Raw genomic sequence first — 51,152 nt, 5'->3', positions numbered from 1 at the left:
TTCCCATCTTCCCCATGACTGCATCTCCATGTTCAGTTTAGGAAGAATAGGTCTTTCTTTGTTTTGTCTCCACCCTCTTTGCCGGTCAAAGAAAAGTGACCGGCAGCCCCCGCAGGGGGATGTCGTATGGCCCTTGGGTCCAAAAACCATCGCCGCTCAAATAAACAGCGACCAACCCAAAAGGGCGATGTCGTACGGCACCCTGGCTGCAAAAGCCAACACCGCCCCAACCCCAAGCCAGACCCCAACAACCAATAGCGCCCGCAAGAGACCAGACGCCCTAACGCATCCCACCTCCCAACAGCGTAAAATCCCATTTAGCCGTGTGATCGCAGCCATACCTCACCCCCCTTTGCACAAGGCTCCCCGCCAAGGGCGCGCATAATGGCTGCAAAAAAATTAGCACGACCGTTCACAAAATTCCGTTTCGCGGATACTATAGCTTTCGACGGGCTGGAAACATCATGAAGGTGCTCGACCTGCGCTGCGCGCAAGACCATCGTTTCGAGGGCTGGTTTGCTTCGGAGGACGACGCGCAATCGCAGATTTCGCGAAATCTCGTCCAATGTCCGGTCTGCGAAGACCATGCCATCACCCGGCTGCCCAGCGCGCCGCGCCTGAATCTCTCGGGAGCGGCCGCCGCGCCGGCGGGCAAGCCGGCCGGGGCGAAGGCCCCTGTGGCGCCGGCCACACTGCAGTCGCTTTACCTGAAGGCGGTAAAGCAGGTGCTGGCGCGGACCGAGGATGTGGGCGAACGCTTTGCCGAAGAGGCCAGGCGCATGCACTACGACGAAGCGCCGGAACGCGGGATCCGCGGCACGGCGTCGCCGGACGAAGTGCGGGCCCTTGCCGAAGAAGGCATCGATACTTTCCAGCTCGTGGTGCCCGATGCGCTCAAGCAGACGGCTCACTGAATAGCGTCCTGTGCCCAAGGCAGTGTTCTTGCCGGCGCATGACGCGCTAGCTAGAACAAACTGCCGGTCTCACACCGGCATCACTGGAGACGGGCATGGATCTCAACTATTCGGCGTCCGACGATGCCTTCCGCGCCGAAGTGCGCGGCTGGCTGGAGGCCAACCTGCCGGCGGAAATCAGCAGCAAGATTCTGAACCACCGCCGCCCCAACCGCGACGACCTGGTGCGCTGGCACAAGCTGCTGGCGGGCCGTGGCTGGTCCGCGCCGCACTGGCCGGTGCAGTATGGCGGCACGGGCTGGAATGCCACGCAGCGCCATATCTGGGACGAGGAAAATGCTCGCGTCGGCGCGCCCGGCGTGCTGCCCTTTGGCGTGGCCATGGTCGCGCCCGTGATCATGAAGTACGGCAGCGAGGAGCAGAAGTCGTACTACCTCCCGCGCATCCTGGATTGCACCGACTGGTGGTGCCAGGGTTACTCCGAGCCGGGCTCGGGTTCCGACCTGGCGTCGCTGAAGACCCGCGCCGAGCTGACCTCGGACGGCAAGCACTACATCGTCAACGGCCAGAAGACCTGGACCACGCTCGGCCAGCACGCCGACATGATCTTCTGCCTGGTCCGCACCGATTTCGAAGCCAAGAAGCAAGAGGGCATCTCCTTCCTGCTGATCGACATGAAGACCCCGGGCATCACCGTGCGCCCGATCATCATGCTCGACGAAGAGCATGAAGTGAACGAAGTGTTCTTCGACAACGTCCAGGTGCCGGTGGAAAACCGCGTCGGCGAAGAAAACCGCGGCTGGACCTACGCCAAGTACCTGCTCGGCCATGAGCGCACCGGCATCGCCCGCGTGGGCAACTCCAAGCGTGAGCTGGGCTTCCTCAAGCGTGTGGCCAAGCAACAGCAGAAGAACGGCCGCCCGTTGCTGGAAGACCCGCTGTTCGGCGCCAAGGTTGCCGCGCTGGAGATCGAGCTGATGGCGCTGGAGCTGACCGTCCTGCGCGTGGTGTCGAGCGAGAGCGCTGGCAAGGGCCCCGGCCCCGAGGCATCGATGCTCAAGATCAAGGGCACCGAGATCCAGCAGATGCTGACCGAGCTGATGGTGGAGGCCGTCGGCCCCTACGCCCAGCCGTTCGACACCGCCTACCTGGAATGCGAGCACGAACACGCGGTGACTGGCTACGACGACGCCGCGCCGCTGGCCGCTTACTACTTCAACTATCGCAAGACCTCCATCTACGGCGGGTCCAACGAAATTCAGAAGAACATCATCAGCCAGATGATCCTGGGGCTGTGAGGAGACACGCGATATGAACTTCAATCTCAGCGACGAACAGAAGCAACTGGCTGACGCCGTCCACCGCTTCATCGACAAAGACTACGATTTCGAGACCCGCAAGAAGGGCATCAAGGCCGAAGCTGGCCATAGCGATGCCGCCTGGGGCGCGCTGGTCGAGCTCGGCCTGACCGCGCTGCCGGTGCCGGAAGCGCAGGGCGGCTTCTCGGGCACGCCCATCGACATGATGGTGGTGATGCAGGAGCTGGGCCGCGGCCTGGTGGTCGAGCCGTACTTCGCCACCGTGGTTGCCGCCTACGCGCTCAAGCTGGCCGGCGGCCAGGATGCGCTGCTGGAGCAGGTTGCCGGCGGCGAGCTGAAGCTGGCCACCGCCTTCAACGAGCCGCATGCCCGCTATGCGCTCAACGATGTGCGCGTGACGGCCAAGGGCGGCAAGCTCAATGGCCGCAAGGTCGTGACCATTCACGGCGCGCAAGCCGGCAAGCTGGTCGTCTCGGCCCGCACCAGCGGCGCCGATGCCGACACCAATGGCATCTCGCTGTTCCTGGTGGACCCGAAGGCAGCCGGCGTCAGCATTACCGACTACCGCACCATCGACAACCTGCGCGCCGCCGATATCACCTTCAAGGACGCACAGGGCGAACTGCTGGGCACCGAAGGCGCGGCGTTTGCGCTGATCGAGCAGGTGGCCGACTACGCCGCCGTGCTGCTGTGCGCGGAAGCCGTCGGGGTGATGGACACGCTCAACGCCGCCACGCTGGAGTACGCCAAGACCCGCCAGCAGTTCGGCGTGCCGATCGCGCGCTTCCAGGCGCTGCAGCACCGCATGGTGGAGATGTTCATCCACGCCGAGCAATCGCGTTCCATCACGCTGCTGGCCGCCGCCAAGTTCGACGAGGCCAGCCCGGAAGAACGCCGTCGCTTTGCCTCGGCGGCCAAGGCGCGCGTGGGCCAGGCGGCTCGCTCGGTCGGCCAGGAGGCCGTGCAGATCCACGGCGGCATGGGCGTTACCGACGAACTGCCGGCGGCGCACATGTTCAAGCGCCTGACGCTGATCAACACCACCTTCGGGGATGTCGATCATCACCTGTCGCGCTTTGCGACACAGCCGGGCTTCCTGGAAACGGTCTGATCCAGGTTGAATCAAAAAACCGCGCCGGTTGTCCCAGGCGCGGTTTTTTGTTATGAATTGATCTCGTATTTTCTGCCGCGATTCTCGCGCCTCGCGCCTCGCATCTCGCATTCATCGTTGACGGAGCGGTTCATGTCCACCCTGTATTTCGAAGATTTCGCCGTCGGCAGCAAGCGCGACCTCGGGTCCCACCTGGTGACGGAGGAGGAGATCCTCACCTTCGCCCGCCAGTATGATCCCCAGCCCTTCCACATCGACAAGGAAGCCGCGCAAAAAAGCATCTACAAGAACCTGATCTCCAGCGGCTGGATGACCTGCTCGATCATGATGCGCCTGCTGGTGGACAACATGACCTCCAAGGCCGCCAGCATGGGCTCGCCTGGCGTGGATGAAATCCGCTGGCTCAAGCCGGTCTATGCGGGCGATACGCTGAGCGTGTCGCTGGTGGTGCTGGATGCGCGCGCTTCCTCGTCCAAGCCGGACCGCGGCGTGGTCCACACCCAGTGGGAAGCCACCAACCAGCGCGGCGAACTGGTCTGCACCGTCAAAGGCATGGGCATGTACGGACGGCGGCCCGCCTGACGTTTCTCAAGCCTCATCCCGGCCATCCCGGCCACTACAGACAACACGTGCAACACGTACAACACGTACAACAAGGAGACACCATGCGTACCATCGCTTCGCTCGAAGAACTGGAAAGCCTGCAAGGCCAGGAAGTGGCCGTCAGCGACTGGATCGAGATCACCCAGCAGCAGGTCAACCAGTTCGCCGAAGCCACTGGCGATCACCAATGGATTCACGTGGACGTGGAGCGCGCCCGCCGCGAATCGCCGTTCGGCGGCCCGGTGGCGCATGGCTTCCTGACGTTGTCGCTGCTGCCGGCGTTCATGCACAACGCGCTCGATATGCCGGGCGTCAAGATGGGCGTCAACTATGGCCTGAACCGCGTGCGCTTTACCGCGCCGGTGCCGGTCGGCAGCCGCCTGCGCGCGCGCGTGAAGCTGCTCTCGGTGGAGCGCCTGGAGCCCCTGCCGAACGCGCCCGCGCTGGTCGGCGCCCAGTCCAACTGGGAAGTCACGGTAGAGCGCGAGGGCAGCGAGCGCCCGGTGTGCGTGGCGGAATCCATCAGCCGCCGTTACTCGTAAGCCTGACAGGCCGCGACGGCCGCCACGGCCGTCGCGGCCAGGTGGCGGCCATCCCAGAGCGCAGCTCAGGCCGGCGAACGCGCGGCCGCTATATCTTGCGGCGAGGCCGCGAGCGCCTTTGCGGAACGCTCGGGATTGATCCAGCATAAGCCAATCACGCCACTTGCCAGCAGCAGCAGGGCGTTGATCGTGAAGCCCGCATCAAAGCCGCCGTTCATGCCATGGCGCTGCACCAGTTGCCCCACCACCGCCGGCGCCAGGATGCCGGCCAGCGTGGTCAGCGCCGTGTGGATCGACAACACGCTGCCGCGCTGGCCCTCCGGCACGATCTGCGCGAGCATGGCCGGCGTCAGGGCGAATGCCACGGGCGGCAGGCATGCCGCCACGGCGATCAGCAAGGTCTTGGGCACCGGCGCCAGCGTGATCGATGCGATCGCCAGGTACACGCCGCCGCCTGCCAGCGCGGCCACCGAGATCAGCGCGCCACGCGCGAGCCGCGACGATGCACCTGCGCGCAGCATGCGCTGCGACAGCCAGCTAAGGATCAGCGTGACGGGCATGGCCGAGGCCACGATGGCCGCATACCAGCGCCCGGTGGTGACCGGGTCGAAGCCCAGGCCTTTTTCCAGGTAGGCGGGCAGCCAGGTCAGCCCCAGCGCCAGCGCCCAGTATGCGCAAAAGCCAATGGCCAGGCAGGCCAGCACGGTCGGGTCGCGGAAGATGCGCCGATAGGGCAGGCGCACGGGCGTGGCCGCGGTGCCGGCGCGTGGTGCGCTTGCCTGCGTGAGCGGTCCCTCGCGTCCCACGCAGAGCCACATTGCGCTCCACGCCATGCCGATGCCGGCCAGGATCATGAAATTGGCGCGCCAGCCCCATCGGATCGTCACCAGCGGGATCAGCAGTCCTGCCAGCAGCAGGCCTACGGTGGCCCCCTGGTTGATCATCGCCACTGGCAGGTTGCGCTTGTGGTCCGGAAACCATTTGAACAGCGCGTGCACGGAGATCGGGAAGGCTGGCCCTTCGGCTGCGCCAAGCAGCATGCGGCACACCAGGATGGTCATGGCCGATCCCGCCAGCGCCAGCGGGACCTGCAGCACAGCCCACGACAAGCCCATCGCCAGTAGCAGCCAGCGCGCGGCCACGCGATTGGACAGAAAGCCGACCAGCACGGTGGATAGCGAGAACAGCCAGAAGAAGCTGCTGGCGATCAGGCCGAACTCGGCCGGCGGCAGCTTCAGGTCTGCCATCAGCGGCACGGCGACCATGCCCAGCACGATCTTGTCGAGGAAGTTGATCAGCGAAAGCCAGGTCAGCATCGAGGCCATGGCCCAGGCGCTGCGTGGCTGGTAGGACGCAAGTGTGTTCATCGGTCAGCCTTAAGATCGGTTCAACGTGTTGGCTTGGCGCTCGCTTGTGCTGGTGGTCGCAGAATCCAGGTGCTGCTCGATCAGTGCGAGCAGGCGCTCGGGCTGTTCCAGCATCACCAGGTGCCCGCTGTCGATCTCCGCGTAGCTGGCACCACTGATCGCCGCGGCGAGCGCTTGGCAATGCGCCGGCGGCACCATCTGGTCGTGGCGCATGCCGATCACGAGCGTGGCGGCGCGGATGCGGGGCAACAGCGGCGTGATGTCGATGATGGCGTCGAGCCCGGCCTGGCGGTCGCTGCCGGGCGCCAGGCTCGCGCCGAAGCGCCGCAGCATGCCCTCCACGGTGGCGTCGTCCATGCACGCGATAAAACGCTCCGATACGCCATTGAGCAGGACCATGCGCGCCAGTTGATGGCGGTCCGACCGCGCCAGCGACTGCCACAGCGTAAACAGCAGGCGCATGCGGCTATCGGTCCGCGCCCAGGCGCCAAACAAGACCAGGCGCCGCACGCGTTCCGGCATCAGCGCGGCCGCGGTGGCTGCCACCACGCCGCCTAGCGAGTAACCGACCAGGTCCACGGGCAGGTCGCCCGCCAGCGCCATGCAGTCTCGCACCTGTCCGACCAGCGCATCGAGCGTCAGCGGCGCGCCGTCGTCACGGGTTTCACCAGAGCCCGCAAGGTCCAGCGCCAGGCAGCGCCTGCGCTGCGCGAGCCCGGGCAGCAGCGCGGCCCAGTTGGTTTCCGCGCTGGAACTGGTGCCGTGCACGAGAAGAGTCGGCCGTCCGCTGCCGGCCTCGATCAGGCTGGTTCGGATAGGCACCGACGCGATTTCCAGACATTGCATGTCGAACTCCCTTGGCTTCTTTTGGCGGGCTGGGTGGACAGGCTTACTGGGCGGTGATGCCGCCATCGACCGTGAACTGCGAGCCCGTGATGTAGCGGCCCTCGTCGCTGGCCAGCAGCAGGAACACGCCGACGATTTCCTCTGGCGTAGCCAGGCGGCCAAGGGGCGTGAAGGCTTCGATGCGCGCGCGTGCGGTGCCGCCACCGGCATCGCGCTGGTCCAGCGCGCCCTGGACCATCGGCGTGTCGACGAAGCCGGGGTGGATGGAGTTGACCCGCACCGGCGGCTTGAGCGTGGCGCCGTGCAGGGCGGCGGAGCGCGTGAGCAGCGTGACGCCGCCCTTGGCCGCGCAGTAGGCGGCAACCTGCGCGCCGCCCACCTGGCCGTAGACCGAGGAAACATTGACGATGGAGCCACCCGCACCCATCAGCGGCAGCGCGGCGCGGCAGCCCAGGAATACGCCGGTCAGGTTGACGTCGAGCGTGCGCTGCCAGTCGGCCAGCGTGCAATCCGCCACCGAGCCGCGCAGCGCGATGCCAGCGTTGTTCACCTATACGTCCAGTTTGCCGTGCCGTTCGCGCACCGCGCCCATGGCGGCTTCCCAGTCCGCCTCGCTGGTGACATCCAGCGTTTGGTAATGCGCTTGCACGTCTTGCGCCCGCAGCGCTTGCGCCAGGATTGTCCCGGTGGCATCGTCGATGTCGGCGAGCACCACGCGCGCACCGGCTTGCGCCGCCGCGCGCGCAAACGCCGCGCCCAGGCCGGACGCGGCGCCGGTGACCATGACCACTTTGTCTTGCAGCCGCTGCATGTGAAGTCTTCCTCGAACGGTGGGTGTCAATGCAATCGATGTCGTCGATGTCGTCGATGTGGCAGGTGCCGGCGGCCGGGCAATGCTAGGGCCGCTCGCCGGCATGGCGCAGCATAAAGTGCCCCCAGTCCGGCTTGCGCGTCTTCCACCAATAGGCGGTGGCATGGCTCGACCAGTTGTTGATGACCCTGCCGCTGGCCGACTTGTACCAACTGCTGCACGAGCCCGCCCACGCGGTCTGGCCAATGGCCGCCTGCAACGCCTGGTTGAAGCGCGTCACCACCTCCGGGCGCACCTCCATGGAGGCGAAGCGCGCCGAGCGGCAGGCCTGGATGCACCGCAGGACATAGCGGGCCTGGCACTCGAGCATGAAAATGATGGAGTTGTGGCCCAGGTTGGTATTGGGGCCGTACAGCACGAACAGGTTGGGAAATCCCGGCGCCGTCATGCCGAGATACGCCTCGGGATCCTCGCGCCACTGATCGGCCAGGGTGCGGCCGTGGCGGCCGGTGATGCGGATCGGCGCGAGGAAGGAGCGGGCGTCGAAGCCGGTGGCGAAGACGATGGCGTCGGCCCGATGCCTGGCGCCGTCGGCCGTGACCACGGCGTCGGCTTCGACGCGCTCGATGCGGGCGGTCTCGACATGGACGTTCGGCCGCTTGAGCGCCTGGTAGAAATCGTCGGAGATCAGGATGCGCTTGCAGCCGATCGGGTAATCGGGTGTGAGCTTGGCGCGCAGCACCGGGTCGGGAATCATGTGCGCGAGGTAGCGGCGCGCCAGCGTTTCCAGTTCCCGGTTGCGGCCGCTGTCCCGCTGCATGCGCCCGAAGCGCAGTTCACGCTGCAGGTAGAGGTGCCAGCGATGCAGCCGGGCAGTCCACGGGTGCCGTTCGAAGCGCGCCTGTTGTCCGGGCGTATAGGCCTCGCCGTTGCGCGGCAGCACCCAGTTGGCGCTGCGCTGGAATACCGTCAGCATGCCCGCTTCCGGCGCGATGCGCGGGATGAACTGCAGCGCGCTGGCGCCATTGCCGATCACCGCGACCTGCTTGCCGCGCAGATCGGCGTCATGCCGCCAGCGCGCGGAGTGGAAGGCCGTGCCGGCAAAGTGATCCAGTCCTGCAATATCCGGTGTCAGCGGGCGGTTGAGCTGCCCGGTGCCGCTGACGAGGATGCGCGCGGCGATGATGTCGCCGTTGCTGGTGCGCACTCGCCACAGGCAGGCGGCTTGGTCGTAGCGCGCCTCGGTGACCTCCGTGCCGAAGCGGATATGCCCGAGCAGCCCGAAGCGCTCGGCGCAGTGCTGCAGGTAGCGATGGATCTCCGGCTGGGGCGAGTATGCGCTGGACCAGTCCGGCTTGGGCGCGAACGAGAAACTATAAAGATGGGAGGGGATGTCGCAGCCGCAGCCCGGGTAGGTGTTGTCCCGCCAGGTGCCGCCCACCGTGCCGGCCTTCTCCAGCACGACAAAGTCGTCGATGCCGGCTTGCTTGAGCTTGATGCCCATGCACATGCCGGCCACACCGGCGCCGATGATGACGATCTGGTCCGCGCCGGGCGTCGTTGACGCTTTCAATGGGCTGTCTCCGTCGTGCTTTTTCTGGGTAGTCGCGGCGCATGCGGCAACGCCTTGGCGCGCAATCGAGAGGCCACCATAGAGCCGATTGCGGATTCGGGCAAGGCACGGCGCAACATGCGTGCCGCCATGTGCCCCAATCTGAATCAGCCGGCGGCGGCGCACAGGCTTGGTGCGTGACGTTTGCGCACTATCGTGGTGCGATAGGTGGCCTGGCGGCCTCTGGAGGCTCGCCAGGCCGTGTGCACAGCCTTGTATACAAGCTTGTATGCCATGGCATACTAGTTGCAGAAGAGGTACCCGGGGTGCGTTGTTCCTTTATCCAACACGACAATCTGGGAGCTGCAATGAAAAGACGTGACATGCTGAAGCTGTCGGCGGTAGCCGCCGCGGCCTTGTTTGCAACGGCAGGCGTGAGCCCGCTGGCATTGGCGCAGTCCAAGGAGCCGATCAAGGTCGGTATCCTGCATTCGCTGTCCGGCACCATGGCCATTTCCGAGACTTCGCTCAAGGACGTGGCGCTGATGACCATCGACGAGATCAACAAGAGCGGCGGCGTGCTTGGCCGCAAGCTTGAGCCGGTCGTGGTCGATCCCGCTTCCAACTGGCCGCTGTTCGCCGAGAAGGCGCGCCAGCTGATCACCAAGGATAAGGTTGCCGTCACGTTCGGCTGCTGGACCTCGGTGTCGCGCAAGTCGGTGCTGCCCGTTTATGAAGAGCTGAACTCGCTGCTGTTCTATCCGGTGCAGTACGAAGGCGAGGAAATGTCCAAGAACGTCTTCTACACCGGCGCGGCGCCCAACCAGCAGGCCATTCCCGCGGTGGAATACCTGATGAGCAAGGAAGGCGGCGGCGCCAAGCGCTTCTTCCTGCTGGGCACCGACTACGTCTACCCGCGCACCACCAACAAGATCCTGCGCGCCTTCCTGAAGAGCAAGGGCGTGGCGGACAAGGATATCGAAGAGGTCTACACGCCGTTTGGCCACAGCGACTACCAGACCATCGTCGCCAACATCAAGAAGTTCTCGCAAGGCGGCAAGACCGCCGTGATCTCCACCATCAACGGCGACTCCAACGTGCCCTTCTACAAGGAACTGGGCAACGCAGGCCTGAAGGCCAAGGACGTGCCGGTGGTGGCGTTCTCGGTGGGCGAGGAAGAACTGCGCGGCATCGACACCAAGCCGCTGGTGGGCCACCTGGCCGCGTGGAACTACTTCATGTCGGTCAAGAACCCGGAAAACGAAGCCTTCAAGAAGCAATGGGCGGCGTGGGTCAAGGCGAACAACCTGCCGGGCGGCGACAAGCGCGTGACCAACGATCCGATGGAAGCCACCTACGTGGGCATCCATATGTGGGCGCAGGCCGTCAAGAAGGCCGGCACGACCGATCCCGACAAGGTGCGTGCCGCGATGTATGGCCAGACCTTCAAGGCGCCGGACGGCTTCACCCTGACCATGGGCGAGAACCATCACCTGTACAAGCCGGTGATGATCGGCGAGATCAAGGGCGATGGCCAGTTCACGGTGGTGTGGAAGACGCCCAAGGCCGTGCGCGCGCAGCCGTGGAGCCCGTTCATCGCGGGTAACGAAGGCAAGCCGGACAAGGTGATGTAAGCAGGGCTCCCGCCTGGCGCTCTCCTGCTCCCCCGCTTGGCCTCGCGGCTGGTGAGAGAGGGGAGGGCGCCAGGCAGTGCCTTTGCCTCTTCGCATGCTGTCCGCCGCTTCGGCGCGGTGGCGGCAAATCGTCACGCCGATCAAGGTGACGCGCGTGCTTCGCCGCGCGCGACTCGCAAACCTTATGCACCGACCCTTATCGTTCTCTCTCGCTTCACGGTTGCGCGCCATGCTGGCTGCACTGCTCCTGCTGGCTGCGTGCCCGCTGTGGGCCGCGCCGCTCACGCAGGCCGACCTGAAGCCGCTGGCCGAAGACGACTTCGACGCCAAGACCGCCGCGATCACCGCACTGACCAAGGCGCCGGTGGCGCAGGCCGGCCCCATCCTCAAGGCCTTGCAGGACGATACGCTGCAATATGCGCCCGGCGTCGGCATGGTGCGCCAGGACGGCGACAAGCTGGTGGACGCGATCAGCGGCACGCCGGTCACGGTCAAGCCCGATGCGCTCGAAGCGCTCACCCTGAACAACAGCCTGCGCGCGATGGTGGACAGTGCCGCCAGCAGCACGCTGCTGCAATCGCCCGATGCGGCGGTGCGCACGCAGGCAGTCAATACGCTGCTGGACCAGCCGGGCAGCGCATCGCGCCCGGTGGTGGAGGCCGCGCGCAAGGCCGAGGCTGACGCCGGCCTGCGCACCAAGCTCGATGTGATCTGGGCAAATATCGTGCTGGCCGATGGCAGCCGCGACGATCGCCTCGAAGCCATCCGCATCCTTGGCCGCGACAGCAATCCGCAGAGCCGCCAGAAGTTGCAGCCGCTGCTGGAAAAGGACGCCGCCGGCAATTTTCGCGAGCCCGACGCCGAACTGCGCGGCGCCGCGCAGCAGGCGCTCGACGCCCTGCGCGGCGACCAGCGCCGCGCCGAGCTGATCGGCAACCTCTTTGCCGGCCTGAGCCTGGGCAGCGTGCTGCTGCTCGCCGCGCTGGGGCTGGCCATCACTTACGGCCTGATCGGCGTCATCAATATGGCGCACGGCGAATTCCTGATGATCGGCGCGTACGCCACGTACATGGTGCAGGGCGTGTTCCGCGCGCACTTCGCCAGCGCGTTCGACTGGTACCTGCTGTTCGCGTTGCCCGCATCGTTCCTCGCCTCCGCCGTGGTTGGCTTCGTGCTGGAGCGGCTGGTGCTGCGCCATCTCTACGGCCGCCCGCTGGAAACGCTGCTGGCCACCTTCGGCGTGAGCCTGCTGCTGATGCAGGCGGTGCGCACGCTGTTTGGCGCGCAGAACGTGGAAGTGGCCAATCCATCCTGGATGAGCGGCGGCATCGAATGGCTGCCCGGCATGGTGCTGCCGTACAACCGCATGGTCATCATCGTGTTTGCGCTGGCGGTGGTGGCGGTGGCCTGGGCCGTGCTCAACCGCACCCGCCTTGGCCTGTTCGTGCGCGCCACCACGCAGAACCGCACCATGGCGGCTTGCGTGGGCGTGCGCACCTGGAAGGTGGATAGCTACGCCTTTGCCTTTGGCGCGGGCATCGCTGGCCTGGGCGGCTGCGCGCTGTCGCAGATCGGCAATGTCGGCCCTGACCTCGGGCAAGCCTACATCATCGACTCCTTCATGGTGGTGGTGCTGGGCGGCGTGGGGCAGCTCGCGGGCACCATCATTGGTGCTTTCGGGCTGGGCCTGATCAACAAGTTCATCGAGCCGTTCTATGGCGCGGTGCTGGCCAAGATCTTTGTCCTGGTGCTGATTGTGCTCTTCATCCAGAAGCGCCCGCAGGGACTGTTCGCGCTCAAAGGGCGCAGCGCGGAGGCATGATGAAGACTTCACTCTCGAATCCATCCACGGCGGGTTTCCGGCTGGCCGTGCCGGAGCGCCAGCCGCTGTTCTCCGGGCGCAGCTGGACCGCCTTGCTGGTGATCGCGCTGGTGGTGGGCATCGGCGTGCCGGTGTGCGCGCTGCTGGTGCCCGAAGGCCATCCCATGCATCTGTCGGCCTATGCGCTGACGCTGATCGGCAAGATCATGTGCTTCGCGCTGGCCGCGATCGCGCTGGACCTGGTATGGGGCTACTGCGGCATTCTCAGCCTCGGCCACGGCTTGTTCTTCGCGCTTGGCGGCTATGCCATGGGCATGTACCTGATGCGCAGCATTGGCCGCGAAGGCGTCTACAAGAGCGACCTGCCGGACTTCATGGTGTTCCTCGACTGGAAGGAGATGCCGTGGTTCTGGCACGGCACCGAGCATCTCGGTTACGCGATGCTGCTGGTGGTGCTGGTGCCGGGCGTGCTGGCGTGGCTGTTCGGCTTCTTCGCCTTCCGCTCGCGCATCAAGGGCGTGTACCTGTCCATCATCACGCAAGCCATGACATACGCCGCCATGCTGCTGTTCTTCCGTAACGAGACGGGCTTTGGCGGCAACAACGGCTTCACGGATTTCAAGCGCATCGCCGGCTTTGCCGTGGCCGCGCCGCAGACCCGTACCGCCTTGTTCGTGCTGACGTTCCTTGCCCTGCTGGCCGGCTTCATCGCCTGCCGCTACATCGTGACGTCCAAGCTCGGCCGGGTCGTGACCGCGATCCGCGATGCCGAGATGCGCGTGATGTTCTCGGGCTACAACCCGCTTGGCTACAAGCTGTTCGTGTGGACCTTTTCGGCCGTGCTGTGCGGCATCGCCGGCGCGCTCTACGTGCCGCAGGTGGGCATCATCAACCCGGGCGAGATGTCGCCGGCCAACTCCATCGAGATGGCGGTTTGGGTGGCCGTGGGCGGACGCGGCACGCTGATCGGCCCGATCATCGGCGCCTTTATCGTCAACGGCGCCAAGACCATGTTCACGGCCTACTTCGCGGAGTACTGGCTGTTCCTGCTGGGCGCGATGTTCGTGCTGGTGACGCTGTACATGCCGGATGGCGTGATCGGCCTGCTCAAGCGCGCGCGTGCCTTGCGCGCCAGCCCGCAGGCCACGCCGGGCAACGCGGCGAATGCGCCGGCGGCCGCCACCCGCAGCGGAGGGGAAGCATGAACGCAGCACTGGGAGCACAACAGGCCGAAAGCGGCGGCACCACGGGACTGGGCCGCGTCATGGAGCCGGGCGTCATCGACGTCTCGCACGGCCCCATCCTTTACCTGGAAGACGTGACCGTGCAGTTCGACGGTTTCCGCGCGCTGAACAAGCTTACGCTGTCGATCGACCACGGCGAGCTGCGCTGCGTGATCGGGCCCAATGGCGCGGGCAAGACCACCATGATGGACGTGATCACCGGCAAGACCGGGCCGCGCAACGCCAACGTGAGCGGGCGCGTGTTCCTCGGCCAGAGCATCGACCTGATGCGCATGACCGAGCCCAAGATCGCGCAGACCGGCATCGGCCGCAAGTTCCAGAAGCCTACCGTGTTCGAGCAGCACGAAGTGTGGGAGAACCTGGAGCTGGCGACGAAGGGCGACAAACGCTGGTTCACTGCATTGCGCGCGCGCCTGGGCGCCGAAGGGCATCGCCGCATCGAGGAAACGCTGGCGCTGACGGGGCTGGAGGACGAGGCTTATCGCTCGGCCGGCTTGCTGTCGCACGGGCAGAAGCAGCGGCTGGAAATCGGCATGCTGCTGATGCAGAAGCCGCAGTTGCTGCTGCTGGACGAGCCGGTGGCCGGCATGACCGATGAAGAAACCATGCAGCTGGCCAAGCTGCTCAACAGCCTGCGCGGCACCTGCTCGATGATGGTGGTGGAGCACGACATGGAGTTCGTCGCCGCACTGGCCGGCGATGAGGGCAAGGTGACGGTGCTGGCCGAGGGCAGCGTGCTGGCCGAAGGCACGCTCGACGCCGTCAAGCGCGAGGAGCGCGTGATCGAATCCTATCTCGGCCGCTAGGCGCAGGGCCGGATCGAAAAAAGGAACGAGACTATGTTGCAGGTCAATGCACTCAACCAGTTCTACGGCGGCAGCCACATCCTGCGCAACGTCACCTTCGAGGTGCCGCAAGGCAAGCTGACGACCTTGCTTGGCCGCAATGGCGTGGGCAAGAGCACCTTGCTCAAATGCCTGATGGGCGTGGTGCCGACCAAGAGCGGCAGTATCAGCTGGGCGGGGCAGGCGCTGGAGAAAAAGCCGCCGTATGAGCGCGTCGCATCGGGGCTGGCCTACGTGCCGCAAGGCCGCGAGATCTTCCCGCGCCTGACGGTGGAAGAGAACCTGCTGATCGGCGCGGCCAGCCTCAAGAGCCCGTCGGGCGTGCCGGACCGCATCTACCAGTTGTTTCCCGTGTTGCGCAGCATGCGCCAGCGCCGCGGCGGCGATCTCTCCGGAGGCCAGCAGCAACAGCTGGCGATCGGCCGCGCGTTGATGAGCGAGCCCGAACTGCTGATCCTGGACGAGCCGACCGAAGGCATCCAGCCCTCGATCATCCAGGACATCGGGCGCGCGCTGCGCCTGCTGGTGGACGAGTTCGGCATGACGGTGCTGCTGGTGGAGCAATATTACGAATTCGCCCGGCACCTGGCGGATCATTACGTGGTGATGAGCCGCGGCGAAGTGGTGGCAAGGGGCGAGGGCGCGAAGATGGAAGAGGAGGGCGTGCGGGAGCTCATCGCGGTGTGATGCGACACGCGGTGCCGCATGATCGTAGTGCTGGTGTGTTCCCCCTCTCCCGCTGTGCGGGAGAGGACGGACGCTTGCCGGCAGCCGATCGGGTGCCGTCCCGAATGTGGCCTCGAGTGCGGCCTCGGATGCCGCTTCGAATGCCGCCTCGAATACCACTTCCAGTGCCCCCGGCCGCGCGCTATGATGCCCGCATCCAGCGCACGATGCATTGCCGGCTGCCTCCGCCATTCCAACATTCATGCGTCATCCCGACTTTCCTTCGACCCTCGCCGTGCCACCCGCATGGGAGGCCAGCCTGCGCCTGCGCTTTGCCGCGCGCGCCGAGCGCAGCGCGCTGGTCGAGCGCCGGCACCAGGGGCCGTTGCTGGTGCAAAAGCCACTCTATCCCGAGGGCTCGATCTGCCACGTGGTGATCCTGCATCCGCCCGCGGGCGTGGCCGGCGGCGACAGCCTGGACATCGACGTGACGGTGGGCGCCGGCGCCCATGCGGTGCTGGCGACGCCTGGCGCCACCAAGTGGTACAAGTCGCTCGGCCGGGAGGCCGCGCAGCGCGTCACGCTGACGCTGGAAGCCGGCGCGCGGGTGGACTGGCTGCCGCAGGAGAACATCGTTTTCGATGACGCGCACGCGCGCCTTGCCACCACCGTGACGGTGGCGCCCGGTGCCAGCGCGATCGGCTGGGATGCGGTCGTGCTGGGCCGGCAGGCCAGCGGCGAGACCTGGAGCCGCGGCACGCTGGGCATGGAGACCCGGGTGCAGGGCGGCGGCAAGCGCGCGCTGTGGATCGAGAGCGCGCAGCTGGACGCGGCGTCTGCGCTGCGCCAGGCGGTGGCCGGGCTGGACGGGCTCAATGTCATGGGCACGCTGTGGGCGGTAGGTGACGGTGCCACGCAGGAACTCGCCGAGATGCTGGCCGAGCAGCTGCCGTATCGGCCGGACCTGCGCGCCGGCGTGACGCGGCTCGAGCAGGACGGCCAGTCGATGCTGCTGCTGCGCGTGCTGGGCGCGCAGATGGAAGCGGTCAGGCACTTGATGGTCACGGCGTGGAGCGCGCTGCGCGAACCGATCCACGGTGTGCCGGCCAGGCCCCTGAGGCTGTGGGCGACGTAGGTGCCGACGCAAGCATTGTTCATCGCACACCGCACGGACAACACAAAAAACAACGGGAATACCAAGATGGAACTCACTCCGCGAGAGAAGGACAAGCTGTTGATCTTCACCGCCGCGCTGCTGGCCGAGCGCCGCCGCGCGCGCGGGCTCAAGCTCAACTATCCCGAGGCGGTGGCCTTGATCACCGCCGCCATCATGGAAGGCGCACGCGACGGCCGCTCCGTGGCGGAGCTGATGCATGAGGGCACGACCGTGCTCTCGCGCGAGGACGTGATGGATGGCGTGGCCGAGATGATCCCGGATATTCAGGTGGAAGCGACTTTCCCCGACGGCACCAAGCTGGTCACCGTGCACCATCCCATCGTTTGAACAAGACACGAGGTCAAGACATGAACCACTCCAACCGCTCGCGCGCCGTGAGGCTCGCCACCGTGGGCGCTTCGCTGGCGCTCGCCAGCGCCGCCGCCGTCGCGCATCCGGGCCATGACGCCACCACCGTTGGCGCCAGCCTGTTTGCCGGCTTGCTGCATCCTTTTACTGGCATGGATCACTTGCTCGCCATGGTGGGCGTGGGTGTGTGGAGCGCGCTGGGTGCGCGCTCGCCGCGCGAAGCCTTGCGCATGCCCTTTGCCTTCGTGGCCTTGATGCTGGCTGGCGCGGTGCTCGGCCTCGCCGGCATGAGCCTGCCGCTGGTGGAGCCGATGATTGCCGCGTCGCTGCTGGTGATCGGCTTGCTGGTGGCACTGCGCGCCAAACTGCCGGCATGGGCGGGGATGGCCATCGTGGGCGGCTTCGCCGTCTTCCACGGCTATGCGCACGGATCCGAGTTGCCGGCCACGGCCGGCGCCTTGCCCGCGGTAGCGGCCTATGTGGGCGGCTTCAGCGTGGCCACGATGGTGCTGCACGCGGCCGGCATCGGCCTGGGCGGCGCGCTGCGCCGCCACGCGGGCTGGCTGGCACGGCTGGCCGGTGCGGGCGTGGCGCTGTATGGCGTCGGCCTGATGGTTGCCTGAGCGCACTGACCTCGACAAGGAACCCATCATGATCCCCGGTGAACTGATGCCCGCGCAGGGCGAGATCGAACTGAACGCCGGCCGTGCCACGGTCAGCGTGGCGGTGGCCAACACCGGCGACCGCCCGGTCCAGGTCGGCTCGCATTTCCATTTCTACGAGACCAACCCCGCGCTGGATTTTGACCGCGAGGCCGCGCGCGGCTTCCGCCTGAATATCGCCGCCGGCACTGCCGTGCGCTTCGAGCCGGGCCAGAGCCGCACGGTGGAGCTGGTGGCGCTTTCGGGCGCGCGCATCGTCTACGGCTTCAACGGCAAGATCATGGGAGCGCTGTGATGAGCGTGAAAATCTCCAGGCAGGCTTATGCCGAGATGTTCGGCCCCACCACCGGCGACCGCCTGCGGCTGGCCGACACCGGGCTCATCATCGAGGTGGAGAAGGACTTCACCGTCTACGGCGAGGAAGTGAAATTCGGCGGCGGCAAGGTGATCCGCGACGGCATGGGGCAGAGCCAGCGCATGGCCAAGGACTGCGTCGACACGGTTATCACCAATGCGCTGATCGTCGATCACTGGGGCATCGTCAAGGCCGACATCGGCCTCAAGGACGGGCGCATTGCCTCCATCGGCAAGGCCGGCAACCCGGACATCCAGCCGGGCGTGACGATCGTCGTCGGGCCGGGCACCGAGGTGATCGCGGGCGAGGGCATGATCGTCACCGCTGGCGGCATCGACAGCCACATCCACTTCATCTGCCCGCAACAGATCGAGGAGGCGCTGATGAGCGGTGTCACCACCATGATCGGTGGCGGCACCGGGCCGGCCACCGGCACCTTTGCCACCACCGTCACACCCGGCCCCTGGTTCATGGAGCGCATGCTGCAGGCGGTGGAGGCCTATCCGATGAATATCGGCCTGCTCGGCAAGGGCAACGCCAGCCTGCCGGGGCCGCTGATGGAGCAGGTCGAGGCCGGCGCCATCGGGCTCAAGCTGCACGAGGACTGGGGTACCACGCCCGCGGCCATCGATAACTGCCTGAGCGTGGCGGATGCCACCGACACGCAGGTGGCGATCCACACCGATACGCTCAACGAGGCTGGCTTCGTCGAAGCCACCGTGGCCGCGTTCAAGGGCCGCACCATCCATACGTATCACACCGAAGGCGCGGGCGGCGGCCATGCACCCGACATCATCAAGGTGTGCGGCGAGCCCAACGTGCTGCCGTCGTCGACCAACCCGACGCGGCCGTACACCATCAATACGCTCGACGAACACCTCGACATGCTGATGGTCTGCCACCACCTGGACCCGTCGATCGCCGAGGACATCGCTTTCGCCGAAAGCCGCATCCGGCGCGAGACCATTGCCGCCGAGGACATCCTGCACGACCTCGGCGCGTTCTCGATGATCTCCAGCGATTCGCAGGCCATGGGCCGGGTTGGCGAGGTCATCATCCGCACCTGGCAGACCGCGCACAAGATGGCCGCGCAGCGCGGCAAGCTGCCCGGCGACCCCAACGACGCGCGCGGCGGGCATGACAATTTCCGCGTCAAGCGCTACATCGCCAAGTACACGATCAACCCCGCGCTCACGCACGGCATCGCGCACGAGGTGGGCTCGGTAGAAGTCGGCAAGTGGGCCGACCTGGTGCTGTGGAAGCCGGCCTTCTTCGGCGTCAAACCGAGCCTGATCTTGAAGGGCGGGATGATCGCCGCGGCAGCGATGGGCGACCCCAACGCATCGATCCCCACGCCGCAGCCGGTGCACTACCGCCCGATGTTCGGCGCCGGCGGACGCGCCCTGCACAAGTCATCGCTGACCTTCGTTTCGCAAGCGGCGCTGGCCGCCGATGTGGGCGGGCGCTACGGCCTGAACAAGGTGCTGTCGGCGGTACAAGGCACGCGCACCGTGGGCAAGCGCGACATGGTGCACAATGACTGGCAGCCGAACGTCACGGTGGATCCCGAGACCTACCAGGTGGTGGCCGACGGCCAGTTGCTGATCTGCGAGCCGGCTACCGTACTGCCGATGGCGCAGCGTTATTTCCTCTTCTGAAGGGCCGCTTTGCAAAAGATCGACAAACATCTCGCCGCCCCGCACGGCATCGCCGCCGTGCTGGTGCGCCGCGCGCCCAAGCTGGTGCTGCCTTTTTCCGAGCGCAGCAAAAGCCGCCTGCGCGCCACCCTCGACAACGGCGAAGAAGTGGCGCTGTTCCTTGCGCGCGGCACCGTGCTGCGCGGCGGCGACCTGCTGGTCACCGAAGGCGGCGTCTTTGTCGAAGTGCAGGCCGCGCCGGAATCCGTGCTGCAAGTCGGCGCCAGCGATCCGCAGGCACTGATGCGCGCGGCCTACCACCTTGGCAATCGCCACACGCCGGTGGAAGTGGGCCGCGACTACCTGCGCCTGGAATTCGACCCGGTGCTCGCGGACATGCTGGCCCGCCTCGGCGTGCAGGCCGAACGCGCGGAACTGCCGTTCGAGCCGGAAGCCGGCGCCTACGGCGGCGGGCACAAGCATGGGCACGATGCGACGTTTGCCGAGGACTATGCCGCGGCGCAGGCCGTATTCCATGAACATCATGGGCACGATCACGATCATGGCCATGCGCACAGCCATGACCACGGCGATAAACATGGCCACGACCACGCGCCGCATGTGCACGACGAGAGCTGCGGGCACAAGCACTGAGGCTTTGTCCCACACGTATGAGCAAGCCACCGCGCACCCAAACTCCGATGCCTGAACACCCCTCTCCCGCTTGCGTGAGAGGGGAGGGGGAGGAGGGCGAGCGGGTGCCGAAGCCCCAGTTCGCCAAATTGCTCCGTGCCAGCCAGACCGATGCCGAGCAGCGACTCTGGTATCGCCTGCGCGCCTATCGCTTCATGGGCCTCAAGTTCAGGCGCCAGAAGCAGATCGGTCCTTTTATTGCCGACTTTGTGTGCATGGAATTGAAGCTGGTGATCGAGGCTGACGGCGGGCAACACGGCGATGCGTCCGATGGCGCGCGCGACGCGTGGTTCAAGCGCAGCGGCTATACGCTCCTGCGTTTCTGGAATAACGAAGTGCTGGCGCAAACGGATGCCGTGCTGGAAAGAGTGCGTGAGGTAGTTTTGGAGCTGGGGCATATGGATGCGCCCGCCCTCTCCCCCAGCCCCTCTCCCGCGAGCGGGAGAGGGGAGCAAACCGGCTGCGCATCGGAGCATGCTGGATCGATATCGTCGACTTCGCCAACGCACCCCTCTCCCGCTCGCGGGAGAGGGGTGGGGGGAGAGGGCGGGCGCTCGCCGAAGCCTGCGGCCTCCGAGCCCCCGGGCGACGCAAGTCAGCGCCTTATGCGCAAGCGCCCATGACCCAGCTCGCCCAACTCATCTCCCTGCTGCACCTCGCCTCGCCGGCGCTGCCGATCGGCGGCTTCAGCTATTCGCAAGGGCTGGAGGCTGCCATCGAGTGCGGCATGGTGCGCGATGCCGGCAGCGCGGAGCAGTGGGTGCGCAGCAACCTGCTGGACGTGCAGGCGCAGTGCGAAGCGCCCGTGTGGCTGCTGCTGTATCGCCATTGGCGCACGCTGGATGCAGCGCGGCTGGCCGAATGGAACGACTGGTTCCATGCCACGCGCGAAAGCGCCGAGTTGCGGCTGGAGACCGAGCAGATGGGCTGGTCGCTGGCGCGGCTGGTGGCGCAGATGGCGTGGGGCGATGCCGCACTGCGCGCGCAGTTGGCAGCGTTGTCGCCGGTGTGCCTGCCTACCGCCTTTGCCGCGGCTTGCGTGGCGCTGGACGTGAATGAGCGCGACGGCCTGGCGGCTTATTGCTTCAGCTGGGCGGAGAACCAGGTGTCGGCGGCGCTCAAGGCGGTGCCGCTGGGGCAGGTGGCCGGGCAGCACATCCTGCGCCGGCTGCATCCCGCGGTGCTTGAGACCGTCGATGAGGCCGTGCGGCGCGCCGCTGCCGAGCCACCGCAGCTGTCCACTTTTTCCCCGATGCTGGGGCTGCTGTCCGCGCGCCATGAGACGCAGTACTCGCGGCTGTTCCGTTCCTGAAGCGAACCACGGCAGCATTCAAACGATTCCCCAAGACAAGATGTCCACCATGACCCAGGCTCGTACCAAGAAGAATCCCCCGTTGCGCGTCGGCGTGGGCGGCCCCGTCGGTTCCGGCAAGACTACCTTGCTGGAGATGCTGTGCAAGGCCATGCGCGAGCGCTATGACCTGGTCGCCATCACCAACGATATCTACACCAAGGAAGACCAGCGCCTGCTGACCATCTCCGGCGCCTTGCCGGCGGAGCGCATCATGGGCGTGGAAACCGGCGGCTGCCCGCACACCGCGATCCGCGAGGATGCCTCGATCAACCTGGAAGCGGTCGAGCGCATGCTGGGCAAGTTTCCCGATGCCGACGTCGTCTTCATCGAGTCCGGCGGCGATAACCTGGCGGCCACCTTCAGCCCGGAGCTGTCGGACCTGACCATCTACGTGATCGACGTGGCCGGCGGCGAGAAGATCCCGCGCAAGGGCGGACCGGGCATCACCAAGTCTGATTTGCTGGTGATCAACAAGACCGACCTGGCCCCTTATGTTGGCGCCAACCTGAACGTGATGGAAAGCGATGCGCGCAAGATGCGTGGCGCGCGCCCGTTTGTGATGGGCAGCGTGAAGTCGGGGCAGGGGCTGGCTGAGGTGATCGCATTCATCGAGCGCCAGGGCATGCTGGGCGTGTAACGCCGGGCTGCCGCGACCGCGTCTTCAACGGCGGCGTGCGAGCACGCACAGGAAGCAGGGCGCGCGCGACAGCCACGCGCACGCATGCCGCCACGGCGCCGCGGGTTGTGGCATACTTGCCGCTCCATGACGTTCCAATCGCTCGCCCCTTCCTCGCTGTGCCGTACCACCGATACCGGTGGCGCTGCTGCATGCGTGGGTGCCGAGCTGCCGGTCGGGGTTGCCTCCACGTCCGGCGCGTCGTCGATTTCCTTCTCGTTCTCCATTATTCGAATTATCCGGGGTCGCTGAGCTGCGGCTTTGGCTGGTGCTTGGTGGCCCGTGGTCCCTCCCTTGCCGTGCACGGCCATAGGGGCTTGCACGCGACCAACCGATTCGATGGAGAACACCCGATGTCCGATCTTTCAGACCTGCGCGCGCACGCCCGCTATCCCTTGCTGACCGAAATCCAGAGCACCGCGCGACGCCTGCAAGGCAAGGTGCTGGAGACACCCGTGTGGCGCTGGCAGACCGGGGCGGCCCTGCAACTCGATGCCGGTACCGAGGTCTGGCTCAAGCTGGAACTGTTCCAGCTCACCGGCACCTTCAAGGTACGTGGCGCGCTCAACAGCATCGAGCACATGGATGCCTCTGCGCGGGCGCGCGGCGTGGTGGCGGCCAGCGCTGGCAACCATGCCATGGCGGTGGCCTACGCGGCCAAGGTGGCCGGCGTCGGCGCCAAGCTGGCCATGCCGGCCACCGCCAGCCCCGCGCGCGTGGCGGCCTGCCGCGAGGCAGGCGCCGAGGTGCTGTTGCTGCCGGACGTGCATGCCGCTTTTGACCACGCGCTGCAGCTGGTGGCCGACGAAGGCCGCACCATGGTGCACCCCTACGATGGCCCGCTGATCGCGCAGGGCACCGCGACGGTCGGGCTTGAGCTGATGCGCCAGGTGGCTGGGCTGGATGCGGTGGTGGTGCCGGTAGGCGGCGGCGGCCTGTGCGGCGGCATTGCCGCGGCGGTCAAGCAGATCAATCCGGCTTGCCGGGTCTATGGGGTCGAGCCGGACGGCGCCGATGCCATGAACCGCAGCTTCGAGGCCGGGCGGCCGCAAACGCTGGAGCGCGTCACGACGGTTGCCGACAGCCTGGGCGCGCCTTACGCGCTGGACTACAGCTACGGCGTGTGCCGCCAGTTTGTCGACGGCATGGTGCGCGTCTCAGACGAGGCGATACGCGCGGCCATGCGCATCCTCTATCGCGACATGAAGCTGGCCACGGAACCGGCTACCGCGGTGTCCACCGCGGCGCTGCTGGGGCCCCTGCGTCAGACACTGGCGGGCAAGAAGGTCGCGCTGATCGTGTGCGGGTCCAATCTCGACGCAGCGCGCTTTGCCGAACTGCTGGCAGTGGACGAGCCCGCCTGCGCTAGCTGAATCCGGCGCCGTCAGGCCTGCATGGCCCGGACGGCGATCGTGCGCGCCACCGATGCGATCACGTCCTGCTCTGCATCGGTCATCAAGGCCATATGGCGCACCGTGACACGCTGTGCCGGCGTGATGTTGAACTCGGCGCAGCGTTGTTCCAGCACGAGCGCGCCGCCGCGGCCGCCGCTGTCGGCCTCGCTGAAGTTGAGCATCTCGCTGGCGTCCACGCCCAGCGTGCCGGCCAGCGCGCAGATATTGATCAAGGAGACATTGCGCACGCCGCGCTCGATGCCGCTGAGGTAGGAGCGCGCCATGCCGCTTTCGAGAGCGAGCTTTTCCTGTGACCAGCCACGCTGTTTGCGCAGCTCGGCAAGGTGCAGCCCGAAGCGCTTGAGAGGATCGGCGACCATGGCTCTGTACGTGATTGAGAACGGATCGAGGCTAAGGGTTTGACCTCTTTGTAGCGACGCCTTATAGTAGTACGCACTATAGGTCACTGACCTGGCACTCGCCGCATGCCCTCGCATGTCCTCGCATGTAATCCCATGTATCCGGACGTCGCCGGACGTCGCCGGACGTCGCCGGACGTCGTTGCATGCCGGACGAAGCGCGGCGCCAATGCGTCGCCGGCAACCTGCGGATGATGCCCGCCGGCGAAGGGTAAAAGCTTGTCCAAATGTTACGAATGGGTTTCGCGGCCACAAGGAAAGAGGCGCCCCGCCTCGGCATCTTGTTAAAGCAGCGAAGCACCAGGCCAAAAAAGATCACGACCTCGACATAGAGGCACTCAAATCCCCGGGGAAGCGCGGCGCTGTATTTTTCCATTACGTGGAGAGTGAGTGCCATGCGTATTTTTTCGTTGTTCGACGCGCAGATGCGTGGCGAAATCCTGACAGGCGGAACCGCGTCGCAGTTGCGCGTGGGCCTGCAGGTGAGGGTGGTGCCGGAAGCCGCTGGCCTGGGCAGCAGCGGGGACTACGTCTTTTTGCGGCAAGGCGCGATGCAGTCCGGCATTGTCACCACGCGTGCCGAGTGGTGGGCTTGCCTGCACGGCACGATCAAGCTGACTCCGGTGGGTGGCGAGCCGGTGCTGGTGTCGGCGGGCGGCGTCTATGCGCTGCGCCAGGCCGAGCGCGTGCATCTGGCGGTGCTGCAGGACACGGTATTGATCCGTGCGATCCTGGACCCGAATGCCGTCGGGCTGGTGGGAGCGGGCGTGACCAGCAGCTACGATGCCTTTGCCGTGGGCCAGGCGGATTTCTGGCGGGCCGGTGGCGCACAGCGCGGTGCGGATGGCGTGCCGCGCGCCAATGCGGCTTTTGTCTCGCTGGCCGAGGGCGAGCCTGAATGGGCGCTGCGCCTGCGCGCGGGCGGGCTGAACTGGGCGGCCTGCCATGCGGGCACGCTATGCCTGCAGTGGCATTCGCCATGGCCGCACGTCGAGCGGCAGGTGGCGTACCTGCAGCCCGGCATGGTCTTCGCGCCGGATCCCGATGAGGCGTACCGGATCGACGCGCTGCATCCCGTGGCGAGCCTGCTGTGCTGCCTGCAGGCGCCGGCGCGCGTGGCCGGCGCTGGCGAGATGCAGGTGGTTTCCCTCCATTGACCGCCTGGCGCCATGGCCGCGCTGACGGGCTGCTCAGCGGCGCTGGTACTGCGTGGCGCCGAACAGGATTTCCCGTTCCTTGTCGCCGCTCAGCGGCTTGCGTTCCTGTGCCAGCACCGCGACACCGCGCTGCACGGCGGGCCGCTCGGCGATCTCAAGGAACCAGCGCTTCAGGTGCGGATAGTCGTCCAGCTCCACGCCCTGGTTCTGCCAGCTGCGCAGCCACGGGAAGGTCGCGATATCCGCCACGGAGTATTCGCTGCCAGCCAGCCAGGCATGTTCCGACAGTTGCTTGTCGATGACGCCGTACAAGCGCTTGGCCTCGTTGGTGTAGCGGTTGATGGCGTACTCGATCTGCTGTGGCGCATACATGCGGAAATGGTGCGCCTGGCCCAGCATCGGGCCGACGCCGCCCATCTGGAACATCAGCCATTGCAGCGCGTCGTACTTGCCGCGCACGTCCTCGGGCAGGAACTTGCCGGTCTTGCCGGCGAGGTAAAGCAGGATGGCGCCGGACTCGAACAGCGAGATGGGTTTGCCGTCCGGGCCATCGGGGTCGACGATGGCCGGGATCTTGTTGTTCGGGCTGATCTTGAGGAAGTCCTCGCCGAACTGGTCGCCGGCGCCAATATTGATGGGGTGGACCTTGTACGGGAGGCCGCACTCCTCGAGCATGATGTGGATTTTGTGGCCGTTGGGCGTGGGCCAGCTGTAGACGTCGATCATCGGGAAGGGCTCCTGGCTGCGATCGTGCAATCGGTGAATCGCCACATCAACCACTGGCGCGGCGAACCGCGCGATTTAAGCACAGAAGAAAAAAACGCGCAGACTGGCTGCGCGTTTTCCATGTTGCCAGCAGGGCCGGCGGTGAGACCGGTTGTGGCCGCTTGTGGCGGATTGCGGATCGTTGCGGCTTAGAAGCCGCGTGCCACCGGCATGCTGATGTCGTCCGGGCTCACGCCCATGTGCTTGGCCAGCTCCAGCTTGGCGATGGCGTTGCGGTGCACCTCGTCCGGGCCGTCGGCCAGGCGCAGGGTGCGCTGGTGCGCCCACCAGTTGGCCAGCGGGAATTCGTCAGAGACGCCAGCGGCGCCGTGCACCTGGATGGCCCAGTCGATCACCTTCAGCGCCATGTTGGGGGCGACGACCTTGATCATGGCGATCTCGGCCTTGGCCACCTTGTTGCCGGCGGTGTCCATCATGTAGGCGGCCTTGAGCGTCAGCAGGCGCGCCATTTCGATTTCGCAGCGGGCTTCGGCGATGCGCTCGCGCGTCACGCCCTGGGCGGCCACCGGCTTGCCGAATGCAACGCGCGACAGGGCGCGCTTGCACAGCAGTTCCAGCGCGCGCTCGGCCACGCCGATGCTGCGCATGCAGTGGTGGATGCGGCCCGGGCCGAGGCGGCCTTGGGCGATCTCGAAGCCGCGGCCTTCGCCCAGCAGGATGTTGGCTGCCGGCACGCGCACGTCCTTCAGCTCGATCTCCATGTGGCCGTGCGGCGCGTCGTCGTAGCCGAACACCGGCAGGAAGCGCTTGATGGTGATGCCCGCGGTATCGGCCGGCACCACGATCATCGATTGCTGTTCATGACGGCCCGCTTCCGGGTCGGTCTTGCCCATCACGATATAGACCTCGCAACGGGGATCGCCCGCGCCCGACGACCACCACTTGGTGCCGTTGATCACGTATTCGTCGCCATCGCGGCGGATGCTGCAGCAGATATTGGTGGCGTCCGACGAAGCCACGGCCGGCTCGGTCATCAGGAAGGCCGAGCGGATCTCGCCGCGCAGCAGCGGCTCCAGCCACCTGTCCTTGAGTTCTTCCGACGCGTAGCGCTCCAGCGTCTCCATGTTGCCGGTATCGGGCGCCGCGCAGTTGAAGACTTCGGCCGACCAGGGCACCCGGCCCATGATCTCGCACAGCGGTGCGTATTCCAGGTTGGACAGGCCTTCCGGGGCACGCTTGGAATGGGGCAGGAACAGGTTCCACAGGCCGGCTTCGCGCGCCAGCGGCTTGAGTTCCTCGATCACCTTGGTCGGGACCCAGGCGTTGCCGGCCTGGCGGTTGGCCTGGATCTCGGCGTAGAAGCGCTTCTCGTTCGGATAGATGTGCTTGTCGAAGAAGGCCAGCAGGCGAGCCTGCATTTCCTTGACCTTGGGGGTGTACTCGAATTGCATGTTGTCTCCTCCACCTCTGAATGAGGCCGGCATCGGTTGGGCCGCCGCGGGTTGCGGTGGGCCGTTTCCGGCACCGGCGGACGCGGTTTGCGCCGACTGGAGAGGACTGTACCGCAATCCAGGTAATTAGAAAAATGAATTTTCTGGATTTGCCAGTATCAATACCGTGCATTCCATGCCAGAATGCCCGTCATGCAGCTATCCCGCATCGACCTGAATCTCTTCGTGGTGTTCGACGCTATCTATAGCGAAGGCAGCATCACGGCCGCCGCCCGCCAGCTTAACCTGACCCAGCCCGCGGTCAGCCACGCGCTGGGGCGCATGCGCCTCTTGTTTGACGACCCGCTATTCGAGCGGCGGGGGCAGGGCATGGCACCCACGCCGCTGGCGCGCTCGCTGGCCGCCGAGGTGCGCACGGCCCTGCAGTCCTTTGCCCGCACCTTGCAGGACACGCCGCATTTCGATCCGGCGGCCACAGTGCGCCGCTTCACCATTGGCATGCGCGATGCGCTGGAGTCCACCCTGCTGCCGCCCCTGATGGCCCGCGTGACCGCGATGGCGCCGCAGGTGGAGATCGCGGCGATCCGCTTCGACCGGCGCGAGATGGAGTCGGAACTGCTGGCCGGCACGCTCGACGCGGCCATCGATATCTTGCTGCCGGTGTCGCCGGCCATCCATCACACGCCCTTCATGGCCGACCCGATGGTGGTGCTGGCCCGCCGCGACCATCCGCTGATGAAGAAGGAGCTGACGCTGGAGCGCTACCTGGCCGCCGAGCACGTGCATGTGTCGTCCCGCCGGCGCGGGGCCGGCCTGGAAGACCAGGCGCTGCACCGCATGGGCCTGACGCGCCGGGTGCGGTTGCGCTGCCAGCATTACGCCGCGGCCTGCCGGGTGGTGAGCTGCACCGACTTGCTGGCCACGCTGCCGCTGCGCTACGCGCGCATCGCCAACGAGCCATATGCCAACCGCTTGCTCTCGCTGCCCTTCAAGGTGCCTACGCTGGAACTGCACCTTTACTGGCATGCCGGCGGCGAGAATGATGGCGCCAATCGCTGGCTGCGCGAGCAACTGCTGGTGGTGATCAACTCGCTCGGCGGCGGTGTGGGCGAGGTGGCCCTGGACTGAGTGCGCCGAGCCTCGTCCCCTGCGCCTACCAGGATGCGCTATCGGCCTGGCGCTCGATGCGCACGGTGGCTGGCGGCAATGTGCTGTCGGCCTGCACCGCATAGGGCAGCGGCGGCCGGTATTGCGCCGGCACCGCCTGCCATAGCCGCTCGACCCACGCCCTGACCTCGGGGCTGGCCGGCGCCGACGCCGTGACACGCAGCGCCAGCTGCGCCCCGGCGGCGGGCTCGGCCCCCGACGGGGCGGATAGCAAGCGCTCCACCGCTAGCTGAGGTTCTTCCCGCAAGCTCATCGTCAACGTTCCCACCCTTTGCACGCGTGCGGCAGGCGCGGGTGCGCGTGCCGCATCGGCCTGCTGCGACGGGCTGGCGCGCAGTGCCAACCTGGGTGCATCGATGGTGGGCGCTGGCGCCGGTGGGGCGATGGGGGCGATCGGGGCTGGCGGCGCAATGGCAGCCATCGGCGCGATCGGCGCCATGGGTGCCGGGGCAGGTACCGCAGGCGCTGCCGCTGCGGCGGGAGGCGCTCCGGCAGAGAGTGAGCCGGTCGCGCCCGCTGCGCTATCCCTGGATGCAGGTGCACGCTGTTCCGCTAGCCGGTCCGGCTCGCGAGGCGCGGCCTTGGCCTGTGCCTCGGCGGGCGGGCGGGCCGGTGCAGGCGCAGGCTGTGCGGCATGAGCGGCTTGAGTGTCGGGCGGAGGCACTGGCGCATCCGCGCGCGGCGATGCCTGCTGTCCCGCGGATTCCGCTTGCGGAGCTGGAGCCGGGGCCGGAGCCGCTGGCTGCACCGCCGCTTGTGCAACCGGCTTGGCGGGTTCCGCCTGCTTTGCCGTCTTGTTTGCTGCCGTGTCCGCCACGGGGGCCGGGGCTTGGGCGGGTAACGTGATTTCGCCGTGGCGCAGGTCAAGCTGGCGCATGACGATCTGCAGCGACAAGACGCCCACGCCAAGGGTGGCGGCGAGCGCGCCCAGCGCGGGCCACCAGCGCCGTGCGGGGCGGGCACGGGGCGGCTTGCCAGTTGGCTCTGCGCCGGCGGCCGGTTGTGCGGGCAGCGCCTGCTCGCGCAGCCACGCCTGCGCTGCCTCGCTGACTGGCGCGCCTAGCACGCTTTGCGGCACGTCGCCGCGCCGGATTTCCTCCAGCACGGCATTGCGGCGCGTGGCCTGCGCCGCTTGCATCCGCGCGGCTTGCGCCATGACCGCTGCCTGCAATCCCGCCGGCGGCGTGAAATCCAGTTCGTCATCGTCGGCGGGCGCCTCGGCTTGTTCGGCGTAGGCCCGGACCTTGGCCGGCAGCGAGGCTGGCGGTAGCGGCGCTGGCGCGTTGCGCGCCGCCTGCTCCGCACGCGCCGCAGCCATCACCGAGGCCTCCAGCGAGGCGGGCGGTATAAAGGCGGGTAACTCGCGCAGCAATGCCGCGAGCCGGTCCTCGCCGGCGATGAAGCGTTCGTCCGCGCTCATGGCAGCCGCTCCTGCGATGGCGTGGCCACCAGGTTCTCGCGCAGCCGTGCAAAGGCGTAGCGCAGCCGGCTCTTGATGGTCTCGAACTTCTCGCCCAGCGTCAGGGCGATGTCCTCCACGCTCATCTCGCTGAAGAAGCGCAGCACGATCACCTCGCGCTGCGCCGCCGGCAGCGCCAGCAGCGCTTGCCGCACGCCCTGCAGGTTCTGGCGCAACTGCGCCTCGGCCTCGGGGCTGAGGTCGTCGGCAGGCATGGCGAGATGCGTCTCGTCGAGCGTGTCGCGCTGGCGCTCGTAGGCGCCGCGCAACTGGTCCAGCCAGGTATTGCGTGCGATCTGGAACAGGAAGGTGCGCAGGGCCGCGCTGGGCTGGTAGTCCGCGCAGCGGGTCATCAGCTTGACCCAGGTCTTCTGGGTCACGTCCTCGGCCTCGCTGGTGTTGCCCTGGCAAAGCCAGGCCACGTAGTTGTACAGCGCCGCGTTGTGGCGGCGGAACAGCTCGGCCACCGGCTGCTCGATCAGGCCGTTGGCGACCAGCAGCATCAGGTCGGTATCCGGCAGCGCGGACAGTCCGGCAGAGGATGGGGAGGGCGGGGCGCCAGGTGAGGGGGCATGCATGCGCGGGAGTATATGACAGCCCCGCGCGCCGCTGCGAGGGGCTGTCGGTGCCGGGTGCCTGCGCGCGGGCAACCCGGCGGATGGTGGGCGAGGCGGCCTCAGCGTGGCGGCTCCCCGGCAGGCTCGCCGCCTTGTGCCAGCGGTGCGCGCGTCGACAGGGCCTGCGCCAGGTCGACCAGCTTGATGAACTCGCCGCGGTAGCCAAAGCGGTCGGCGCCGCGCGCGCCGAGCGCCAGGGTGCGCGCGTCGGCGTAGGTCCAGCCGTTGACATGATTGCCGCCACGCAGTATCTGGCCGAAGCCGGCTACCGCCGCGGCGAAGCGCATGGCGTCGTCGGCCTGCGCCAGCGGCCGCACCGCGCTGTCCTGCACGGCCAGGTCGATCAGCTCGCTGGCTTGCGCCTGCGGCAGCTTGTAGCGCAGCTTGATGTGGGCCAGCTCGCCAGCGGCGCCCTTGCCTGGCTGGGCGGCGGGGCTCGCCGGCTGGTAGCGCAGCGGGTCGATCAGGCCGGGCTGGCCCGCCAGCGTCAGCTCATAGAGGGCTGTCACGGTGTGGCCGGCACCGATGTCGCCGGCGTCGACCTGGTCGTTGTTGAAATCCTCGCGCTTGAGCGCGCGGTTTTCATAGCCGATCAGGCGGTATTCCTTGACCGTGGCGGGGTTGAACTCGACCTGGATCTTGACGTCGCGCGCCACCGTCGCCAGCGTGGAGCTGAACTCCTCGGCCAGCACCTTCTGGCCTTCCATCAGGTTGTCGATGTACGAGTAGGCGCCGTCGCCCGCGTCGGCCAGTTGCTCCATCAGCTGGTCGTTGTAGTTGCCGGTGCCAAAGCCCAGCGTGGACAGCGAAACGCCGGACTTGCGCTTCTCCGCGACCAGGGCCTTGAGCTGGCGGAAGTCGGTGATGCCCACGTTGAAGTCGCCATCGGTGGCTAGCAGCACGCGGTTGATGCCGCCCGCGATAAAGCTCTGCTGCGCCGCCTGGTAGGCCAGCGCGATGCCGCTCGCGCCGGCGGTCGAGCCGCCCGCTACCAGCGAATCGATGGCCGACGAGATGGTAGCCTTGTCGCTGCCTGGCGTCGGCGGCAGCACCACGCGCGTGCCGCTGGCGTAGGTCACCAGCGTGATGCGGTCCTGCGCGCGCAGCGCGTTGGTCAGCAGCTTGAGCGAGGACTTTAGCAGCGGCAGCTTGTCGGGCGAATACATCGACCCCGACACATCGACCAGGAAGACCAGGTTGGCCGGCGGCAGGCTGTCGCGTGCCGCGTCGGCGGCCTTGATGCCGATGCGCAGCAGCACGTTGCGCGCTTGCCATGGCGCGGGCGCGGCGTCAGCGTGCACGGCAAAGGGGCGGCCATCGCGCGGCTGCGCGTAGTCGTACGGGAAGTAGTTGACCATTTCCTCCACGCGCACCGCGTCGGCCGGCGGCAGGCGGCCGGCATTGAGCAGGCGGCGCACATTGCTGTAGCTGCCGGTGTCGACGTCGATGCTGAAGGTGGAGACAGGCGCTTGCGCTACCTGCTGCACGCCGTTCTCGTCGATGGCGCCATAGCGCTCACGGTCTGGCCCAGGCTGCGGCTGCGGGTAGGGCATGGGGCGTGCCATCAGGGTCATGGGCGCCGCAGGCATGGCGCGCATGGCAGGCGCGCGTGCATTGGCCACGGCGCCGGCGACCGCCTCCTTGGCGGCAGATGCGGTGTCGCGGGCTTCTGCCGTCGGCACGGTGGCCACGGACTGCACGGGAGCGGCCGGGGCAACCGGCGCAACCGGGGGAGTTGCCACCGGCTGCGTGGCCGGTGGCGCGTTGTCGGCGCGCGCGGGCAAATCCGGCGGGGTAGGGGCAGTGGTGGAATGACCACCGCAAGCGGCCACCGCAAAGGCAATGGCCAAGGCTCCCAAGCGCTTAAGCATGTTCTTTTCTCCTGAAGGGCCGCGCCGGCGATGCCGGCGGCTGGGCGCTGTCAGTGAAACGAGGCAGCCTGGCGCAAGGGGTTAAGCGCGATCAAAAAAAGTCAGAACGTGCCAAGACCCGGCGCGGGTCAGTCGAGCCGGATGTCGGCCTGCTTCACCACGGTGGCCCAGCGCGCACGCTCGGCGCTGAAGAACTTGTTTGTCTCCGGCGGCGTCATGGTCACCACTTCCGCACCCTGGCCGGCGAGCTGCGCGCGCACGTCCGGCAAGCGGATGATGCGGATCAGTTCGCTGCTGATGCGTGCCACCAGCGCATCGGGCATGCCCGCGGGCGCCATCACGCCTTGCCAGGTTCCGGACTCGAAGCCTGGCACTCCTTGCTCGGCAATGGTCGGCACTTGCCCCACCAGCGGCATGCGCGTCTTCTTGGACACCGCGATCACCTTCAGCTTGCCGGCCTGCACCTGGGGCAGCGTCGCCAGCATGCCGTTCATCAGCACCTGGGCGGTGCCGCCCACGGTATCGGCCACCGCCTGCGCACCGCCTTTGTAAGGCACGTATTGCCACTTCGCGCCGGTAGCCTGCGCCACCGCCACGCCCGCCAGGTGCGGCGCGCTGCCGATGGCGGTCACGGCAAAGTTGAGCTGGGTGCGCTTGGACAGGTCCACCAGTTCCTTGAGGTTGCTGACCTGCACCGACGGATGGACCACCAGCAAATGCGGCGAGTACGCCAGCATGGAAACGCCCTTCAGGTCCTTGCCCGGATCGAACGTGAGTTTGGTGTAGACCGACGGGCTGATGGCCAGCGCGCCGACATCGCACAGCAGCAACGTGTGATTGTCGGTGCCGGCCTGCGCGACCATGGCGGCGCCGATATTGCCGTTGGCGCCCGGGCGGTTATCCACCACGATGGGTTGGCCGAGGGCTTCGCCGAGCTGGCGGCTGATCAGGCGGGCAATGATGTCGGAGGACCCGCCGGCGGGATAGGGCACAACCAGCCGGATCGGGCGGGTAGGCCAGTCGGCGGCTTGCGCCGGCGACGACAGCAGCGTGCCGGCCGCGCCGAGGCTGCCCAGCGTGGCGGTTGTGCCGAGGGTCGAGAGTTGGGTCAGGAAGGTGCGGCGGCTGGTTGCCATGGGCGTTGTCTCCGGCTTTGTTTTCTTTATGATTGTTGTATGTTGTCGTATATGTTGGATCATAGCCGGAAGTCCTGGGCGGGTCCAGGGCATTTTTTGGCGGGATTTCAGGCGTGAAGGATGGCGAGCCTGACGAGAGTCGCAGTGAGGTCGTTGCCGAAAACAGGCCTACACATCATCTGATACGATAACTTGCCCCGTAAAAAAACCTCTTCCCCGCGCTGGGGGAAGAGGTTTTCCGATGATCCCGGCGAAGCGCCAGATTGCCAGATTGTTATTGCTTTGCCTTCTTTGCGTACTCCCAGCCCATTTCCGCCATCGGCCGGGCGCGCTTTCCTGCATCCGCGGCCTGCGCGGAGGAAGCTGTCCCGTCCACCACGCGTTTCATGATCCCCTGCAGGATGCCGGCAATCCGGAACATGCTGAACGCCAGGTAGAAATTCCAGTCGCCGGTGATCGGCCGGCCGGTGCGTTGCTCGTAGGTGCGGCGGTACGTGGCCTCGTCAGGGATGCCAAGCCCGGCATGGTCCAGGCCAGCGATGCCGCGGAACTGTCCCGGGGCGATGTGCCAGCTCATGCAGTGGTAGCCGAAGTCGGCCATCGGGTGCCCCAGCGTGGACAGTTCCCAGTCGAGCACGGCCAGCACGCGCGGCTCGGTGGGGTGGAACATGAGGTTATCCAGCCGGTAGTCGCCATGCACGATGGACGTGAGATCGGCGTCTTCCTGCGGGATATGCTCGGGCAGCCAGGCCATCAGCGAGTCCATGGCCGGGATGCTCTCGGTCTCGGACAGCTTGTACTGCTTGGTCCAGCGCTCGATCTGGCGCGAGAAGTAGTTGCCCGGCTTGCCGTAGTCGCCCAGGCCGATGGCCTTGTAGTCGACGGTGTGCAGCGCGGAGATGACGCGGTTCATCTCGTCGTAGATGGCGGCGCGCTCGGCCGGCGTCATGTCGGGCAGCGACTGGTCCCACAGCACGCGGCCGGCGACGAATTCCATGATGTAGAAGGCGCGGCCGATCACGGCTTCGTCTTCGCACAGCGCGTACATCCTGGCCACCGGCACGTCGGTGCCGGCCAGCGCGGCCATCACGCGGTATTCGCGCTCGATGGCGTGGGCCGAAGGCAGCAGCTTGGACTTGGGGCCCGGCTTGGCGCGCATCACGTAGGTCTGGCTAGGTGTGATCAGCTTGAAGGTGGGGTTGGACTGGCCGCCTTTGAACTGCTCGATGGAGAGCGGGCCGGCAAAGCCGGCAACATGCTCGCGCATCCAGGCTTCCAGCGCGGCCAGGTCAAAGCGTTGCTGCTCGGCTACCTCGCGGGTGCCTTCGAAATTCGAAACGTTGGTGCTCATGCTGTCTCCGTGTTTTCGGTATGTTCCGGGTTTTCCGAGATTCGATTACGTCTGTCTTGTCCGTCTTGTCCGTCTTGTCTGTTTTATCTTTATCTCTGTGCGGCGTGGCTAGCTGGCCGGCCCGCGCAGGTCGCGAAAGCGCAGGTATTGATGCAGCAACACTTCCATGGTGGTGTGGCGCGAACCGCTGTGCACGGGCGTGGGCGGCGAGTAATTCATCATGCGCACCACCCAGTCCAGCGGATCGTCGCCCACGTCGAGCACATTGATGCAGCCGGCGGTTTGCATCAGGCTGCCGTAGAACACGCGGCGCCCGCAGGTGATGGCGTGGGAAAGGATGGCGCGGTTGGTGCCGCCATGCAGGACCAGCAGGGCGGTGTCCCAGTTCGGGTCGTCGCGCAGGCGGCGCAGCGCGGGCAGCACGCGGTCGAGGAATTCGCCCACGCTCTCGCCATCGAGGAAGCGCTTGTCTTCGGGCACTTCGCCTTCAAAGGCGCCGATAAATGCGTCGCGCAGCTTGTCGTCGCTGATGCCTTGCAGCTTGCCGCCGCGGATTTCCTGCAGCTCGGGCCAGGTTTCCATCGCGGCGTCGGCCATGCCCGGCAACTCCGCCAGCACGCGCTCGGCGGTTTCCACCGTGCGCGGCAGCCCGCTGACGATGATGCGGTCAAAGCCAATGTTCTCGGCGGCAAAGGCTCGGCCAGCCGCGCTGGCCTGTTCGCGCCCGGTCTCGTTGAGCGGCACCAGTTCGGGCAGCGCAGGGCGCCCGGTTTCGTCGAAGTAGGTTACCGCGCCATGGCGCATCAGGTAGACGCGGCGGCGGGGCGAGGGCGGCAATTCCATGCAAGTCTCCGGTGCTTTTGCTTCTGTGCCCGTCTGCGCGGGCATCGTTGGCGTGGCATTGCGAGGCCGGGTGCGCGCATTGGCGAACCCGGCGGGCAGGGCGGCTCAGCGGTAGTTCGGCTTGCGCTTTTCCAGGAAGGCGCCGATGCCTTCGCCGCCATCCTTGTGATGCAGCGCGGCCACGAAGTTGTCGCGTTCTTCCGCCAGGTGTTCGGTCAGGCTGGCGGTGGCGGCGTGGTTGATCAGGCCCTTGATGCGGCCCATGGCGTGCGGCGAGCGCGTGGCCAGCGATTCGCCCAGGCGCAGCGCTTCGGTCAGCGCCTGGCCGGGCGGCACCACGCGGTTGACCAGCCCGAAATGCGCCAGGCGCGCGGCATCCACGGGCTTGCCTTCCATGATCAGTTCGCAGGCGAGCTGCCGGGGCAGGGCGCGGGCCAGCTCGTACGAGCCGCCGCCGTCAGGCGTCAGGCCAACGTTGACGTAGGCCATCACGAACTTGGCGTCGCTGGCGGCCACCACGAAATCGCAGGCGAGCACCAGCGAGAAGCCGGCGCCCGCGGCGGGGCCTTCCACGGCGGCGATGATCGGCTTGGGGAAGGCGTGCAGCGTTTCGATCCAGTGGTTCAGGACTTCGATGCTCTCGGCTTGCACCTCACGCGGCTTGGCGCGGTTGCCGAGCAGGCGGTTGAGGTTGCCGCCGGCGCAGAACACGCCATCGGCGCCGGTGATCACCACCGCGCGGATTTCGTCGTCGCGCGAGGCCAGCTCAAGCGCTTCCTGCGAGGCCGCGTAGATGTCCGGATGCAGCGCGTTGCGTGCCTCGGGGTTCGAGATGGTCAGCACCAGGGTGGTGTCGACGCGTTCGGATAGCAGCTGTGCGGTCATGGCGGCCTGTGCGGATGCGCGAATGCAACGATGCAACGCGGTGTCGGATACGAAACGACCGCAGGCCAGAAACAAGCCTGCGGTCGCGGTTCTTACTGCTCTTCGGCCAGCAGCGACAGGCCGAGCCCGGCGCGGCGCCACAGCCACGGGCTGGGGCGGTAGCGCATGTCGCCGGTCAGGCGTTCCAGGTTGCGCAGCACGGTCAGCACCAGGTGCGGGCCGATCACGTCGCCCAGCGCCAGCGGGCCCTTGGGGTAGCCCAGGCCGAGGTTGACGGCGAGGTCGATGTCCACCGGCGTGGCAATGCGCTGCTGCGCGATGTCGCTGGCGATGTTCACGATGCAGCTGATGATGCGCTGGGCCACGAAGCCGGCCGAGTCGCGGATCACGGTCACGGGCACGCCGTCGCTGCCAAACACGCCGTGTGCGGCCTCGCGCATGGCGGCTGACGTGGCTGGCGTGGTCATCAGCGTGCGGCGCTTGGTGGCCTCGAACGGCAGCAGCGTGTCGATGGCGACCACTCGGGTGGGGTCCAGGCCCTCATGCAGGGCGCAGGTGGTGGCGTCCAGCCCCAGCGGCGTGACCACGATCAGGGCGTCGTCCGAGGGCCGGTTGCCGGCTTCGGGCGTGATGCCCAGCGAGAGCAGCAGCTTGACGGCCATGCCGTGGCCGCGTTCGTCGTTAAGGCTGACCCAGACGCTGGCCGGGCGCGCGGTGGGCACGGCGGCGGTGGCGGGCAGCTGCTTCTGGCCGTCGGCGTAGCGGTAGAAACCGGCGCCGGCCTTGCGGCCGATCAGGCCGCCCACCGAGCGGATCGCCGTGATGGGCGACGGCCGGTAGCGCGGTTCCTGGTAGAACTGGTTGTAGATGGACTCCATCACCGGGTGCGACACGTCCAGCCCGGTCAGGTCCATCAGCTCGAAGGGGCCCATGCGAAAACCCGCCTGCTCGCGCATGATGGCGTCGATGTCGGCGAACCCGGCCACGCCTTCCTGCGCGACCTTCAGGCCTTCGATGTTCATGCCGCGCCCGGCATGGTTGACGATAAAGCCGGGCATGTCCTTGCAGCGCACCGGAGTATGGCCCAGGCGGCGCGACAGCGCCATCAGCGCGTCACCCACGGCGGGGTCGCCGGACAGGCCGTCGATCACCTCGACCACCTTCATCAGCGGCACCGGATTGAAGAAGTGGTAGCCGGCGATGCGGCCAGGTTGCTTGGCGCCCACCGCGATCGCGGTGATCGACAGCGACGACGTGTTGGAGGCAATCACGGCATCCGCACGCAGGATGGCTTCGAGCTTGGCCACCAGGTCACGCTTGACTTCGAGCTTCTCGACGATGGCCTCGAGCACCATGTCGCAGCCGGCCAGGTCTTCCAGCGCATTGCAGGGCAGCACGCGGGCCAGCGCGGCGGCGCCGTCCTCGGCGCTCATCTTGCCTTTTTCGGTCAGCTTGGCGAACGTATCCTGCAGGTATTGCCGGGCGGCTGCCACGGCTTGCGGGTTGGTGTCGTACAGGCTGACGGTCAGCCCGGCCTGCGCGGCGATCTGGGCAATGCCCCGGCCCATGGCACCGGTGCCGACGATGCCTAGCGAGTCAATGGTGAAAGTGCTCATAGTGCGTCCAGAAAAGTGTGGTTAAATTAGCACGATCGTACGTTTTTTGCATCATCCGCGACAGTGGGGCGATGCAGGCGGCGTGCGCTGATCGGCCAACGCGGACCGCCAGAGTCTGTCATGGCACACAATGCCTGCTTGCCTGTCTGTGGGCAGGGTACCTTAGCCCCTGATTTCATCGCGATCCACCCGGTGGGTTGCCAATCACGCCATAACGAGGAGAGAGACGACATGCTGAAACTCTGTGGTTTTGCCGCCAGCAACTACTACAACAAGGTCAAGCTGGCCTTGCTGGAAAAGAACCTGCCGTTCGAGGAGGAGCTGGCCTGGATCGGCAAGACCGATCTCGAAGCCACCCCCCTGGGCAAGGTGCCCTACATGATCACCGATCACGGCCCGCTATGCGAGTCCGAAGTACTGGACGCCTACATCGAGGCGACCTACCCGCAAACGCCGCTGCTGCCCGCCAGCCCCTACGAGGCGGCCAAGGTGCGCGAGCTGGTGACCTTCCTGGAGCTGTACCTGGAGCTGACCGCGCGCGAGCTTTACCCTGAAGCGTTTTTCGGCGGCAAGGTCAGCGACGGCGTCAAGGAACGCCAGAAAAAGCTGCTGGAGCGCTATATCCCCGCCTTCGCCAAGCTGGCGAAGTTCTCGCCCTACCTGGCGGGCGACACCTTTACGCTGGCGGACTGCGCCGCGGTGGTGCACTTTCCGCTGATCTCGTCTTGCACCAAGATCATCTACGGTACGGACATGCTGGCCGACCTGCCGGTCAAGGAGTACCTCAAGCGCATGTCGGAGCGCCCGACGGTGCAAAAGGTGAATGAGGATCGCAAGGCGAATACCGAGCTGATGCTGAGCGGCCGGAAGTAAGCGAAGGGTTTGCACAAAGCAAAAAGAAAAGCGCCCGCGGCATGCCGCGGGCGTTTTTTTCGCTGGCCAAAGCGGTGCCTACAGCGCCTTCAACCGCGCCAGCGCCAGCGCCAGCGTCTCTTCCTTCTTGGCAAAACAGAACCGCACCACCCCAGACTCCCGCGGTTGCGAGTAAAACGCCGAAACCGGAATCGCCGCCACGCCGATCTCGCGCGTAAGCCACATCGAGAAGTCCGCCTCGCTCATGTCCGAGATGGCGGAGTAGTCCACGCACTGGAAGTAGGTGCCGTCCGACGGCAGCAGCTTGAAGCGCGTGCCGGCCAGCCCGGCGCGGAAGAAGTCGCGCTTGGCCTGGTAGAAGGCCGCCAGGTCCAGGTAGGGCGCCGGGTCCGCCATGTAGTCGGCCAGGCCATGCTGCACCGGGGTGTTCACCGTGAACACATTGAACTGGTGCACCTTGCGGAACTCGGCCGAGAGCGCGGCCGGCGCGGCCACATAGCCCACTTTCCAGCCAGTCACGTGGTAGGTCTTGCCGAAGCTCGATACCACGAAGCTGCGCCGTGCCAGCTCGGGGTGACGCGATACCGACTGGTGCGGCTGGCCGTCGAACACCATGTGCTCGTACACCTCGTCTGACAGCAGCAGGATGTCGGTGCCGGCCAGCAGTGCGGCCAGACGATCCATGTCGCCGGCGCGCCAGATGGTGCCGGTGGGGTTGTGCGGCGTGTTGATCAGCAGCATCCGCGTGCGCGGCGTGATCGCGGCGGCGAGGCGGTCAAAGGGGATGTGGAAGTGCGGCGCGTCAAGGGCCACCGACACGACCTTGCCACCGGCCATTTCGATCGCGGGGATGTAGCTGTCGTAGCAGGGTTCCAGCACGATCACTTCATCGCCCGGATGCACGGCGCACAGGATGGTGGTCAGGATGCCCTGGGTGGCGCCCGCGGTGACCGTGATCTCGCTGTCCCAGTCATAGGCATGGCCGTACAGCTTGCCGATCTTGCTGGCGATGGCCTGGCGCAGCTTGGGCACGCCCGCCATCGGCGGGTACTGGTTCAAGCCAGCGCGCATGGCGTGCGCGACGGCATCGACGATCTTCGGGTCGCAGTCGAAATCCGGGAAGCCCTGGCCGAGGTTGACGGCATTGCGCTCGGCGGCCAGCGCCGACATCACGGTAAAGATGGTGGTGCCGACCTTGGGCAGGCGCGAAGCCGGCGGCGTGAGGGGAGCAAGGGTGCCGGGCTGGGCGGAAAGGTTCGTGGGCATGGGAAGCTGCGTCAGGCTGGGCGGTCGGGATGGGCGGAAAACGATGCTGGCATTCTAGCGGGGATCGGCCGGCGCCTGTGCCGCGGCCTCCTCGCGCGCCGTCAGCCAGTTGGCGAAGGCCTGGGGCAGCAGGATATCCACGCCGCTCTGGCGGCGCAGGCGGCCTTTGAGCTTGAGCACGGCCTTGTCCTTGGAGACCAGGCAGGCGGCCTGGGCAAAGTGCGCCAGCTCGATGAACTTCTGGTCGTCGGTATCGCGGCAACGCGGCAGGCGGGCCGCCGCGATGTCGGCTTCTTCCGGGATGGCGATGAGGGCGGTCAGCCGGTCGACAGTGGCCATGGCGGCGGGAATATCGACACCAAAATGGGCAAATTGCGGATAAGCCAGCACTCGGCGCAACTCCTCGCGGCAATCGGCGCGGATCACCGCGGCAATGGCGCCGGTGTCCAGCGCGGCCCGGATCGGTTCGACGTGCGGATCCGCAAAGACCAGCAGGTCGACCCAGATGTTGGAGTCGAGCACGACCCGCGGTACCAGCGGGCCGGGGACAGGAATGGCCTGTGGGGACGGCGGGGAATTGAGGGGTACTGCGGTAGAGTCGGGGTGCATTCGTTACAATCTGGCCTTTGTGTTTGCCGCGATTTTGCCATGCTCATCGTCTTGTCCCCTGCCAAGTCGCTCGACTACGAGACGCCCCCGCGTCTGAAGACCCATACGCTGCCCCGTTTTATCGACCGTTCGGCGGTGTTGATCGAGCGGCTGCGCAAGCTCGCGCCGCAGGATATCGGGGCGCTGATGGACATCTCCGACAAGCTCGCGGTGCTCAACGCCACCCGCTACGGCGACTGGTCGCCGGAATTTACCGCGGCCAACAGCAAGCAGGCCGTGCTCGCCTTCAACGGCGATGTGTACGAGGGGTTCGACGCATCCAGCCTGTCGGACGATGACCTTGGCTTCGCGCAGAAGCATGTGCGCATCCTGTCCGGCCTGTACGGCGTGCTGCGCCCGCTCGACTGGATGCAGCCCTACCGCCTGGAGATGGGCACGCGCCTGGACAACGTGGCGGGCAAGGATCTCTATGCGTTCTGGGGCGATGACGTCACGCAGTTGCTCAACGATGACTTCAAGGCACAGAAGGCAGAAGGCAGTCCGGCCCTGGTCAACCTGGCCTCCGAGGAATACTTCAAGGTGGTGCGCCCCAAGGTGCTTGGCGCCAGGATCGTCACGCCGGTGTTCGAGGACTGGAAGGGCGGCCGCTACAAGATCATTTCCTTCCACGCCAAGCGGGCGCGCGGCTTCATGGCCCGCTACGCGGTGACGCATCGCATCACCGAGCCGGCCAAGCTCAAGCGTTTCGCCGAGCATGGCTACGCCTTTGATGCCGCGGCATCCGACGACGCCCGCTGGGTCTTCCGCCGCCGCCTGGAAGACTGACGCACGCTGCGCCGGCTACGCCCTATCGCCCCCGAACCCAGTGCCAGGGATGGCCTACAGGCATCCCGGCCCGAACCCTCCGAGACGCCACATCATGAGTTCAGCCCTGCATATTTCCGCCAGCTTCGATTCGGGCGCGATTGAAGTCGAATCGCTTGCGCAGGCGAGCGACATCCGCCTGCGCATCCGGGCCGACTCGCATGCAGAGTTCCGCCAGTGGTTCCATTTCCGGCTGCAGGGCGCGGCTGGCCAGGCATGCCGCCTGCAGTTCCTCAATGCCGGCGACTGCACCTACCCCGACGGCTGGCGCGGCTACCAGGCCGTGGCCTCCTATGACCGCGCGCAATGGTTCCGCGTGCCGACCAGCTTCGATGGCAGCACCATGACGGTGGCCTTCACGCCCGAGCACGACAGCGTGTGGCTGGCCTACTTCGAGCCGTACTCCGAGGACCGCCACCTGTCCCTGCTAGCCACTTGCCAGCGTTCGCCGCTGGCGCGGCTGTCACACCTGGGCAGCACGGTGGATGGCCGCGACATGACCGCGGTCACGGTCGGCACGCCTGGCGACGGCAAGAAGGCCATCTGGATGATCGCGCGCCAGCATCCCGGCGAATCCATGGCGGAATGGTTCTGCGAGGGCGTGCTGCAGCGCCTGACGGGCACTGGCATGTGGGCCGGCGACCCCGTGGCGCGCCGCCTGCTGGAGCGCGCCGTGTTCCATATCGTGCCGAACATGAACCCCGACGGCTCGGCGCGTGGCAACCTGCGCACCAATGCGGCTGGCGCCAACCTCAACCGCGAATGGATGGCCCCCAGCGAGCAGACCAGCCCGGAGGTGTATCACGTGCGCCGTGCCATCGAGGCCACCGGCTGCGACATGTTCTTCGACATCCATGGCGACGAGGGCCTGCCCTATAACTTCGTCGCGGGCAGCGAGATGCTGCCCGGCTTTACCGAGGTGCAGAAGGCCGAGCAACTGCGTTTCATCGACGCGTTCAAGCGCGCCACGCCGGACTTCCAGGATGTGCACGGCTACGCCGCCAGCAAGTACAACCAGGACGCGCTCAAACTGGCCTCGAAGTACATCGGCCATACCTTTGGCTGCCTGTCGCTGACGCTGGAGATGCCATTCAAGGACAATGCCGACCAGCCCGATCCGGCGGTGGGCTGGAATGGCGCGCGCAGCGCCCTGCTGGGCGCTGCGATGCTGCAGGCGGTGCTGGCGCAACTGGGCTGAGGGCGCGATCTGGCACCTGGCCGCCACTCAGGTGGCCAGGTGCCGGGCGGCTCCATGCGCAGGGCTGGCAGCGCCTGGGCAGCACTCAGTGTGTCTTCTTGGTAGTCGACTTGCTGGTGGTCTTGGCGCTGCTGCTCTTCGCGGTCGATTTGCTGCTGCCCGACCTGGAAGAGGACGCGGTTGCCTTCGCGGACTTGCCCGAGCTGGACTTGCTTGCCTTGCTGCCCTTGCTGCCCTTGCCGCTGGTGGCTTGGCGCGTGCTGCTGCTGCGTACGGCGGGCGCGGCTGCCGGCTCGCTGATGACGGTGCCGCTGCCATCGAGCAATTCATAGGCCAGCATCATGCCGTCGGCATAGCCGCAGCGTACCTTGACCGGTTCCCACTGGGCTTCGGCGCGGCGCTTGTGGGCGGTCGCGGAAAATGTCACCACCGAGCTGACCGGCACCGCTTGCTTGCCTTGCGAGAAGCGGCCGTCCCATGGCTCGACGGTAGCCTGGCCGGCGCCGAGCGCGCCGGTGGGGATCTTCAAGGCGTCGTAGGTGGCCGAGCGGGGCACGACCCAGCTGGCGTGCGCGGCGCAATCGGCCACATCTGCGCTGGCGTTCTCGGTTTGCATCAGTTGCTCGCGCATCTGCGCACGGTACTCGGCCAGGCTCACGCGGCCTTGCGCGGGCAGGGTCACTGTCTTGGTGGGCGGTGCGGCGGTGGCGGGCGGGGTCGGCGCGGGGCGGGTGGATGCGGAGTTGGCAGCGGCTGCCGGGGTGGCGATGCTGGAGGACATCACGGCGTCGCGATCATTGAGCGGGGTATCGGCGCAGCCCACCAGGGCGATCGCACCTGCCACTGCAGCAGCGAGCGCACACAGCCGGCTGCTGAGGAGGTCAGAGATTCGTCGGATCACGGGATCGTCTTGCTTTGGAGCGTAAGGGGTTGGCAAAGGTCTGCCATGATAGAGGAAACCCATGCGGCAAAGTTCCGAAATCTCCCGACTTAAGGGTTCTACCCGAAGGGAATACATGCCGGATGTGCAGCAGAGTGCAGCGCAGGGCAGTGTTTTGCCCGGCTGCACGGGCCGCCCGGGGATGGCGGCGCGAGGGGTGATGCAAGCGTGAGGCACGAGTGAGCCCGGCGCGGGTGCCAGTGAGGCCCGCCACGCAATGCGCGGCGGGCCTCCCGGCGTTCAACGCCCTCGAATGCGAAAACGCTGAACCCGCTCAGATTGTCTTGACGAAGGCCTTGAGGTCGTCCAGCAGCGCGTTGAGGTCTGCCTTCAGCTTGCCGAAGCCCGCGTTGTGCACCAGGCCGACTTCGTCCATGTACAGCTTGCGGTTGATCTCAAGCTGCAGGCTGTGGCGCTTTTGCGCCGGCTGGCCCACCACGCGCACGATTTCCACGCCCTTGTAGGGGTGGTTGCGCCAGACGTCGTAGCCCATCTCCTTGAGCACGCCTTCCACGCGGTCCGTGAAGCGCGTGTCACAGGTGGTGCCGTCGCGGTCGCCCACCACGAAGTCCGGATGCTGCAGCCCGGGATGCTCGGTGGCGTACTGCGCCGCCTGGCTGGGCATCGAGTGGCAGTTGATGTGCCAGGCGCTGCCGTGCGTGGCGATGGCCTGGTCGGCCAGCTTTTGCAGTTGCGCGTAGTAGGGCAGGTAGTACTGCGTAATGCGCGCCTGCACCTCGGCCACGCTCAGCTTGCGGTCGTAGATGGCCTCGCCGGTATCCAGCACGCGCCACACCAGGCCCTTGCCAAGACGGGTCTTGGAGGTTTCCTGGCGCGGGCCGGGCCAGGGCGCGTCGAGCACGGCTTCGTCGATTTCCTCGATGCCGCGGTTGGCATCGAGGTAGCTGCGCGGGAAGCCCGCGCACAGCAGCGCAATGCCGCGTGCGGGAGCGTCGGCGTACAGCTCGTCGACGAAGGTGTCTTCGGCCTGGCGCAGCAGCGCCAGGGGCAGGCCGGCCGCCGGCCGGAAATCGGCCGGGTAGCTGGTGGCGCTATGCGGCGAATCGAGAAAGAGCGGGCTGCTCTCGCCTTGCGGCAGTTGCAGGAGGTAAGGGCTGAGCCCGGTCTTTCGGTCTGCTTCCGTCATGATGTGCGTCGTTTAATCCAGGGTGATCTTGGCTGCGGCGGCGATGCGCTTGTTCTTCGCCACTTCGGACTTGATCTGCGCGGCGAATTGCGCCGGCGTGTTGCCAACCGGCACCGCGCCCAGCTTCTCCAGCTTAGCCTTTACTTCTGGCAGCGCCAGCACCTTCACGGTGGCGTCGTGCAGCTTGGCTTGCACGTCGGCGGGCAGGTTGGCCGGCGCGATCAGGCCAAACCAGGCGGCGTCGTTGACTTCAGGCAGGCCGAGTTCGGCAAATGTCGGCACGTTGGGCAGGGCCGGCACGCGCTTGGGCGAGGCCACGGCCAGGGCGCGCAGCTTGCCGCCTTCGATGAACGGCAGCGAGGACGGCAGGTTGTCGAACAGCACCTGCACCTGGTTGGCCAGCGCGTCGTTGAGCGCCGGGCCCACGCCCTTGTAAGGTACGTGCAGCAGCTCGGTCTTGCTGCTCATCTTGAACAGCTCGCCCATCATGTGCGAGACGCTGCCGTTGCCGGCCGAGCCGTAGGCCATCTTGTTCGGCTGGGCCTTGGCCAGCGCGATGAAGGCCTTCATGTCGTTGGCCTTCACCGCCGGGTTGATGCTCATCACGTTGGGCACCGAAGCCAGGTTGGTGATGGTGGTGAAGTCCTTGGTGGCGTCGTACGACAGGCGCGGGTACACGGCCGGGTTGATACCGTGCGTGGACGCGGTGGCGATGCCCAGGGTGTAGCCGTCCGGCGCGGCCTTGGCCAGGTAACCGGTACCAATGCTGCCGCCGGCGCCGCCGCGGTTGTCCACCACCACGGTCTGGCCCAGTTGCTGGCCGAGCTTGTCGGCCACGATGCGCGCCACGATGTCGGTGGTGCCACCTGCCGGGAACGGCACAACCAGCGAGATCGGCTTGGTCGGGTACGTGCCCTGGGCAGCGGCCGACAGCGACAGGCCGGCGGCGGCGGCGCCAGTGGCGGCGGCAAGGAGGCGGAGCATGTTACGGCGTTGCATGGTTCGGTTCCTGAATGGAGGGAGGAGAGAAGGAGAGCGATTAAAGCGGTGAAAGCGGTGAAAGCGCGGAAAAGAAAGGCTTCCCTGATTCTGCTTGTTCGTGCAGGCACACCGCAAACGAAATAAAATCGTGCGATCATTCCGTTTGGTAGTGAAGTAAGGGGTTATCTATGCGACGCTTATGTCCGTCGCTGACTGAATTGCAGGCCTTCGAGGCTGCCGCACGCTACAACAGCTTCACCACCGCGGCGCGGGAGCTCCACGTCACCCAGGGTGCCGTGAGCAAGCAGGTGCGCAGCCTGGAGGCCTTCCTTGGCGTGGAACTGTTCGAGCGCGTGCGCCAGCGCCTGATGCTGACCGATGCCGGCCAGCGCTACCTGGACCGCATCCGCCCGAGCCTGACCGAGATCGAGGCCGCCACGGTGGAGTTGATCGCCAAGCAGGGCCGCGGCGGCACCCTGCATATCGCCAGCATGCCCACGCTGGGCGCCAAGTGGCTGATTCCGCGCTTGCCGCAATTCTTCGAGAAGCATCCCGACGTCAGCCTTGAATTCGTGCCGCACGCGCAGGGCTACGACTTTTCCCAGCCCGACCTCGATGCCGCCATCCGCTTCGGCGACGGCATGTGGCCCGGCAGCCTTGCCGACTACATGACTGGCCGCGAAGTGCTTCCCGTGTGCCGCCCGGCCCTGCTGGCCGGCGAGCCGGAAGGCATGGCGCGCGTGCCCTCGGCGCTGCTGCGTTTTCCCCTGCTGCATCACACCACCGTACCCGAAGCCTGGCCCGACTGGTTCGCCGAGCTTGGCGTGGCGACCCGCAAGGCGTGGAGCGGCGCGCGCTTCGACCAGTTCTCGCTGCTGACGCAGGCGGCGATGTCGGGGCTCGGCATCGCGCTGATCCCGCGCTGCCTGATCGAGGAGGAACTCGCCACCGGCGTGCTGGTGGTGGCGCATCCGGCGCGGGTGCTGAGCAAGAAGGGCTACTACCTTTGCTATCCCGAGCAGAAACAGCATCTGCCGGCGCTGCAGACCTTTCGCCAGTGGGTGATGGAAGGCGTCGACGTGGTGGCGTGAGCCGCGCGCCGCCGCTGTAATCAAAACTTACGCTTTTCCGCGACGGTTTTTTCCACCCGCCTGCGTTTAAGAGACATGACAGACATGAATGACAAGCCTGCGTGCGAACCGCGCCAGGCTGTGGATCATGGACTGGAGGCTCTCATGCGCAGACCAATGCCCCTCTCATCTCGCCTTATCCGCCTGGGCGTCGCCGTGACGGCGGCGTTCGCGCTGGCGCCGGCATTCGCTCAAACCATCGTGATTGCACCCGCGGCGCCCCCGCCGATGCGCCAGGAGGTCCTGCCGCCCGCGCGCGGCGGCTATGTCTGGGATCCGGGCCACTGGCAATGGCGCAATGGCGCCTACGTCTGGGTGGGCGGCCATTGGCGCCCGGCCAGGGCGGGCTACCGCTGGGTGCCGGGGCACTGGGTGGCGCGTGGCCCGCAATGGCGCTGGGTCGAAGGGCATTGGGCGCCATGAGCGGCATGGCATTCGTCAAACGCGATGGCAGTCACCACAGCAAGGGGTAACCGATGAAAAGCCTTCTGATCGCGGCGCTTCTCGCCGTCACGTTGTCCGGCTGTGTGATCGTGCCGGCCCGGCCCGCTTATTACCACTATCGCGCGCCGGTTTTTGTTTACTGACGAGGCAAGCCGCGCCCGCCCCAGGGGGGCGGGGCATATGAGAAGGACGAACCGGCAACGCGGAACCACACCCATTGAGCGACACAGATCCGGACGATGCGCTGCTGGCGCGGGTCGGCAGGCATGATGCAGCCGCGGTGCGCGAGATGGTTTCGCGCAAGCTGCCGCGCGTGCTGGCGCTGGCTACGCGCATGCTGGGCGACCGCGGCGAAGCGGAAGACGTGGCGCAGGAAGTCTTCGTGCGGTTGTGGAAGCAGGCCGCGCGCTGGCAACCCGGGCGGGCGCGCTTTGACACCTGGCTGCATCGTGTGGCGCTGAACCTTTGCTACGACCGCTTGCGCGGCGTGCGCGAGCAGGCCATGGAGCCGGCGCCCGAGCAGGCGGCGCCCGGGGCCGGGCCCGAGCAAGCGCTGGATGCGGCGGCGCAGGGCGCGCGCGTAGGCGCGGCGCTGGCGAAGCTGCCCGCGCGCCAGCGCGAGGCGCTGGTGCTGCAGTATTACCAGGAGTTGCCCAATGGCGAGGCCGCCGCGCTGATGGGCATCAGTATCGAGGCGCTGGAAAGCTTGCTCGCTCGCGCACGCCGCAACCTGCGCGATTTGCTCATGCAAGACGGCCATCATGAGGATTTGCGATGACACCCGAGAGATTTCGCGCACTGACCGAGAGCTATGGTGCCGATCCGGCACGCTGGCCCGAAGGGGAGCGCGCCGCGGGCCAGGCCATGGCTGCCGCGCCCGGGCATCGTGGCGCGCTGGCCGAAGCCGCCGCGCTCGACCGCTTGCTGGCCGCGCATCAGGTGGCCGCCCCGGAGATGGCGTTGCAGCGCCGCATTGCCGCGAGCGCGCCCGCGCCGCGCGCGCCGTGGTGGTGGTCCGGGCTAGGGCTGGCCGGCGTCGGCCTGGCCGGCACCTTGGCGGGCGCGTTGCTGGTCTCGGCCGTGCTGGCCACGGTGCCGGCGCCGGCCGCTATCGATCTGCCCTACGCCCCGACCGGCTTTGGTGGCATGGCGCATAACGGGAGCGAGGAATGAACGAGCGTACGCCGAAGCGGCTCAAGGTAGCGCTGGCGGTCTCCGTGCTGGTCAACGTGTTCCTGCTGGGCGCGATTGGCGGTGGCGGCTATCGCTGGTACGCCGTGGAGCGCCAAGCGGCCGCGCAGCCGCGCGGCCTGCGCTTTGCCGCCGACGGGCTGGAGGCCGAGCAGCGCAGGCAATTCCTGCAAGGCTTGCGCGCGGCGCGCCGTGCCGCGGCGTCGGACGTGGACGCCGCGCGCGACGGACGCCACCAGGTGGAGCAATTGCTGCGGCAGCCGCAGTTCGAGCGCGACGCGCTGGCGGCGGCATTGGCCCGCACGCGCGAGGCCGATGCCGCGGTGCGTGCCCGCCTGGAAAGCAGCGTGGTGGATTTCGCCGCCACGCTGTCGCCCGAGGAGCGGCAGACTCTGGCCGATGCACTGGTCCAGCGCGGCCCGCTGCGCACCGGCCAGGCGCGGCCCGCGAAGGCGGCGCCATGATGCGGCGATCGACCACGACAACGATGGCAATGGCAATGGCAATGGCAATGGCGATAGCGACAAAGCCAACAGGCACTTCCCAGGGGAGCAACGCATGACAAACACCGCCATGACGGCTGCGGCTGTCGCGGTCAACCGGTTCGGGCTGGGCGCGCGCCCGGACGAGCCGCTGCCGGCCGATCCGCGTGGCTGGCTGCTGGGCCAGTTCGCGCACTACGAGGCCAGGCCCGCGGCCTGGAGCGCGCAGCCGGACACGGCCGCGCTGGCCGGCGAGTTCGGCGCCCAGCAGCGCGAGGTGCGCCAGGCGCAGGCCGATGCGAAGACCGCGGCACGCCAGCAATTGCAGCGCGAGACGCGCGAGGCCTATCGCGATGCCGTCGACGCGCGCGTGGCTAGTGCGCTGGTGACGCAAGCGCCGTTTGTCGAGCGGCTGGTGCATTTCTGGTCCAACCACTTCGCGGTCTCGGTGGAGAAGCCGGCCGTCGCCGCGCTGGCCGGCGCCTTCGAGGCCGAGGCGATCCGCCCGCATGTGCTCGGACGCTTCGAGGACATGCTGGTCGCGGTGGAGCGCCATCCCGCCATGCAAGTCTTCCTGGACCAGGTCCGCTCGATCGGCCCCGGCAGCATGGCCGCGCGGGTGGCTGCGCAGCGCGCACCCGAGCGCCAGCTCGGATTGAACGAAAACCTCGCGCGTGAAATCATGGAGCTGCATACGCTCGGCGTGCGCAGCGGCTACCAGCAGGCCGACGTGACCGAGTTCGCGCGTGCGCTGACCGGCTGGAGCATCGGCGGCCTGGGCGCGCGCGACGACGGCGAGCCCGGGCGCTTCCAGTTCCGCGCGCGCGTGCATGAGCCTGGCACCCGCACTATCCTCGGCCGCAGCTACCCGCAGCAGGGCGAGGCGCAGGCGCTGGCCGTGCTGCATGATCTTGCACAGAGCGAGGCCACGGCCAATCACCTGGCCACCAAGCTGGTGCGCCACTTCGTTGCCGATGCGCCGCCGCCCGCGCTAGTGGCGCGCGTGTCGCAGGCGTACCTGCGTAGCGGTGGCGCGCTGCCCGAGATGTACCGCGCGCTGGTGCAGTCGCCCGAGGCCTGGGCCAGCGAGCCGGCAAAATTCAAGACGCCGTGGGAGTGGACCCTTTCCTCCCTGCGCGGGTTGGGTCTGCGCGAGGCGGGCGCACAGCACTTCGCGCCCATGCTGACCCAGCTCGGACAGCCGGTCTGGCGCCCGGGCTCGCCAGCGGGCTACGACGACATTGCCGCAAGCTGGGCCGCACCCGATGCGCTGGTGCGCCGGGTTGAGCTGGCGCAGCGGCTGGCCGCACGCGTCGGCGACCGGATCGACGCGCGCGAGCTCGGCCCCAAGCTGCTTGCGGGCACGCTGTCGGCACCAACCGCTGCCGCCATCGCGCGTGCCGAAAGCGCGCAGACCGCACTGGCCTTGCTGCTGGTGTCGCCCGATTTTCAACGGAGGTGATTGTCATGTTTTCCCGCCGAGATTTCCTCCGCGCGACGGGCGGTGCCGCCGCCATGCTTGCGTTGCCGCGCCTCACGCTCGCCAGCGTCGATTCCGATCGCCGCTTCGTCTTCGTCATCCAGCGCGGTGCCGCCGATGGCCTGAACACGGTCATTCCCTACGCCGATCCTGGTTACGCCCGCCTGCGTGGCGCGCTGGCCATCGATGCGGCGCAAGCCACCAAGCTCGATGGCACGTTCGCGTTGCATCCCGCGCTGACGGAAACGGCACGGATGTACGCCGCCGGGCAGGCGCT

Annotated in this window: 51 protein-coding genes and 1 pseudogene (1 of these 52 running past the window's edge); 32 read left to right on the top strand and 20 right to left on the bottom strand. The window is 67.0% G+C overall.

Annotation, left to right across the window (positions count from 1 at the left end):
• Nucleotides 1-464: 464 nt before the first annotated feature.
• From AC1RQK_RS04765 to AC1RQK_RS04745, 5 genes are all read left to right on the top strand, one after another.
• Nucleotides 465-914 (top strand): DUF1178 family protein, encoded by a 450-nt coding sequence (locus tag AC1RQK_RS04765; RefSeq protein ID WP_492807849.1) that lies wholly within the window; start codon nucleotides 465-467, stop codon nucleotides 912-914.
• A gap of 95 nt (nucleotides 915-1,009) precedes the next feature.
• Nucleotides 1,010-2,212, top strand: a complete 1,203-nt coding sequence (locus AC1RQK_RS04760) for an acyl-CoA dehydrogenase family protein (RefSeq protein WP_174422901.1) — start codon at nucleotides 1,010-1,012, stop codon at nucleotides 2,210-2,212.
• A gap of 13 nt (nucleotides 2,213-2,225) precedes the next feature.
• The gene (locus AC1RQK_RS04755) at nucleotides 2,226-3,344 is read left to right on the top strand and encodes an acyl-CoA dehydrogenase family protein (RefSeq protein WP_150983763.1); all 1,119 of its coding nucleotides are present in this window, start codon (nucleotides 2,226-2,228) and stop codon (nucleotides 3,342-3,344) included.
• Nucleotides 3,345-3,476: 132 nt separating this feature from the next.
• Nucleotides 3,477-3,926 carry a MaoC family dehydratase gene (locus AC1RQK_RS04750; RefSeq protein ID WP_043344764.1) on the top strand — a complete coding sequence of 150 codons (450 nt, stop codon included), beginning with the start codon at nucleotides 3,477-3,479 and terminating at the stop codon, nucleotides 3,924-3,926.
• 83 nt (nucleotides 3,927-4,009) lie between these two features.
• Nucleotides 4,010-4,489, top strand: a complete 480-nt coding sequence (locus AC1RQK_RS04745) for a MaoC family dehydratase (protein WP_150983766.1) — start codon at nucleotides 4,010-4,012, stop codon at nucleotides 4,487-4,489.
• A 65-nt stretch (nucleotides 4,490-4,554) separates the two neighbouring features.
• On the opposite strand, the gene AC1RQK_RS04740 is transcribed toward AC1RQK_RS04745, so the two are convergent.
• The 4 genes and pseudogenes from AC1RQK_RS04740 to AC1RQK_RS04725 all read right to left on the bottom strand — a co-directional run bounded on the left by AC1RQK_RS04740 (nucleotide 4,555) and on the right by AC1RQK_RS04725 (nucleotide 9,086).
• Nucleotides 4,555-5,856: an MFS transporter gene (locus AC1RQK_RS04740; RefSeq protein ID WP_492807846.1), complete on the bottom strand. Its 1,302-nt coding sequence runs from the start codon at nucleotides 5,854-5,856 to the stop codon at nucleotides 4,555-4,557.
• A 9-nt stretch (nucleotides 5,857-5,865) separates the two neighbouring features.
• Nucleotides 5,866-6,678 carry an alpha/beta fold hydrolase gene (locus tag AC1RQK_RS04735; protein ID WP_492807845.1) on the bottom strand — a complete coding sequence of 271 codons (813 nt, stop codon included), beginning with the start codon at nucleotides 6,676-6,678 and terminating at the stop codon, nucleotides 5,866-5,868.
• Between the two features lie 67 nt (nucleotides 6,679-6,745).
• Nucleotides 6,746-7,486: pseudogene (locus AC1RQK_RS04730) on the bottom strand (SDR family oxidoreductase).
• Nucleotides 7,487-7,598: 112 nt separating this feature from the next.
• Nucleotides 7,599-9,086 carry a flavin-containing monooxygenase gene (locus tag AC1RQK_RS04725; protein WP_492807843.1) on the bottom strand — a complete coding sequence of 496 codons (1,488 nt, stop codon included), beginning with the start codon at nucleotides 9,084-9,086 and terminating at the stop codon, nucleotides 7,599-7,601.
• A 347-nt stretch (nucleotides 9,087-9,433) separates the two neighbouring features.
• Between AC1RQK_RS04725 and urtA the strand changes: the two genes are divergently transcribed.
• From urtA to AC1RQK_RS04650, 15 genes are all read left to right on the top strand, one after another.
• The gene (gene urtA / locus AC1RQK_RS04720) at nucleotides 9,434-10,699 is read left to right on the top strand and encodes an urea ABC transporter substrate-binding protein (protein WP_150983768.1); all 1,266 of its coding nucleotides are present in this window, start codon (nucleotides 9,434-9,436) and stop codon (nucleotides 10,697-10,699) included.
• Nucleotides 10,700-10,883: 184 nt separating this feature from the next.
• A complete protein-coding gene (urtB, locus tag AC1RQK_RS04715; RefSeq protein WP_492376154.1) occupies nucleotides 10,884-12,521 on the top strand; it encodes an urea ABC transporter permease subunit UrtB in 1,638 nt (545 codons plus the stop codon).
• A complete protein-coding gene (gene urtC / locus AC1RQK_RS04710; RefSeq protein WP_492376163.1) occupies nucleotides 12,521-13,726 on the top strand; it encodes an urea ABC transporter permease subunit UrtC in 1,206 nt (401 codons plus the stop codon). Before urtB ends, urtC begins: the two co-directional genes overlap by 1 nt.
• A complete protein-coding gene (gene urtD, locus AC1RQK_RS04705; RefSeq protein WP_492807840.1) occupies nucleotides 13,723-14,571 on the top strand; it encodes an urea ABC transporter ATP-binding protein UrtD in 849 nt (282 codons plus the stop codon). The genes urtC and urtD overlap by 4 nt, the downstream gene beginning before the upstream one ends.
• 33 nt (nucleotides 14,572-14,604) lie before the next feature.
• Complete coding sequence (gene urtE, locus AC1RQK_RS04700) at nucleotides 14,605-15,297, top strand: urea ABC transporter ATP-binding subunit UrtE (protein ID WP_006156811.1); 693 nt, start codon at nucleotides 14,605-14,607, stop codon at nucleotides 15,295-15,297.
• Between the two features lie 241 nt (nucleotides 15,298-15,538).
• Nucleotides 15,539-16,411 carry an urease accessory protein UreD gene (locus tag AC1RQK_RS04695; protein ID WP_492376156.1) on the top strand — a complete coding sequence of 291 codons (873 nt, stop codon included), beginning with the start codon at nucleotides 15,539-15,541 and terminating at the stop codon, nucleotides 16,409-16,411.
• Nucleotides 16,412-16,477: 66 nt separating this feature from the next.
• A complete protein-coding gene (locus AC1RQK_RS04690) occupies nucleotides 16,478-16,780 on the top strand; it encodes an urease subunit gamma (RefSeq protein WP_043351444.1) in 303 nt (100 codons plus the stop codon).
• A gap of 20 nt (nucleotides 16,781-16,800) precedes the next feature.
• Complete coding sequence (locus AC1RQK_RS04685) at nucleotides 16,801-17,424, top strand: HupE/UreJ family protein (protein WP_309403902.1); 624 nt, start codon at nucleotides 16,801-16,803, stop codon at nucleotides 17,422-17,424.
• 28 nt (nucleotides 17,425-17,452) lie between these two features.
• A complete protein-coding gene (locus AC1RQK_RS04680) occupies nucleotides 17,453-17,758 on the top strand; it encodes an urease subunit beta (RefSeq protein WP_492376158.1) in 306 nt (101 codons plus the stop codon).
• Nucleotides 17,758-19,476, top strand: coding sequence for an urease subunit alpha (ureC, locus tag AC1RQK_RS04675; RefSeq protein WP_492807838.1), 1,719 nt, complete (start codon nucleotides 17,758-17,760; stop codon nucleotides 19,474-19,476). Before AC1RQK_RS04680 ends, ureC begins: the two co-directional genes overlap by 1 nt.
• 9 nt (nucleotides 19,477-19,485) lie before the next feature.
• A complete protein-coding gene (gene ureE / locus AC1RQK_RS04670; protein WP_492807837.1) occupies nucleotides 19,486-20,109 on the top strand; it encodes an urease accessory protein UreE in 624 nt (207 codons plus the stop codon).
• Between the two features lie 104 nt (nucleotides 20,110-20,213).
• Nucleotides 20,214-20,771 (top strand): endonuclease domain-containing protein, encoded by a 558-nt coding sequence (locus AC1RQK_RS04665; protein ID WP_492807836.1) that lies wholly within the window; start codon nucleotides 20,214-20,216, stop codon nucleotides 20,769-20,771.
• Nucleotides 20,768-21,460 (top strand): urease accessory protein UreF, encoded by a 693-nt coding sequence (locus AC1RQK_RS04660; protein ID WP_492376718.1) that lies wholly within the window; start codon nucleotides 20,768-20,770, stop codon nucleotides 21,458-21,460. The genes AC1RQK_RS04665 and AC1RQK_RS04660 overlap by 4 nt, the downstream gene beginning before the upstream one ends.
• Nucleotides 21,461-21,509: 49 nt before the next feature.
• Nucleotides 21,510-22,139, top strand: coding sequence for an urease accessory protein UreG (gene ureG, locus AC1RQK_RS04655; RefSeq protein WP_492807834.1), 630 nt, complete (start codon nucleotides 21,510-21,512; stop codon nucleotides 22,137-22,139).
• 392 nt (nucleotides 22,140-22,531) lie between these two features.
• The gene (locus AC1RQK_RS04650) at nucleotides 22,532-23,551 is read left to right on the top strand and encodes a threonine ammonia-lyase (protein ID WP_492807832.1); all 1,020 of its coding nucleotides are present in this window, start codon (nucleotides 22,532-22,534) and stop codon (nucleotides 23,549-23,551) included.
• 11 nt (nucleotides 23,552-23,562) lie between these two features.
• On the opposite strand, the gene AC1RQK_RS04645 is transcribed toward AC1RQK_RS04650, so the two are convergent.
• Nucleotides 23,563-23,952: a helix-turn-helix domain-containing protein gene (locus AC1RQK_RS04645; protein WP_441633525.1), complete on the bottom strand. Its 390-nt coding sequence runs from the start codon at nucleotides 23,950-23,952 to the stop codon at nucleotides 23,563-23,565.
• Nucleotides 23,953-24,386: 434 nt separating this feature from the next.
• Between AC1RQK_RS04645 and AC1RQK_RS04640 the strand changes: the two genes are divergently transcribed.
• Nucleotides 24,387-25,148 carry a hypothetical protein gene (locus AC1RQK_RS04640; protein ID WP_492807830.1) on the top strand — a complete coding sequence of 254 codons (762 nt, stop codon included), beginning with the start codon at nucleotides 24,387-24,389 and terminating at the stop codon, nucleotides 25,146-25,148.
• A gap of 33 nt (nucleotides 25,149-25,181) precedes the next feature.
• On the opposite strand, the gene AC1RQK_RS04635 is transcribed toward AC1RQK_RS04640, so the two are convergent.
• Nucleotides 25,182-25,874, bottom strand: coding sequence for a glutathione binding-like protein (locus AC1RQK_RS04635; RefSeq protein ID WP_492807829.1), 693 nt, complete (start codon nucleotides 25,872-25,874; stop codon nucleotides 25,182-25,184).
• 188 nt (nucleotides 25,875-26,062) lie between these two features.
• Nucleotides 26,063-27,325: an acyl-CoA dehydrogenase family protein gene (locus AC1RQK_RS04630; RefSeq protein ID WP_492376724.1), complete on the bottom strand. Its 1,263-nt coding sequence runs from the start codon at nucleotides 27,323-27,325 to the stop codon at nucleotides 26,063-26,065.
• A 192-nt stretch (nucleotides 27,326-27,517) separates the two neighbouring features.
• On the opposite strand from AC1RQK_RS04630, the gene AC1RQK_RS04625 reads away from it, so the two are divergent.
• A complete protein-coding gene (locus AC1RQK_RS04625) occupies nucleotides 27,518-28,453 on the top strand; it encodes a LysR family transcriptional regulator (protein ID WP_492376725.1) in 936 nt (311 codons plus the stop codon).
• Between the two features lie 25 nt (nucleotides 28,454-28,478).
• On the opposite strand, the gene AC1RQK_RS04620 is transcribed toward AC1RQK_RS04625, so the two are convergent.
• The 8 genes from AC1RQK_RS04620 to AC1RQK_RS04585 form a co-directional block, all read right to left on the bottom strand.
• Nucleotides 28,479-29,912: a hypothetical protein gene (locus AC1RQK_RS04620; protein WP_492387122.1), complete on the bottom strand. Its 1,434-nt coding sequence runs from the start codon at nucleotides 29,910-29,912 to the stop codon at nucleotides 28,479-28,481.
• The gene (locus AC1RQK_RS04615) at nucleotides 29,909-30,529 is read right to left on the bottom strand and encodes an RNA polymerase sigma factor (RefSeq protein ID WP_492376483.1); all 621 of its coding nucleotides are present in this window, start codon (nucleotides 30,527-30,529) and stop codon (nucleotides 29,909-29,911) included. Before AC1RQK_RS04615 ends, AC1RQK_RS04620 begins: the two co-directional genes overlap by 4 nt.
• A gap of 98 nt (nucleotides 30,530-30,627) precedes the next feature.
• Nucleotides 30,628-32,439 carry a vWA domain-containing protein gene (locus AC1RQK_RS04610; protein WP_492807826.1) on the bottom strand — a complete coding sequence of 604 codons (1,812 nt, stop codon included), beginning with the start codon at nucleotides 32,437-32,439 and terminating at the stop codon, nucleotides 30,628-30,630.
• Between the two features lie 128 nt (nucleotides 32,440-32,567).
• Nucleotides 32,568-33,575, bottom strand: a complete 1,008-nt coding sequence (locus AC1RQK_RS04605; protein WP_492376481.1) for a Bug family tripartite tricarboxylate transporter substrate binding protein — start codon at nucleotides 33,573-33,575, stop codon at nucleotides 32,568-32,570.
• A gap of 274 nt (nucleotides 33,576-33,849) precedes the next feature.
• Nucleotides 33,850-34,926: a phosphotransferase gene (locus tag AC1RQK_RS04600; protein WP_253932718.1), complete on the bottom strand. Its 1,077-nt coding sequence runs from the start codon at nucleotides 34,924-34,926 to the stop codon at nucleotides 33,850-33,852.
• A 108-nt stretch (nucleotides 34,927-35,034) separates the two neighbouring features.
• Entirely contained in the window at nucleotides 35,035-35,769 is a 735-nt protein-coding gene (locus AC1RQK_RS04595; RefSeq protein WP_492807824.1) for a histidine phosphatase family protein, read from the bottom strand.
• 105 nt (nucleotides 35,770-35,874) lie between these two features.
• Nucleotides 35,875-36,654 (bottom strand): oxepin-CoA hydrolase, alternative type, encoded by a 780-nt coding sequence (locus tag AC1RQK_RS04590; protein WP_492376479.1) that lies wholly within the window; start codon nucleotides 36,652-36,654, stop codon nucleotides 35,875-35,877.
• A 92-nt stretch (nucleotides 36,655-36,746) separates the two neighbouring features.
• Nucleotides 36,747-38,270, bottom strand: a complete 1,524-nt coding sequence (locus AC1RQK_RS04585; protein ID WP_492807822.1) for a 3-hydroxyacyl-CoA dehydrogenase — start codon at nucleotides 38,268-38,270, stop codon at nucleotides 36,747-36,749.
• A gap of 231 nt (nucleotides 38,271-38,501) precedes the next feature.
• Here AC1RQK_RS04585 and AC1RQK_RS04580 point away from each other — a divergent pair, with 231 nt between their 5' ends.
• Entirely contained in the window at nucleotides 38,502-39,143 is a 642-nt protein-coding gene (locus tag AC1RQK_RS04580; RefSeq protein WP_174422877.1) for a glutathione S-transferase, read from the top strand.
• Nucleotides 39,144-39,221: 78 nt separating this feature from the next.
• Here the strand turns inward: AC1RQK_RS04580 and AC1RQK_RS04575 are convergent, their stop codons facing one another.
• Both AC1RQK_RS04575 and AC1RQK_RS04570 read right to left on the bottom strand, forming a co-directional pair.
• A complete protein-coding gene (locus AC1RQK_RS04575; protein WP_492807820.1) occupies nucleotides 39,222-40,409 on the bottom strand; it encodes a pyridoxal phosphate-dependent aminotransferase in 1,188 nt (395 codons plus the stop codon).
• Between the two features lie 54 nt (nucleotides 40,410-40,463).
• Entirely contained in the window at nucleotides 40,464-41,018 is a 555-nt protein-coding gene (locus AC1RQK_RS04570) for a putative toxin-antitoxin system toxin component, PIN family (RefSeq protein WP_492376475.1), read from the bottom strand.
• Nucleotides 41,019-41,057: 39 nt separating this feature from the next.
• Here AC1RQK_RS04570 and yaaA point away from each other — a divergent pair, with 39 nt between their 5' ends.
• Nucleotides 41,058-41,843, top strand: a complete 786-nt coding sequence (yaaA, locus tag AC1RQK_RS04565; protein ID WP_253932713.1) for a peroxide stress protein YaaA — start codon at nucleotides 41,058-41,060, stop codon at nucleotides 41,841-41,843.
• Nucleotides 41,844-41,937: 94 nt separating this feature from the next.
• Nucleotides 41,938-43,080 carry a M14 family metallopeptidase gene (locus AC1RQK_RS04560; protein ID WP_492376473.1) on the top strand — a complete coding sequence of 381 codons (1,143 nt, stop codon included), beginning with the start codon at nucleotides 41,938-41,940 and terminating at the stop codon, nucleotides 43,078-43,080.
• Between the two features lie 85 nt (nucleotides 43,081-43,165).
• Here AC1RQK_RS04560 and AC1RQK_RS04555 read toward each other — a convergent pair whose 3' ends face one another.
• From AC1RQK_RS04555 to AC1RQK_RS04545, 3 genes are all read right to left on the bottom strand, one after another.
• On the bottom strand, nucleotides 43,166-43,981 hold the full coding sequence (locus AC1RQK_RS04555) for a BspC domain-containing protein (RefSeq protein ID WP_492807818.1): 816 nt from the start codon (nucleotides 43,979-43,981) through the stop codon (nucleotides 43,166-43,168).
• Between the two features lie 313 nt (nucleotides 43,982-44,294).
• A complete protein-coding gene (locus AC1RQK_RS04550; RefSeq protein ID WP_492376726.1) occupies nucleotides 44,295-45,167 on the bottom strand; it encodes an N-formylglutamate amidohydrolase in 873 nt (290 codons plus the stop codon).
• A gap of 12 nt (nucleotides 45,168-45,179) precedes the next feature.
• Nucleotides 45,180-46,166, bottom strand: coding sequence for a tripartite tricarboxylate transporter substrate binding protein BugE (locus AC1RQK_RS04545; protein ID WP_150983798.1), 987 nt, complete (start codon nucleotides 46,164-46,166; stop codon nucleotides 45,180-45,182).
• Nucleotides 46,167-46,336: 170 nt separating this feature from the next.
• Here AC1RQK_RS04545 and gcvA point away from each other — a divergent pair, with 170 nt between their 5' ends.
• The 7 genes from gcvA to AC1RQK_RS04510 form a co-directional block, all read left to right on the top strand.
• Nucleotides 46,337-47,239 (top strand): transcriptional regulator GcvA, encoded by a 903-nt coding sequence (gene gcvA, locus AC1RQK_RS04540; RefSeq protein WP_441633559.1) that lies wholly within the window; start codon nucleotides 46,337-46,339, stop codon nucleotides 47,237-47,239.
• 156 nt (nucleotides 47,240-47,395) lie between these two features.
• Nucleotides 47,396-47,701, top strand: coding sequence for a YXWGXW repeat-containing protein (locus tag AC1RQK_RS04535; RefSeq protein WP_492376727.1), 306 nt, complete (start codon nucleotides 47,396-47,398; stop codon nucleotides 47,699-47,701).
• Between the two features lie 238 nt (nucleotides 47,702-47,939).
• Entirely contained in the window at nucleotides 47,940-48,500 is a 561-nt protein-coding gene (locus tag AC1RQK_RS04530) for an RNA polymerase sigma factor (RefSeq protein WP_492807815.1), read from the top strand.
• Nucleotides 48,497-48,895 carry a hypothetical protein gene (locus tag AC1RQK_RS04525; protein WP_492807813.1) on the top strand — a complete coding sequence of 133 codons (399 nt, stop codon included), beginning with the start codon at nucleotides 48,497-48,499 and terminating at the stop codon, nucleotides 48,893-48,895. The genes AC1RQK_RS04530 and AC1RQK_RS04525 overlap by 4 nt, the downstream gene beginning before the upstream one ends.
• Nucleotides 48,892-49,377 (top strand): periplasmic heavy metal sensor, encoded by a 486-nt coding sequence (locus AC1RQK_RS04520; protein ID WP_174422869.1) that lies wholly within the window; start codon nucleotides 48,892-48,894, stop codon nucleotides 49,375-49,377. Before AC1RQK_RS04525 ends, AC1RQK_RS04520 begins: the two co-directional genes overlap by 4 nt.
• Before the next feature lie 94 nt (nucleotides 49,378-49,471).
• On the top strand, nucleotides 49,472-50,857 hold the full coding sequence (locus AC1RQK_RS04515) for a DUF1800 domain-containing protein (RefSeq protein WP_492807812.1): 1,386 nt from the start codon (nucleotides 49,472-49,474) through the stop codon (nucleotides 50,855-50,857).
• 5 nt (nucleotides 50,858-50,862) lie between these two features.
• Nucleotides 50,863-51,152 carry the 5' end (the start) of a DUF1501 domain-containing protein gene (locus tag AC1RQK_RS04510; protein ID WP_492807811.1) on the top strand. 871 nt of this gene lie beyond the right edge of the window, so 290 of the gene's 1,161 nt are visible here — the first part of the coding sequence; it begins with the start codon at nucleotides 50,863-50,865; the stop codon falls past the right edge of the window.

Source organism: Cupriavidus sp. GW822-FHT02D05 (genome assembly GCF_058802485.1).
Note: the sequence above shows the minus strand (reverse complement) of the source record. Positions and strands in the feature narration are given on the sequence as shown.

Bases quoted from the DNA above. Each gene is read 5' to 3' on its own strand.
- gcvA (WP_441633559.1), top strand. From the start codon at position 46,337: ATGCGACGCTTATGTCCGTCGCTGACTGAATTGCAGGCCTTCGAGGCT.
- AC1RQK_RS04585 (WP_492807822.1), bottom strand. From the start codon at position 38,270: ATGAGCACTTTCACCATTGACTCGCTAGGCATCGTCGGCACCGGTGCC.
- AC1RQK_RS04765 (WP_492807849.1), top strand. From the start codon at position 465: ATGAAGGTGCTCGACCTGCGCTGCGCGCAAGACCATCGTTTCGAGGGC.
- AC1RQK_RS04625 (WP_492376725.1), top strand. From the start codon at position 27,518: ATGCAGCTATCCCGCATCGACCTGAATCTCTTCGTGGTGTTCGACGCT.
- AC1RQK_RS04560 (WP_492376473.1), top strand. From the start codon at position 41,938: ATGAGTTCAGCCCTGCATATTTCCGCCAGCTTCGATTCGGGCGCGATT.
- AC1RQK_RS04550 (WP_492376726.1), bottom strand. From the start codon at position 45,167: ATGACGGAAGCAGACCGAAAGACCGGGCTCAGCCCTTACCTCCTGCAA.
- AC1RQK_RS04645 (WP_441633525.1), bottom strand. From the start codon at position 23,952: ATGGTCGCCGATCCTCTCAAGCGCTTCGGGCTGCACCTTGCCGAGCTG.
- AC1RQK_RS04575 (WP_492807820.1), bottom strand. From the start codon at position 40,409: ATGCCCACGAACCTTTCCGCCCAGCCCGGCACCCTTGCTCCCCTCACG.
- AC1RQK_RS04545 (WP_150983798.1), bottom strand. From the start codon at position 46,166: ATGCAACGCCGTAACATGCTCCGCCTCCTTGCCGCCGCCACTGGCGCC.
- AC1RQK_RS04630 (WP_492376724.1), bottom strand. From the start codon at position 27,325: ATGCAATTCGAGTACACCCCCAAGGTCAAGGAAATGCAGGCTCGCCTG.
- AC1RQK_RS04740 (WP_492807846.1), bottom strand. From the start codon at position 5,856: ATGAACACACTTGCGTCCTACCAGCCACGCAGCGCCTGGGCCATGGCC.
- urtE (WP_006156811.1), top strand. From the start codon at position 14,605: ATGTTGCAGGTCAATGCACTCAACCAGTTCTACGGCGGCAGCCACATC.
- AC1RQK_RS04650 (WP_492807832.1), top strand. From the start codon at position 22,532: ATGTCCGATCTTTCAGACCTGCGCGCGCACGCCCGCTATCCCTTGCTG.
- AC1RQK_RS04525 (WP_492807813.1), top strand. From the start codon at position 48,497: ATGACACCCGAGAGATTTCGCGCACTGACCGAGAGCTATGGTGCCGAT.
- yaaA (WP_253932713.1), top strand. From the start codon at position 41,058: ATGCTCATCGTCTTGTCCCCTGCCAAGTCGCTCGACTACGAGACGCCC.
- AC1RQK_RS04535 (WP_492376727.1), top strand. From the start codon at position 47,396: ATGCCCCTCTCATCTCGCCTTATCCGCCTGGGCGTCGCCGTGACGGCG.
- AC1RQK_RS04615 (WP_492376483.1), bottom strand. From the start codon at position 30,529: ATGCATGCCCCCTCACCTGGCGCCCCGCCCTCCCCATCCTCTGCCGGA.
- urtD (WP_492807840.1), top strand. From the start codon at position 13,723: ATGAACGCAGCACTGGGAGCACAACAGGCCGAAAGCGGCGGCACCACG.
- ureC (WP_492807838.1), top strand. From the start codon at position 17,758: ATGAGCGTGAAAATCTCCAGGCAGGCTTATGCCGAGATGTTCGGCCCC.
- AC1RQK_RS04660 (WP_492376718.1), top strand. From the start codon at position 20,768: ATGACCCAGCTCGCCCAACTCATCTCCCTGCTGCACCTCGCCTCGCCG.
- AC1RQK_RS04570 (WP_492376475.1), bottom strand. From the start codon at position 41,018: ATGCACCCCGACTCTACCGCAGTACCCCTCAATTCCCCGCCGTCCCCA.
- AC1RQK_RS04600 (WP_253932718.1), bottom strand. From the start codon at position 34,926: ATGAGCACCAACGTTTCGAATTTCGAAGGCACCCGCGAGGTAGCCGAG.
- AC1RQK_RS04515 (WP_492807812.1), top strand. From the start codon at position 49,472: ATGACAAACACCGCCATGACGGCTGCGGCTGTCGCGGTCAACCGGTTC.
- AC1RQK_RS04745 (WP_150983766.1), top strand. From the start codon at position 4,010: ATGCGTACCATCGCTTCGCTCGAAGAACTGGAAAGCCTGCAAGGCCAG.
- ureG (WP_492807834.1), top strand. From the start codon at position 21,510: ATGACCCAGGCTCGTACCAAGAAGAATCCCCCGTTGCGCGTCGGCGTG.
- AC1RQK_RS04610 (WP_492807826.1), bottom strand. From the start codon at position 32,439: ATGCTTAAGCGCTTGGGAGCCTTGGCCATTGCCTTTGCGGTGGCCGCT.
- AC1RQK_RS04640 (WP_492807830.1), top strand. From the start codon at position 24,387: ATGCGTATTTTTTCGTTGTTCGACGCGCAGATGCGTGGCGAAATCCTG.
- AC1RQK_RS04755 (WP_150983763.1), top strand. From the start codon at position 2,226: ATGAACTTCAATCTCAGCGACGAACAGAAGCAACTGGCTGACGCCGTC.
- AC1RQK_RS04695 (WP_492376156.1), top strand. From the start codon at position 15,539: ATGCGTCATCCCGACTTTCCTTCGACCCTCGCCGTGCCACCCGCATGG.
- AC1RQK_RS04750 (WP_043344764.1), top strand. From the start codon at position 3,477: ATGTCCACCCTGTATTTCGAAGATTTCGCCGTCGGCAGCAAGCGCGAC.
- AC1RQK_RS04760 (WP_174422901.1), top strand. From the start codon at position 1,010: ATGGATCTCAACTATTCGGCGTCCGACGATGCCTTCCGCGCCGAAGTG.
- AC1RQK_RS04605 (WP_492376481.1), bottom strand. From the start codon at position 33,575: ATGGCAACCAGCCGCCGCACCTTCCTGACCCAACTCTCGACCCTCGGC.
- urtB (WP_492376154.1), top strand. From the start codon at position 10,884: ATGCACCGACCCTTATCGTTCTCTCTCGCTTCACGGTTGCGCGCCATG.
- AC1RQK_RS04595 (WP_492807824.1), bottom strand. From the start codon at position 35,769: ATGGAATTGCCGCCCTCGCCCCGCCGCCGCGTCTACCTGATGCGCCAT.
- AC1RQK_RS04590 (WP_492376479.1), bottom strand. From the start codon at position 36,654: ATGACCGCACAGCTGCTATCCGAACGCGTCGACACCACCCTGGTGCTG.
- AC1RQK_RS04635 (WP_492807829.1), bottom strand. From the start codon at position 25,874: ATGATCGACGTCTACAGCTGGCCCACGCCCAACGGCCACAAAATCCAC.
- AC1RQK_RS04685 (WP_309403902.1), top strand. From the start codon at position 16,801: ATGAACCACTCCAACCGCTCGCGCGCCGTGAGGCTCGCCACCGTGGGC.
- AC1RQK_RS04520 (WP_174422869.1), top strand. From the start codon at position 48,892: ATGAACGAGCGTACGCCGAAGCGGCTCAAGGTAGCGCTGGCGGTCTCC.
- AC1RQK_RS04620 (WP_492387122.1), bottom strand. From the start codon at position 29,912: ATGAGCGCGGACGAACGCTTCATCGCCGGCGAGGACCGGCTCGCGGCA.
- urtA (WP_150983768.1), top strand. From the start codon at position 9,434: ATGAAAAGACGTGACATGCTGAAGCTGTCGGCGGTAGCCGCCGCGGCC.
- AC1RQK_RS04580 (WP_174422877.1), top strand. From the start codon at position 38,502: ATGCTGAAACTCTGTGGTTTTGCCGCCAGCAACTACTACAACAAGGTC.
- AC1RQK_RS04680 (WP_492376158.1), top strand. From the start codon at position 17,453: ATGATCCCCGGTGAACTGATGCCCGCGCAGGGCGAGATCGAACTGAAC.
- AC1RQK_RS04690 (WP_043351444.1), top strand. From the start codon at position 16,478: ATGGAACTCACTCCGCGAGAGAAGGACAAGCTGTTGATCTTCACCGCC.
- urtC (WP_492376163.1), top strand. From the start codon at position 12,521: ATGAAGACTTCACTCTCGAATCCATCCACGGCGGGTTTCCGGCTGGCC.